Source organism: Niveispirillum sp. KHB5.9, assembly GCF_048066115.1.
Lineage (GTDB): Bacteria > Pseudomonadota > Alphaproteobacteria > Azospirillales > Azospirillaceae > Niveispirillum.
The window spans coordinates 1-56167 of record NZ_JBLTYX010000027.1 but is presented as its reverse complement, the minus strand read 5'-3'; the positions used below and the strand labels follow the sequence as shown (position 1 = coordinate 56167).

Here is a 56167-nt window from a genome sequence, read left to right as displayed (position 1 = left end):
CGCCGCTGCCTGGACAGTCTGGTGGCCCAGTCCGCCCCCGGCATCGGCGTCATCCTGGTCCGCCACGGCCCCGTCGCGGGGCTGGAGGCGGAGATGGAGCGGTTCCGTCCGCTTCTCCGCCGCCTGGACCTGATCGACGTCCCGGCCCCCACGACCCGCAGCGCCTGTCTCTGGGCCGGGCTGCGGGCGGTCGCGGCCGACCTGTTCGGCATGCTGGACGATGATGACGCGCTGCATCCCAACCATGTGGCCAGCCTCGCCCCCCTGGCCCTGGCCGGATCGGTTGCCATCGCGGGATCGGTGCAGGTCTGGGACGATGCGCAAGGCCCCGTGCTCCCCGCCGATCCTGGTGTCGAACACCGCGCCTTCCACGCTCTGCCGCCGCCCGACCGCGCGGCCTTCCTGGCCTGGAACCTGGCGGTACATTCCAGCGCCTTCCTGGCGCCGTCCTTCCTGCTGCCTGCTCTGGGGCCCGATCCCGGCCTGGATTTCGCCGAGGATACCTATCTGCTGCGCCGGCTGGCCCGGGCCGCCCCCTTCGCTTCCTCCTGGCGGGTCAGCACGGATTTCCACTGGCGCCAGGGCGGGGCCGACAATACGGCCTTCCGCAGCGACCACCGGGCCGAGGCCGCGATCCGCATCGCCGACCGCGAAAGGCTGGATCCCGTCATCAACGCCCTGCGCGCCACCGGCGCCGCGCAGCTTCCCCCCGTTCCCGCCTGGGGACAGCCGGCGGCCCGGCCCGACCTGCCATCCCTGGCGGGCCCCGCCGACTTCCATGCCCTGCCGGCGGACCGCCCGCTCTATGTCTATGGTACCGGCCGGGGCGGGCGCATCGTGCTGGGGGAAATCGCCAAGCATGGACATCTGTCGGTGACCGGCCTGCTGGACAGCCAGTCCACGGGGACGGCCTTCGGCCTGCCGCTGCACCGGCCGGGGGACCTGCCGGAAAGCCATCTGCACGACGGTATTTTCATTATTGCCAGTGAATATCTGGCAGCCATGGCGGCAACCTTGCAAGCACTCGGGGCGGTGCATCTCCACGACGCCACCCCGCATATCCGTCTCTATACTGCCTTATGATACCGTCCTGCCGCGCAGGGCGGTTGGCGCGTTGAGCGCCCGCGGGCCCATGCCCGCGCAAGCCAAGCCCGCGGATGCGGGCGCCCGGCGCCTGAGGGAACGCGCCCAAGCGCGAGTAGAGTCCCGACTATCCGCCGAGCTTGCTGATCGGCGCCGCTGACGGGTACAGCATCAGCCCGTCATCCTCCAGCGTCACATGCGCCTGCGGATAGGCGGCCAGCGCCAGCTTCAATTGCGGGATCATGAAGCGCTTGAAATCGCGGATGCGGGCATATTCGGCGCCGTGCTGGGCATGCAGCGCCTGCCAGGAAATGGTCGTGGGCTTGGTCAGGCTGCGCAGTCGGTAGGACAGCCAGACATAGAGGTCGAGCGCCAGGCTGCTGGCCCCGATGGCCCGGATAGCCTGTTCCAGCAGCGGGATCGGATATTTGCGCAGATTGTCGTAGAAATCCTCCGACAGCACGATGTGCTCTTCCCAGAGCGCGCCCTGGGTATCGTCGGTCATCCGCACGCCCAGCTGGCCGCCCTTGATGATGGTCTGGCGCATGAAGCCCGGCGCGCTGTCGGGCGTCTGCTGCCAGCTGAACATGACGGTGGAAGCGGCGATGCGGCGCAGCTGCTCGCTGACCGACTGCCTTGTCTTGCCGCCGGGGGCCACGCCGATCCGTTCCAGGAAGGCGTTCATCGTCCGGCCCACCTCGACCTCGCGGCTGCCGGTGCGGATGGCCTGGGTCTGCAGATACAGCATCACCAGCCGCGCATGCGCACCGAACGGCACGCCCACCTTCACCAGTTCGCTGCGTGTCTTGCCGGGCAGGTGGCCGGGGCTGATGGTCAGCGTCACCTGGCCCATTTCCCGCTGCCAGACGGCATCATCGCCAATGCGCTTGTGCGGCAATGCGGTGAAAGCCCATCCTGTATAGGCCCAGCCCAAATCCTCCCGTTCGCCGGCCATGACTTCGGCGGCGATGTCGACGAGATGTTTCTCGTCCGGATCGGCGTACAGCTTGGCGTTATCCTTGCCGTGCTGCCGGATGAGCTGATGTATTGTCCCCATGCCGACAAAGATTACCCCGGCCTTTCCTGAATGCAATCGGGACTCTACTCGCGCTAGCTATTAGAAAGGCTTTTAGATTCTAACTTATAGTTATGCGAGTAGAGTCCCGGGGATAAGTCCGAGTCGCGCGAGTAGAGTCCCGACGGGGCGCGAGTAGAGTCCCGGGGACAGAATCGAGCTCCGGATTTCCCAGGCGCCGCCTGACTTTCTTTTGCCCCCCGAATCGCAGGCAAGGCGGCGGGGGCGCGAGTAGAGTCCCGACTTCGCCTTTCATCACCGGACCCGCAGCACCGGGACGCCAGCGGCTCCGGCGGCACCGACCAGATCCCTGTCCAGGCTGGCAAGCGGCAGCCCCAGGCGCAAGGCCAGTTCCAGATAGGTGGCATCATACAGGGTCAGATGATGGGCTTTCGCCAGATCGCTGGTGCGTCCCCAGGCCGATCGCGCCGTCTCCCCGTCCTGGCTGATGGGCAGCAGGGCCAGATCGGCCAGGGCGGCGTTGCGGAATTCCGGAGCGATCCGTCCCCGCCTTTCAGCCATCAGCAGACAATTGGCCACTTCCAGCGTCCAGAGCGAGGGAACAAGGGCTCCTTCCGCCAGCAACCGTCCGGTCAGGCCTGGATCGATGCCCCCTTCATCCGGCAGGATGAAGGCCAGCGTGGCGGAACAATCCAGAACGAAGCTCACCGCCGCCCCTCGTCCCGCCAGCCCTTCCATTCGCCTTCCCAATCAAAGGGCTTGCCACCCAGGGCCTGCGCCCGGTGACGCAGCCGTTCCAGCGCGGCCTGGGCTTGGGCCTGGTCGGGCAAGGTGGCTGGTACCAGCCGGGCCACCGGCCGCCCACGCAACGTGATGGTGAAGGCTTCGCCCTGCCCGGCCCGTGCCAGCAGTTGCGAGAAATGGGTCTTGGCTTCGAATGCGCCGATCTCGGTCATGGGTACCTCCTGATCAACCAGTCTATAAACTGGTCTGTTCATGTCAATGCGCAGATTCTGGCATTTGTTCTCGCAAAATGATAAGAATAAAATCTTATATCTGATGCGGAGATCGCAAGGAAATGCCCGCTCCCGCCCGCAGGACGCCCCTTCCTTCACGCTTTCCAGGATTGGATTCCCGGGCCCTGGACGATGCCGGCTGGGAAGCCGTGGCGGCCCGGCTGGCCGATGGCGTGCCGGTGGGACAGGTGGCGGCTTGGTGCGGTCTGTCGCGCGGCGCGCTGTGGCGGGCGCGGCGGCGCTGCCCCGCCTTCGACCGTCTGTGCCGGCCGGCCCCCGTCCCGCTGCCCACCCTGGATGACGGTCTGGCCCCCTTGCGCCACGGGTTCCTGCGCGGGCTGGAAATGGCGGTGCGGACCGGGGATGTCCGGGCCCTGCTGCGCGCGGCTGACCTGCTGGACATCACGGAGGCGGATTTTGAAACCGTGCGCTTCGATCGGTTTCACGATGTCGCGTGGCCGGCCGCCGGGACTGAAACCGCCACCGCTTTTCCGTTGCACGCCGTCGCGCGGGCGTCAGCCCCCGGTCCCGGCCTCGGCGAGGGTCTCGATGCGGGCCGCGATGAAGGGATAGGCATTGACGATATGGGCCGGTGCCGCGGGCAGGTTCCGCAGGGTGCGCAGCATGTCGCTGACATATTGCGCCGCGATCAGGATGGTGGCGGCCGCCATCACCGCCGGTTCCACATCACCCGGCCGCATCAGGGGCAGCCCGTGCGCCACCCCCTGCCGCCCGCTGTCCAGGAAGCCGGCCAGCCGGCCGCGGGCCGCGGGCCCCAGGGCCTCCAGCACCAGCTCGCCGCCCCGTCCCGTGCCATAGATCCAGACCGGCCCCGTGCCGGGCAGGGCCGTGAAATCCCCCGCCCGCAGCAGGAAGGGGATGGTGCGGGCCAGATCGGGCACCATGTCGGCGATCCCGGTCAGGGGGATGGTGCCGCCCTCTCCCGTGCCGGCGGGGAACGTCTCCAGGGCGGGCCAGGCCCGGACGGCGCGGGAGAGGGCGGCACCGGCCCCCTCCTCCCGCCCGGCCAGGCGCGGACCGGGCAGGCACAGCATCTCCACCCCGCCGGCACTGCCGGCCAGCAGGGGGCCGAGGTCGAGCGCCAGCGACGGCCAATCGCTCCAGTCCCCGTCCAGCCCCGCCAGCCTGCCGGTCCGCAGGCAGAGGCCGCCGGCGCGCAGCCGGGCCAGGGCGGCACCGGCCGCCACGGGCACCGGCTCGCCGGGCCGGGGCGCCAGGGCCCGGTCCTCGTCCGGGTCCAGCGGGAACCCGCTTTCCTCCGCCGGCCGGGGCCAGAGACCGGGGGCCAGCACGGCCCCGCCGGCGCTGTCCGCCAGGGCCCGGGCCATCCGGTCCCCGTGCCCCGCCGGCCAGTCCACGCCCGCCGGCAGGATGGCCAGCCCGTCCAGGCCCGCCACCGCCGCGCGCAGTCCCGCCAGCCCCGCCGCCCCTGGCAGGGGGCGGGGCGGGGCGCCGTCCGGCATCACGATCTCCCCCGCCTCGGGCCGCAGCACGCCCAGCCTCATCCGCGGGGGCGCGGCCCGCCCCGCCTTCAGATCGGCCAGCAGATCGGGTAGCGGTGACAGCAGCACCTCCAGGCAGAGATGCCGGTTGAAGATGGCCTGCGCCCCGGCCGCCATGGCCCGGGCCGCGGCGGGATGCGCCCGCACCCAGGCCACCTTGTCCAGGATATCGGCCGCCGCCGCCTCCTCCCCCCCTTCCGTCTCCACATAGAGCACCCGGTCGCCGAACCAGTGCTCGATGAAGGGATGGCGGTCGGCGATGATCACGGCGCCGGCGGCGGCCAGCTCGAACACCCGCATGTTGGGCACGCCTTCGGCCCGGTGCTGCGGCAGGTGCAGGCACAGGCCCATGCCCCAGCGGTGGGCGGCCCGGATGACGGAACGGCCATCGAAGGGCAGCGGTCCCCGCCAGGCCTCGGCCAGGTGCGACCAGCGTTCCGCCGTGCCGTGCAGGGCCAGCACGCCGGCCTGCGCCAGCTGCCGCAGCAGGGCCGGATAGCGTTGCCCGTCCCAGTTGGACCCGACATAGAACAGCCTGCTGTCGGGGCCCGTGGCCGGCGCCAGGTCGCTGCGCGGCGAGCTGGGATGGAAGGGCAGCCGGGGGGCGTCGGGCCGCAGGGCCGCCATATGCGCCTCCAGCTGCGGGCCGGAGACCAGATAGGCGTCCTGCGCCGGCAGGTGGCGGGCGGCGCCGGCGCGGGCCGGCGGGGTCAGGCGGGCCGTCAGCCCGACCGGGTTCCAGGCGCAACCCAGCCAGGGATGGGCCGTCAGCTTGGGTGCTGCCTCGGGATAGAGGTTGATCACGCCATCGGGATCGAACGCCTCGACCTCGGCCGATCGTGTCTGGATCGCCGCCTGCCAGCCCAGCCGCTCCACCGCCGTCAGCAGGCGCAGCGCCAGTTCCCGTTCCGCCACGGGATGGTCGGGGGCCTGCGGGTTGAAAAGGGAAAGGCGCAAGGGGGGCATTCAGTCCCCACCCAGGAAATCGCCCAGCGCCTGGAAGGGGAAGACCCCTTCGGCATGAAGCCCGCTCTCCCGGCTCAGCACCCTTATATCCAGCCCGAAGCCCAGGGCCGCGTTGTCCTCGGCCACATACTGGATGCAGTGCAGATGCAGGTTGGGATCGACCTGGGCCGGGTTGGGCACCTGGTAGAGGTCGCCCGGCTGCTGGTAATCGTCGAAGAAGTAATTGGGATTGCGGGCCACGGGCCGCTCGATCCGCAGCACCTGCCCCCCCTCCGCCGCCGCCTCGGGCAGGATCTCCTGGTATCGGCAGTCGATGCCCAGCACGCCGATGCGGCGATAGCCCAGATGGCCCGCGAAGCGCAGGCTGGCGCTGCCCGTCGTGTACCAGCCGGGATGGGCCGACCGGAAGAACGGGTCGGGCCGGTGTTCCAACTTCAGGGCCGCGCAGCGCCCCGGATCGTCGTCGCCATCCATCACCTGGCACAGGAAGGTGACGCCGGCGGCGGCCGCCAGGTCGGGATGGCGCTTCAATATATGCCAGTGCAGGAAGGCCCGGCGGAACCGGCCGGCCCGCACCATCTCCGCGATGGCGTCGGCATGGCTCACCACCACCTGCGGGTCCAGGCAGGCGTAATAGGTGGGGTACCAGCCGATACGCTGCCAGAACCGATAGGCGGCATTCATGCCCAGGGCGTCGACGCCCTGGAAGACCGGGAAATGGTCGGGCTTCAGCGAGGGGCCGTTGCCCAGGACCAGCAGGCGCCTGCCCTCACCCATGTTCCGCCCATCCACCTGACATGGCCGACCGCGCGCCCGCGATCATGCCGGTTTGACCAGATACCAACTGGGAAAATAGGAATATTGCTTCTGCTCGCCGGATTTCAGGATGCCGACCGGCAGCCCCTTCTCGGCGGCGAAGGCATCGACGGCGGCCACGACCAGCGGCCATCGCGGATCGTAATCATCGCCGGCGAAAATGCCGCCGGGTTTCAGCTTGGCATACCAGTCCCGGATGGTCCGCCCATCCTCCTGGCCGGTATGGGCGTAGCCGTCGATATAGATGAAGTCGAAGGTATCATCATCGAACAGGTCCAGCGCCTCGTCGAAACGCATCTTCAGCAGGCTGTTCTTCTCCTTGAACCGTCCCAGCCGGCGGATGGCGCGCTTGTACTGTTCCAGGTCGTGCCCGCGGTCGCCGGCATACATGTCGACGCTGTAGAGATGGCTGAGCACCCCCCTTTCCAGGATGGCTTCGGAGAAGCCGCCTTCCGCGACCCCCAGCTCGATGCCCGTTCCCCCGTGCCGGGCCAGCAGGATGATATCGCCGCGCCGGGCCAGTTCCCGCGAGGCGGCGGCAGCGGGAGCGGCATCATGGATGTCCCCTTCCCATTCGGGCGGCAGTTCCCCCAGCTTTTCCAGCGCCAGGCTGGAACCCGCCTGGCCGATGATGCGCGCGCATCCCTGGTCGACCAGTTCCTGGCACAGCAGGCGCACGCCTTCGCAATGGTTGAGCAATTGCCGATGTGCCAGCCCCTCGTTGGGGACCGCGTCATGGAAGACGGCCAGACCCGGCTTGCCGTCGAAGGGGCGCAGCGCGCGCCAATGGGCGATGGTGTCGGCCTTCACCCCCTCGTAGCTGTGGTCGCCGTCGATGAACAGCATGCCGAACGCGTGGTCGGGCAGGGGAATCCTGGAATCGCCGATCCGGACATCCAGCCGGTCCGGGAACGCCGCGGCCACTTCCGTCAGGAAGGCATCGCATTCCGGCGCGTGCTTGGGGGCGATGTCGATGCTGACCAGCCGCCGGCCGGCGCTGGCCACGCTCAACAGGACCGTCGTCCCGCCATGGAAGCGCCCGACCTCCAGGATGGGACCGCCCGTCGCCTGGGTGCAGCGCCAGAGCAGGGCCGCCTCGTCGAAATTCTGCCGGATCAGGCCGCGGTTGCGGTTGTCGCTGGTGAACAGCCAGGCCATGTCGGCGAAGTTCGGGGCGGACAGCATATGCAGACGGCTCATGGACGACACCTGATCGTTGACTGTGGTGGGCACCGCGCGCAGGGGGCTTCAGTCCGCCGCCAGGCCGCCCAGGCCGTCGGCAACCTGCGCACGGTAGGCGGGAAAGCTGTTGACCGCGCGGATCACCAGTGCGGCGGGATAATCCCGCGCCATCTCCGCGAACAATGTCCGGCCCGCCTCCGGTTCCCGCATGGCGGTGGCCATGGCCGCCAGCATCCGCTCGAAGATGCCGGCCTCCGCACTGGCGATGGCGGGTTCCAGCGCGGCCAGCGCCCCGTCGGCATCGCCCGTTCCCAGCAGCAGCAGGGCTTCGCCGCGCAGTTGCTGTTGGGGCGGCGGGGACGCCTTGCGCAAGCGGTCCAGTGCCTCGCGCGCCTCGCCCACCCGGCCGGCCGCCAGCAAGCCGGTGATCTGCACCAGCAGGGCCGTCGCCCCGCCCAGGGTCGCGGAGAGGGCCAGCGCCGCCGCTATCTGGTCCGCCGCCAGCAATGCCTGGGCCAGAACCAGCCTGAAGCGCTCGGCGACCCCATCCCGGTCGAAGGCCGCCGCCAGTTCCGGGGCGAGCGGGACCGGCTGGGGGGTCCGCAGCACGATATGGGCCAGCAGCCCGGTGCGCACCGGGCCCCCGGGCAGGCCGGCCAGCAGGCTGCGGGCGAAACCGGGGCAGTCCTTGTCCAGGATCACCGCCGCCAGATCGACCAGCTTCACGCCGGCCTGCGGGTCCGCGCGGCAGATTTCCAGGGCGGCCGGTTCCAGGGCCGCCAGCAGGCCGGTATCGGGATCGCGGGCGATGCGTCCCAGGATGTTCAGGACAAGGGTGGCATCCTCCACCCCTTCCACGTCCCGGCCGGCGATCATCCGGACCAGGTGGCGGTCGATGGCGCGGGCCGGGTCCGTCTGACCCGCCCCTTGCAGCTGCTTGGCCAGCAGTTCCAATTCCAGGACCGTCGGCCTGTCGAGGGACTGGCCGGCGAAGTCCGTGTCCAGGACCTGCCGCGTATTCCCGGCCTCCCCCTGCCTTCCCTGGGCGCAGAGGACCTCGTCATATTCCATGCCGGCCCGCAGCCGGGCCCGGGGGCTGCCGCCGGCAGCGACCTCGACAGCCCGCCGATGGATTTCCAGAACCTGCGCGCGCGGTATGGAGGCCGTTCCCCGGCAGGTCCGGCCCAGCTGGCAGAGGCCGTCCACCGCCTCGTCCGGCCGGGTCCGTGCCATCTCGGCCACGTCCACCGCGGCACCGCCATGGGGCGGCAGCACGTAATGGCGCGCGAACAGGGAAGCCGCCTGCCAGCGCGGGTGCCGGCCGGCCCTTTCGAGCCAGTGCAGGGCGCTGTCGGCCTCCCCGGCCTGGCCGATGGCCACCCCCATCGCCAGGGCATATTGTCCGTCCACATCCGACCGGATCGCGGCCCGCCACCGGTCTATGTCAGGTTCGGTTGCCACTTGCGTCCCGGTCATCATGGACTCCGCGTCCGATCTCGTCCTGCTGGGCCGGCTGTCGATGGGCGGCTAGGATTGTTGATACAGTCAACAGCCTGATATATACGAAAACAGGATTTCAATAGAAGGCTGTTGAGAGTGCGGCCGGCTGAATTCAGCATGAGAAGCTAATCTTGCCACGCGTCTCGTTGATCATCCGCTGTTACAACGAAGCCAAGCATATTGGCCGTCTGCTGGTCGGTATTGAGCGGCAGAGCTTCCGCGACATCGAGATCATCATCGTCGATTCCGGATCCACCGACGCCACGCTGGATATCGCAGCACATTTCCCGGTGAAGATCCTGCACATCCCGCCCGACCGTTTCTCCTTCGGCCGTTCCCTCAACATGGGCTGTGCCGCGGCGACGGGCGATATCCTGGTGATCGCCAGCGCCCATGTCTATCCGACCCATGCCGACTGGCTGGACCGGCTGGTGGCGCCGTTTGCCGATCCCCCTGTCGCCATCGTCTATGGCGGCCAGCGCGGGGATGAGCGCACGCGCTATTCCGAGCACCGGCTGTTCGAAAGCTGGTTTCCCGACCGGCCCGATCCCGACCAGCAGCATCCTTTCTGCAACAACGCCAATGCCGCCGTCCGCCGCGCCTTCTGGCTGGAAAGACCCTATGACGAGGCGCTGACGGGGCTGGAGGATCTGGAATGGGCGTCGCACATGCGGCGCCTGGGCCGGCGCATCGTCTACGACCCGGCGGCCTGCGTCATCCATGTGCATGAGGAGACGCCCGAACGCGTGCTGAAGCGCTATCAGCGGGAAGCCATCGCGCTGCGGGCCATCATGCCCGAGCTGCGCTTCGGCTTTCCCGATTTCCTGCGCCTGCTGACCGCCAATGTGGCGAGCGACCTCTGGCACGCCCTGCGCGCGGGACGGCTGCCGGATGTCGCCTGGGAAATCCTCTGGTTCCGCTTCATGCAGTTCCTGGGCACCTGGCGCGGCCACCGCCAGCAGGGCGAGGTGCCCCAAGCCCTGAAGCGCGCCTTCTTCTACCCGGCGGGCGCGGCGGCATCGGCCTGGATCGACGAGGATGCGCGCAGTAAGCTGCGCATCGACTATGGCAGTTCGCATATCCCCGGCGCGCCGCGGAAAACAGAGGGACCGGAATGACCAGGATTGTCGCCATCGTGCCCATGCGGCATGACAGCCAGCGCGTGAAGGGCAAGAATTACCGCGAATTCGTCGCCAAGCCCCTCTACCATTACATCGTGGGCACGCTGCTGGACTGCCCTGCCATCGCCGAGGTGGTGATCGATACCGACAGCCCCGTCATCCTGGAGGAGGCGGCCCGCCTGTTCCCGGCGGTGCGCCTGCTGGAGCGGCCGGAGCATCTGCGCGACGGCGCCACGCCGATGAACGACGTGCTGCTGCACACGACCGGCGTGGTGCCGGCCGATCTCTATCTCCAGACCCACAGCACCAACCCGCTGCTGACCAAGGCCTCGATCGAGCGGGCGATCCAGACCTTCCAGGCGCAGGCCCCGGCCTTCGACAGCCTGTTCTCCGTGACCCGCCTGCAGACGCGCCTCTGGGACCAGCTGGCCCGGCCCATCAACCACAATGCCGCCATCCTGCTGCGCACCCAGGACCTGCCGCCGGTCTATGAGGAGAATTCCTGCATCTACCTGTTCACGCGGGAAATCCTGGCCAGGCGCCGCAACCGCATCGGCGAGCGCCCCCTGATGTTCGAGATCGACGAGATCGAGGCGCAGGACATCGACATCGAGACCAATTTCCTGCTGGCCGAACAGCTGTTCCGCCTGCATCGCCAGAGTGGAGAGGCGTGAATGACCGCCCATGTCCTGATCCCCTGCCGCCAGCTGCAATCCTGCATCGACCAGTTCCGCGGCTGGCTCTCCGATCATGGCGTCACCATCGAGCTGCCGCCCATCGTCCAGCACCTGACCGAGGACGACCTTGTCCCCATCATCGGCAGGTTCGATGCCATCGTCGCCGGTGACGACCAGGTCTCGCGCAAGGTGATCGAGGCCGGCACGCGCCTGAAGGTCATCTGCAAATGGGGCATCGGCATCGACGCCATCGATGTGCAGGCCGCCGCCGAGCGCAACATCCCCGTCTACAACACGCCGGGCATGTTCGGGGAGGAGGTGGCGGACATGGCGCTGGGCTATGTCATTCTGCTGGCCCGGCCCCTGCACCTGATCGACCGGGGCGTGCGCGACGGGGTCTGGACGAAGCTGCGCGGCACGACGCTGGCGGGCAAGCGCGTGGGCGTCGTCGGCCTGGGCAGCATCGGCCAGGCCGTGGTGCGCCGTCTGGGCGGCTTCGGGCTGGTAGCGTTGGGCAGCGATCCCCATGCCGCCCCGGATGCGGATTTCGACGCGCGGACCGGCCTGACCCGGCTACCCCTGGCGGAGATGCTGCCCCGGGTCGACTACCTGATCGTCACCTGCAACCTGACGCCGGACAGTTTCCATCTGATCGACGCGGCGGCCCTTTCCCTGCTGAAGAAGGGGGCCAGGGTGATCAATGTCTCGCGCGGGCCCGTCATCGACGAGAAGGCGCTGGTGGAGGCGCTGCGGTCGGGCCATGTCGCCGGCGCCGGCCTGGACGTGTTCGAGGAGGAGCCCCTGCCCGCCGACAGCCCGCTGCGCGGTTTCGACAATGTGATCCTGGGCGCCCATAACGGCTCCAACACCCATGAAGGCGTGGACAGGGTCAATGTCGCGGCCCTACGCAACCTGCTGCGCGGCCTGGGCATCGCGGAGAAATATCCTCCGGCTTATGCCCTGGCGCAGGAATAGGGTGCGATCGGTTTATACCAGCGGTCATCTTCATGACCGTTGGAGGCCGGCGACCGCCGGCCCGCCGCACGTGCGGCGTAGCCAAGCCCGCGGATGCGGGTGCCGGCGACTGATACCAATTCCCGATGATTTGGACTCATCGGGAATTGGCTCGGCGGCGACCGCCGCCGCGCGCCTCGTGGCGCGTAGCCAAGCCGCCGGATGGCGGCGCCGGCGACTGAGGCCGGTGATCGGTTACGATCACCGGGACATGGTATGAGGCGCATAAATGATTGGCCATAGGCTAATCATTTTGCCGACGGTTTCACGGTGTCATCAGGGCGTGACGGTGCAGCAGCGTCAGCAATGCCGGCACCGCCCGCGGGTCCCTCAGCGCCAGGACCCGTCCTTTCGACGGGACCGGCATCCGCATATCCGCCGCATAGGGGGTGGCCCCCAGCCATGCGGAAGGCCGGCCCGGTAGGGGATGCCAGACGCTGACGATCAGGTGGTAGCCGTACCGGCCCAGCAGGCCGGCCGTCTTGGCCAGGGTCCTGCCGGGCAGGTCATCGTCAAATCCGCACAGGACGGCCTCGGGCTGGAAAGCACCGCAGGGATAAGTGTCCTCCAGATCGATGCCGCCGATCTTCAGCAAGGTGACATCGGTCATTTTCTGCCGGTGCACAAGCGTCGCGATGGCGTCGGGCGTGATGCGGGGGGCCCCGACCAGGCTGCTGTCGATAATGGCGCCGGGATGGCCGGCCAGTGCCGTGTCCAGGGCCCCGGCGATGGCGGCCTGCATCGGGACGGCCAGGACCCGCCATCCCCCGTGCAGGAACGGGATCAGGGATGCCAGCCCCCCGCCCCCGACATCCAGGAACGTGCCGTACGGGCATCCCCGTTGCCAGTAATAGAGGACCCTGACCTCGTCGATCTGGATGTTCTGCTGCGGCTTGAACCATGGATAGGATGTGGGGCCGGCCTCTGCCGCCGGTGTGGAAGGGGGGGGAACCGGCAGATGGGGCAAGATGCCCCGCAGATGGCCCACATGCTCGGGCGGGGTATGGCGGAACAGCGGTGTTGCCCGGGAAAGGACCAGGGAGCGGCACCCTTTCATATCCTGGAGGGTCAACAGCGAGGTCGAGCAGATCGACACGATCAGATCGACCGGGCAATGCAGCAATATCCACTCCAGCGGCATTTCCGCGTCTTCGGGAGGGATGAAGGGGGCGTCCCTGTCCAGGGGCGGGATGGCCATGGCCGCGCGCGGATGCGGCTTGTACAGCACCCTGTACCCCTGTGCGGCCAGCAGCCGGCAGGTGTCCAGGTAAAGGGACTCCTCGTCCTGTGCCGATAACAGCCCCAAACGGTAGAAGGAGGAGCCGATGACGATCGCCCAGCCCCTGCCCGTTTCCGGTGGCCTGACATCCCAAAGCGGATGGGGACCCATGGCTTCCAGGCTGCGCCGCTGCTGTTCGGCCTCCATCTCCAGATAAGCCAGGCCGGAGAGATAGGCGGGCAGCCGCATTTCGCGGACCAGGCCCAGGAAGATCCCGGCCAGGCGCCGGAGATGCTGGCGCATGACGCCTTTCGGCCGGATGGCCGCGAGGATGGCCTCATGCCCCTCGCCCGCGTCCGGATCATGGACCGGCTGCTGGTTGTAGCTGTCCAGCCCGTCATCGACGAAGAAGACCCGGGCCTCGCTCAGCAATTCGATCAGCAGCTTCTGGCTGGCGGCATAGAGGCTGTAGACCCAGAGTTCCGTGATGGCGCCGGCACCGATCGCGGCGACGGCCTGGCGTCCCAGGGACACCAGCTGTTCCGGGGTCCAGCTGTCGAAATCGGCGGCCTTGGGCAATTCCGGCGCCTCGCGGACCGGCATGCCGGGGAACAGCAGGTCGACGGTCCGCCGGATCGCCCGGCACAGTTCCGGCCGCTGGGCGCCCAGGATCATGAAGCCCGTCGGACGCCCGATATCGTCGCCCGCCTGCTGGAGGCAGGCATGGGCCCTCACGACATGGGTCGGGGATGAGCAGAGGATCAGACGCACCAGCGATCTTCCAGTTGGGTAGTCCGGGACAGGGCTACGATTTCCGGTCGGTTACGATCCGCAGGATCAGGGCCGCCGCATCATAGACCGGGCCGACACCCGGGTTGAGCCTGGCGATGATCTCGCGTGAATACTGGCTGGCGACGATGATGCAGGCAGAGCCCTTCCCGTCGATATCGGCCGCGCCGGCATAGTGCCTGACCGGCAGCCCGCAATGCCGGCCCTCGCGATGGCTGTCCAGGAACCCTGCGACGGGGGGCCCCCCTTGCCGGCGGAGCAGATCGTGGATGATCTCGCCTCCGGCCGAGGCGCCATAGATCCAGACCGGCAGGCCGGGCGGCAGCGCCAGCAGGTCGATCTCCCTGGACACGGTCCGGACATGCTGTGTGGCCGGACCCCGCAGGCGGATGACGGCGGACGGGTCGGGCACCTTCACGCACCGCCCGATCGCGGCGTCGAGGGCGTCCGGGCCCGGGTCCGTCTGGAAGGCCAGAAGATTGCCCCAGCCCCGGATATCGTGCGGGGGTGTCGGATAGCGCACGATCCGGCACCATTGATGGCGGATGCCGTACCGGATGATCGGATGCCACTCGCTGACATAGACGCTGTAGCCGCGCGCCTGCAGATAATCGGCCGTGTCCCGCATCCGGTACCCGAGCCGTTCCGTCTTGGCATCCTCGAACTCGCACTCGATGACCGCCGGGCGCAGCCGGTCCCAGGGGACGCCGCGCAGCACCATCAGGTCCCAGCCTTCGGCATCGATCTTCAGGAAATCGACGCGGGTGATGCCATGCGCCCGGGTGAAGGCGTCCAGGGTGGTGACGGGAACCTCGCCGACGCAGGCATGGCTGTCGCGGAAGGGCAGCAGGCTGCTGATGCCGGTGCTTTCCCCCGAGGTGAAGAAGGCGGCGCCGGCGGATGCCTGCTCGCCCACGGCCACGGGATGGATGCGCACCCGCTCGTTCCCGGCGAAGCGGCGTTCCAGCTTTTCCCGATTGGCAGCGTCGGGTTCGAAGCAATGGCTGGACCAGCCGCGATCGATGAAATACTGGCTGCTGCTGCCGACATGCGCGCCGACATCCAGCATGATCCGGTCCGTCGCCGCGGGCCAGCCATCCGACAGGACCGCGATCACCTCCGTTTCATCCAGATGGGCCTGGGCGGACCGGGGATGGATGTCGGTGACCACGTCATAGGGGGGCGGGGCCGGATCGGCGATGGCGGCCAGGGCGGCGGTGAAGGCCTGGCGGGTCCGGTTGATGTCGAACTGTTCCAGGGCGACCCGGCGCGCCGCTTCGATCAGATTGGCCCGGTATTCCCCGTCCTGCGCGAACGCGGCCAGGGCGCCACCGACCTTGGATGCGTCGGCGGAGGAGATGACGGCCCCGCAGCCCGTGCCGGCGATCAGCTCGATCGTGGCATTTTCCTCCGGCCCGATGGCCAGGAGCGGGGCGCCGCAGGCCAGCAGCTCGGGCAGCTTGTTGGCGATGGAATAACGGCAATAGACGCGGGAAACCGGGTCGAAATTATAGGCGATGACCACCGCGTCGGCTTGCGACAGCCATTGCCGGTATTCCGCCTCGGTCCGGTCGATGGAGGTCAGCACGGTCGCCGCGAAGGGGGCGAAGACCTGCCGCGCGCTTTCCCACCAGAATTGCCGGGCATTGATCTCCAGCCGGTAGGCGCCGCCCGCCTCGTTCAGGGCATCGACGACGCGAGCCAGCAGCACCAGGCTGCCCAGGGTCATGTTGGCGGCCAGCGAGCCCCCGTAGCGCAGGGTGAAGGCGGCCCCCTCGGGCCGGGATGCCGGCCGGGGCCATTGCGACAGCTGGACACCGTTGCCGAAGGCCTGGAACGGCACGCCGTAGCGCTGCCCGAAGGCGACCGTCATCGCATCCCCGATCGCCAGCCGCAGCGACGCCCTGTCCAGCAGGCTCCGCAGGTCATGGTTCATGGCCCCGGCGAAGACCGGCTTGCTGGCCACCAGTGCTGTCGGCCAGTCATCCATGATCCAGATCGCCAGCGGCGTGTCCGCCAGCAACCGCAGAATGCCCATGGCGAACAGATGGAAGCGCGGCAGGTCGGGGACGGGCCTGTACAGCACCAGCTGCGGGGCGAATGCCCGCACCATCTCCGCGGCGACCGGGTCGGCGACCAGCCCCGTGCAGCGCCGGGTGATCGAGGGCGCGCCGAAAAAGGCGATGTCGTCGGGACCCGCCGAATGGATCTGCAGGTAGCGCTCGGCCGGCCAGCCCGCGAACAGGGCCTCCTTCACCGCGCCCGTCGCAGTCCCGTCCTGGCGGCAGGTGGTGTCGATCACCAGGATGCGCGGATGGCCGCCTTCGATGGTCGCCATGTTCATCAAACCTGCTGCCGGTCCTGGTGGGGGGAAACGAACAAGGAGGCGAAGGGCCGCCGTTCGAACACTTCCAGCTTCCCGCCGACCGTGGCGTTGTAGATGCGGGTGCCGGTGCCGCGCACGACCCTTTCCGCCTCGCCATAGGCCTGGATCATCTTGTCGACCTGCGGATCGTGCCAGCGATAGCCCTTGCCGAAATAGTCGGGATGGAAATGGTTGGGGTCGTCGGAGCCCATATCCAATATCCCGACGCCGTACTTGTCGCTCTGCTGCACGTCGGCGGGCAGGACGTAGTTCGCATCCACGCCGATCAGGTATATCTCCTCGAACCCCAGGAAATAGGCCAGCTGCAGGCAGGTGAACGTGACCGTGCAGCCTGCATAGGTGAAGTCCGACGCATCGGTGGAGAAGTCGAACCCGTGCGGGTAGCTCTTGCGCGGCCGGTGGTCGAAGAAGATCGTGTCGTCCCCCTCGGCCAGGCAATAGCGCAGATAGGCGGGGAACAGGCGCACGGGCCCGCGGAAGGCCTCGATCTGTTCCCGGCGGTCCTCGGCGACGAGATGGTCCTCCACGACATAGAAGGTCGGCAGCCAGTCCAGTTCCGGGGCCTTCAGGAAGAAGCTGTTGACGGCGAACGTCACCTCCCCCTTCAGCAGCGATAGGTCCGTCTGGTTGAGGCTGGGACCATTGCCGATGACGAAGCAGCGCTTGCGGCCCTGCCAGGCCTGCCGGAGCGCCTTCAGCTTCGGCTTGTAGAGGCTGTCCAGGCGGTGGCGATAGAGATCCTCGACCGCCTCGACGCCGGCCAGCCGCTCGGCGGGCGGCATGCGTGCCGTGGGCAGGAAGATCGGCGACCGCAAGGGCAGGCGCGTCACGACGGACTGGTAGCGTTGTTCCAGCGCTTCGTCATTCCGCTCAACAGACTGCATCACGCATTCCCCAACCAGGTTCGACGCCCCGAGATTATCTTGGAAAACCGGAGCAGACGAAACTGAAGATGCGAAAGCGGCCCCGGCGCAAGGAAATTCCCATATATGATATCAAGTAGATATCAACATGTTATGCCATTGCTTACGCATGAATAACGGATATCAGCCAGATATCAACAATATCTGATTAATATCATGATGAAAGCAGGATCACTATCTGATATCATTCTGATCGCAGACTGAAACCATCGGGTCCAACCATGCCCACTATCGTCTTTGCCAGCCCCAAGGGCGGGGCCGGCAAATCCACCTCCGCGGTCCTGCTGGCCACGGCCCTGGCGGGGCAGGGGGCCAGCGTCACCATCATCGATGCCGACCCCAACAAGCCGGTCTCCCGCTGGGCGCGGCTGCCGGGCAAGCCCGCCAACCTCACCGTGCTGGCCGAGGTGACGGAGGAGAGTGTGACCGACGCCATCGACGAGGCGGCTCAGCAGACCGCCTTCGTCATCGTCGATCTGGAGGGCACGGCCTCCATGATGGTCGGCTATGCCATGAGCCGGGCCGACCTGGTGGTGATCCCCAGCCAGGGATCGCAGCTGGACGCGGGGGAGGCGGTGAAGGCCATCCGGCTGGTGCGCAGCCAGGAACGCGCCTTCCGCCGGCAGATCCCGTTCGCGGTCCTGTTCACCCGCACCAGCGCCGCCATCAAGCCCCGCTCCCTGCAAAGCATCGCGGCGGAATTCGCGGAGAACGACGTGCCGGTCTTCGACACCCAACTGCATGAGCGCGACGCGTTCCGCGCCATCTTCGCCTATGGCGGCACGCTGGCCGACCTGGACCCGACCCAGGTCACCAACATCAAGGCGGCCGCCACCAACGCGCTGGCCTTCGCGGCCGAGGTGGTGGCCGTCCTGAAGGGCGGCATCAAGGCGCCCGTGGCCACCCTGTCGGCATGAAGGGCAATGGAATGAGCAAGACCCGCGCCAGCATTTTCGGGGACGAGGCCGATCCGCTCGACCTGTCCGGCTTCATGCCCAAGTCCCCGCAGGATATCCAGGCCCCGCCGGCCGACGCGATCCGCGCCGTGTCGGAAGCCGCCCGCTTCCCCAGCCGGGAGGCGAAGCCCGTCCCCGTGCCGCCGCCCCCGCCGCCGAGGCGTGAACAGCGGCGCCACCGCACCGGCCGCAATGTGCAGTTCAACATCCGCGCCCGGCAGGAGACGATCGACACGTTCCTCGCCATCGCCGACCGGGAAGGCTGGGTGCTGGGCGAGGTGCTGGAACATGCCGTGGCCGCCCTGGAGCGGGAGCTGGCGGCACGGGACTAGATCGGGAGCCCCCGGTCCCCGCCATCATGAGACGCTTCCCCCTTCTATCGGGTTGGGTTCATATACGATCGCAAACCGGACGGATCGGCCGGAGCAGGTTCCGGCTCCTTTCACACAGGGGGCCCCTTCACACAGGCCCCTTCACACAGGAATGACCCCGCGCATGTCTGATGGCCTGATCTCCGATACCGTGGTCTTCGATTTCACCGGGCAGGATCTGGACAGCATGGTCGCGTCCTGTGAAACGGACGAGCTGATGCCCTTCGTACGGTCGCTGGTGCCCGCCGCCGGGTCGATCCTGGAGGCCGGCGCCGGGTCCGGCCGCTGGGTCCGGGCGCTGACAAGCCTGGGTTATGCCGCCACGGGTATCGAACTGAGTGCCGCGGATGTGGAGCGTTTCCGCGCGGCATGGCCGGATATCCCTTATGATCATGGAAATGTGGAGGCGATGCCCTATGCCGACGGGGCCTTCGACGCCCTGCTGTCGCTGGGGGTGATCGAACATCTGTTCCAGGGGCCGGAAAAGGCGATCGCCGAGATGCGCCGGGTCCTGAAACCCGATGGCGTCATGTTCCTGACCGTTCCGCACGGGAACCTGTCCTTCCGGCTGGAGCAGGTGAAGGATGCCATTTTCTACCGGCTCTATGGCAGCAACCGGGTCCGCCGGTTGATGGGCCGTCCGCCCGTCAGCTATCCGGTCGCGGTCGAACGGCAGCGGATGGAAGCCATCCGGCGGGGGCGGCGGCCCGGCGTCGCCGTCAAATATCGCTTCGATCCCCGATCGGGCGTCGGATTTTATGAATATCGCTATGATACGGCGCAGATCCGCCACCTGATCGAGCGGGGCGGCTTCCGGATCGAGGCTTTCCATCTGCTCAACGCCCCCGACCGGCTCTATCAGATTTTCGGCACCCTGGTCGCCCGGTATGACGGCAGCAGCCAACCGCGCCTGAACGTGCTGGGGCGCCTGCTGGTCAGGCTGCTGCCCGCGGGCTGGATCGGGCACATGGCTTTGCTGATCGCCCGGCCGGCACAGGCATGACCATCCGCCGCTTGTGCACAGGCTCCATGACGCCCGGTCCCCGACCCGGGCTCAGCGGTCGCCATCGCGGTGCAGAAGGTTGCGCCAGACAAAGCCGAACGGCCGCAGCACCGGCATCAGCCAGGCCAGTCCCGGCGGCAGCCGGATAGCGGCGTTTCCGGCCGGATTGCGGAAATCATAGGCCAGTTCCCGTTGGAAGCTGCCCGGATCCCGGCGCAATCGCCAGATCTGCCAGCGCATGCCCAGCACATGGACAAGCCATGCCTTGTCGCGCCGGCGGCCCGCATGACCCTGCGCCAGGCGCAGCGCCAGCCATGAGGGTTTGGCGGGGCCGGGCAGGTCCGGCAACGGACAATCGAGCAGATACCGCAGAAGGGCGAAGGTCTGTTCCGCCGCCTTGGCCATTCCCTGTCCGGCGGCCTGACGGTAAAGCTGTTCCGCGGCCCCGGCGTCGCGACACAGCATGGCAAGGTCGGCCAGCCAGCTGAGACGCTCCCACCCGTGACTGGCGCCATGCACGAACAGGTACAGGCCCAGATGCGGGGGGCCGGGGATCGGTATGGGGGACCCCGCCACCATCACGGTCGCCCGTTGGTCATGCAGTTCGTCGAAAGACAATGGCAGCCGGTGGTTGTTTCCCGTCAACCGCTGGTGAAGCTCTATCAGGATGCCGTTGCGGTGCAGGCCAAGATCACGGACCGGGTGATCCCGCCCTGGGTCCCCTGTCAGGGTGGGCATTCCGTCCAGCAGGGCATGGCCATGGCCGCGCAGCAGTTCCGCGGCCGCCGCGAAATCCGCCGGCGCGACCAGAAGATCGATATCCCCGCTGCCACGACGGGCCGGATCCCCGTAAAGCAGGCATGACAGCGGAATCCCCTTGAGCACCAGGAACCGGATGCCGGCGGCGGCGAACAGCCGGTGAAGCCCGGCCAGTTCCGCCATGCGGGTCAGGGCCGCCATGCTGTTGGCCCGTGCCAAGGCGGTGATGTCGGCCAGCACCTGCCCGGGCATGCCATTCCATTGTTTTGCAACCGGCAGGACGAGGGTCGCGACACGGTGCTGACGGCAAAGCCGGACAAAATCCGACCAGTCGACCGGTGCTGGAATATCCGGCCGCGCCTGGGCTCCCGTCGCGATCGCCACCATGCGCGCCAGCAGGCTGAAACAGGGGGTGGGAAGGCTCATGCCGCTTCTGTCTTTGCTGGACCCGGATTTGGCGGCCGCCCGGAAAGGGACCGGACATGGTCGAAGTGGAAATGGCATGTCGCCACTCAGGGCCTATCCCCGTGGGTTGAACGCGGATGGACCTTATATCAGGCTATGGATGACAAACTGATTTGCCTGCCGCACGCGCGGTGTGGCGGCGACACAACAGGCTGTCGACCTCTTTCATCGAAAGGCGGTGCTGATCGTCATGGCAGACCACCAGACATTGAAAACAACTTGCTGGCGTCAGTGGTTTATCGATATTTTGAGCATGGAATATCTCGCTGATCCCAAGATCAAGGTTGCCCATATGAACAAAGTCTTCCTGTGTGGCGTGGGCACGATGTCCCGGCACCCTATGCGCTCGTCCCTGCGGGCCTTGATCTTCGGCAGCGCTGTCTCCCTGGTCGTTTCCGTTCCCGTCCTGGCTGCCGAAACCCAGTCCAGAAGCGCGGAAGAGGTGGCGGAGGGGCCGGCTGAATCCTACCAGGCCAAGGGGATCGAATTCGGGTCGTTCCTGATGCTGCCCGTGCTGGATGTTTCCCAGCATTACAACGACAACATGTTCGCGTCCGCCACGGACCGTCGCTCCGACTGGATCACGCGCATCGCGCCGGAGGTCAAGTTCCGCTCCCGGTTCACCAATCACCAGTTGAACCTGACGGCAAAGGCCGAACAATCCTTCTATCGCGAATATACGGACGATGATCATTTCGATTTCACCCTGGCCGCGGATGGCCGGTATGACATCGACAGGAACTGGAAACTGACGGGCATCCTGGATGCCAGCCAGACCCATGAGGATCGTGGCAGCCCCGATGAGGCCGGCGGCAAGGAACAGACGCAGCTGCGCACCGGCACGGCGAAGTTCGGGACGGAGAAGACCACCGGCCGTTTCGGCTTCAAGGTGGATGGCGAGGCGATCCGTCGTGACTACCGGGATGTCGAGGGCGCCAATGGCGCCACCATCAACCAGGATGACCGCGACCGTGACGAGTTGCGCCTGTCGACCGAACTGTCCTATGAGATTTTCCCCGGTTACAGCGCCGTGGTCGAAGGGTCGGTCAATGACCGGAAGTATGACGACCGGCTGGACGACCAGAATTACAACCGTTCCAGCCATGGCAGCACCCTGCGGGCCGGTATCGGCGTGGATATCAGCGAGCTGGTTCGCGGTGATTTCCTGGTCGGTTATATGAACCAGAACTATGAGGACGCGCGCTTCGATACGATCAGCGGCTTCTCGATGAAGGCCAGCTTCAACTGGACCCCCAGCCGCATGACCGTGGTCATTCCGACGCTGGAGCGGTCGATCCAGGAAACCACGACGGTCAGCGCTTCCGGCATGGTCCGGACCGGCGGCAGCCTGACGGTCCGGCACGAATTGCAGCGCAATATCATCCTGACGGCCATCGGCAGCGCCTATAGCGAAAAATATCGCGGCACCACCCGCGATAATTGGAGCTATGACAGCCGCGTGCGCGGGCAGTGGTTCCTGTCACCCAATTACTATGTCGGCGCCGAGGCTGGTTATCGCGAACGCACCAGCAAGGTTGACTCCGAAGCCTTCCACCAGACCGTCGTGCTGTTCCGCGTCGGCGCCCAGCTCTGAGACCATAGGGTCGACATATTCGACCCTTGGGGCCGGCGCGGCGACTGCCGCCGCCGCACGGGCGGCGCAGCCAGGCCGCCGGACACGACCCGCGAATATCGGCCAATAAAAAAGCCCGGGGATGCCAGCAGCATCTCCGGGCTTTTGATGTCTGTCGGCGGCCGCTCAGCTCGGGCTGGCGGTAAAGACCGGCGGCGGCTCCACGACAACAGGCTGCGTGTTGTTGTTATTGTTCTGCTGTTGCTGCTGCTGCTGCGTCGTGTTCTGTTGAGTGGTGTTCTGCTGCGTTTCGGCGGTCTGCGCCGTCGGCTGCTGGGTGACCGCCTGCCCGCCCAGGATCGCGTTCACCTGGGCCGAATTGGCGGCGTTGGACTGCGACAGCTGGGTGCTGGTGCTGGCCTGGTTCAGGGTCTGCGTAACTGTCTGGGCCGCGGCCGGTGCCGCCGCGGCGACGGTCTGGCTGGTCACCGTGCTGTAGGAATTGGACATGGCCTGCACAGCGGCGGCCGGCGCCGTCTGATAGACGACGGGATTCGTGACCACCTGGGTCACAGTGGTCGCGACCGACGCGGCGGCGGCCGGGGCCGCCTGCTGGGCTGCCGGCTGCACCACGATGCGGGCGGCCGTGGTGGCCACCTGCATGGTCTGGGTCGGGGCGGCATTCTGCACACTGGTCGACTGCACGGCCTGCACGGCGGCAGCGGCCAGTTGTACCGCGGCGGCCGGATTGCTGTTCACCACCTGCTCCGCGACGCTGACCGCCTGCGATGCCACATTGGCGGCCAGGGTTGGGTTGCCGGTGGCCTGTGCCACCGCGACGGCGGTACCGGCCAGGCCGGCGACCTGGGTCGGGGCCACCTGGATGGCAGCCGGGTTGACGAAGATGCGGGCGGCGGTGGTCACTACCGTTTCCGTCTGCTGCGGCGCGCCGGTCTGGACGGCGTTGGTGCGCACAACCTCCAGTGCCGCACCAGCGGCATTCACGGCGGCCTGCGGATTGGTGGCCAGAAGCTGTTCCGCCGCCTGCACGACCTGTGACGCCAGCTGTCCCTGACGCTGCACATTGCCGCCGGACAGGGTCTGGATGGCCTGCTGCACTGCCTGGCCATTGCCGGTCTGGACCGCAGCGCGCAGGGCCGGCGGCAATGCCTGCAGCGCCTGGGCGCTGCTGGTTTGCTGCGCCATGGCGGGCATGGTCAGCGCGGAGGCCACCAGGGCGGTCGACAGAAGGAGGGAGCGGGCCAAGCGCATGGCTTCAACCTTTGATAAATTATTACAGGTACAACTTACGCGTATTCCGTCGCCGGCTCAAGCTGCAAGCCTCGTCCTGACGAGACGCCACCGGCTGGCAGCCCTGTGCGGGGCTGGAATGATCAGAAGCGCCGCTCCAGAACCTTGATGATGTCACCCGGCAGGATGGGCGTGCGTTCATTGGCGCGATATTCGACCTGCTTGCCGTCGATCATGCGCACCAGCACCACCTCCTCTATCCGGGCGCGGTAATCGTAGCCGCCGGCCCGGGCGATGGCGCTCAGCACCGTCATGCCGGAATTGTACTGGAACTCGCCGGGCTGCCGGACCTCGCCCATCACATAGAACGGGCGGAAGGTCTGGACCTCCACCGAGACATTGGGCGACTGCACGAACCGGTTGCGGGAGAGATATTCCTCGATGCGGGTGGCCAGCTGCTTGCCGGTCAGTCCGGCCGAGGGGACATTGCCGACCAGGGGCATATTGATATTGCCGATCGGGTCCAGCGTGAAATCGCCACTCAGCGACGCTTCGTTGAACACGGTCACGCGGACACGGTTGCCGGGCTCCAGTTGATAACCCTCGGTGGCATTGATGGCGGCGCTGGGGGCCTGTTCGTCGGGGAAGCTCCCCACTGTCTGCTGACAGCCGGTCAGGATCAGCGACGTGACGGCCAAACCAGCGAACAGGCCGGAAATTCTGCGACAAGCGGACATCAGGCACCAGGGTCGGATTGAGGGGAAGCAGGGTGGTGGTGAAAGCCACCATACAGGACGGGCGCCTGTCAAATCATTGAAGAACTGATCGTCGGGCCCAGCGGACATGCGACAGCGCCATGGGATCAACCGCCCGGCGGCAATCCCCCGCGAACCCGGCCACATAAAGGAATATCGTCGAAACCGGGGTATGTCCGAATGTGAAATGCATGATCGGACAGATCGGGATTTACTGCTGCGAAACAAGGACTGGTCTGCGCCCATTAATGGAAGGCGCCATCCCTTTCCCGCCCGGCGGAGATCACAACTTTTCCTAGCGACAGCGCCCATAAATTTATTGCAACGGCTGTCCTGGGCAAGATATTCTTGGCCCGAACAGACCGACGATGCGCCCAAGTCATTAGAAGCGATCGGGAAACCGATATTTCCGGCGACAAGAGCATGTCGGCTCCGCGGCACCCGCCTGCGTGATGTCCGACGGCCTGGCTGACGGGGATGAGGGTACGGATGCCTGCCGACATGTCGTTGGAGTCCAGAGTGGAGCCTCCTGCCGCCGCCATCGGGGGCCTGGCGGGTACGGGCCCCGGCGGCATCGCCCTGGATCGTCCGGAAGGGCATCCTCTGCTGGTCCCGTTCCTGATCGTTGTCGCGGACAGCGTCCTTTTGCAGATATTGACCAGCCTGGCCACGATGCTGCGCGAGGAAATGGCCGTCTGGATGCCCATCGGGATCAATCCCAGCCTCTTCCACAGCATTCACATCATGGTCCTGTTCCTTCCCCTGCTCTACATGGCCGCCGGCCTGACGCCGGGATATGGCCGGGTCGGGGTGGAGCGGTTGCGCACGCGGGTGACGGTGACCGCGACCTTCTTCGCCTCGATGCTGCTGTTCGACCATGTGGCGCAGGGGGGGCAATGGTCACGCGGCATCCTGCTCATCACCGGCGCCCTGGCCGTCATCGTGATGCCGGTCGGCGATGCGCTGGTGCGGCACTTCCTCATCCGCCGGAACCTGTGGGGAACGCCGGTCGCGGTATTGGGGCCGCCGTCCGAGCGGGCGCGCCTGCTGGCGGAACTGAACGCCCATCCCGAGCTTGGCTGGGTGCCCGTCCTGGAAGCGGACACCGCACCTTCATCGGCGCCGCCCGGCGTCAATCTGGCCCTGCTGACCTCCGACGGGCTGAACCTGTCGGTCCTGGCCCATGCCGACCGGCTGCCCTTCCGCAAGGTGGTGCTGGCCTGCGGCCTCACCAACACGCAGAGCCAGTGGGTCGCCTCGCGCGATCTGGGGGGACAGCTGGGGCTGGAAATGCAGCGCAACCTGCTGCTGCCCTGGAACCGGGCCGTGAAGCGGGTGATGGATCTGCTGCTGGTGCTGGTGCTGCTGCCCCTGGCGGCGCTGATCTGCCTGCCTTTCGTGGCGGGTCTGCTGGTCCTGTCGCCCGGCCCGGTCTTCTATGCCCAGCAGCGCCAGGGGCTGAACGGCCGGCCGATCCAGGTGCTGAAACTGCGCAGCATGTATCCCGATGCCGAGGCGCGGCTGGCCGCCCTGCTGGCGGAATCGCCCGCTGCCCGCGCCGAATGGACGGCGACGCTGAAACTGCGCCACGATCCGCGGCTGATCCCGGGCATCGCGGCCCTGATGCGCCGGTTCAGCATCGATGAGCTGCCGCAGCTGCTGAACGTGCTGAAGGGGGAGATGAGCATTGTCGGCCCCCGTCCCTTGCCCGGCTATCATCTCGACGCGCTGACGCCCGACGCCTGCGCCCTGCGCCGCAAGGTGCGGCCCGGCATCACCGGCCTGTGGCAGGTATCGGGGCGCAGCGCCCTGCCGATGCAGGAGATGGAACGGCTGGACGGTTATTATGTGCGCAACTGGTCGATCTGGCTCGACATCCACATCCTGGCGCGCACGGCCGTCGAGGTGATGCGGGGCCGGGGGGCCTGGTGACCGGCCCCGGTGCCCCGCCGCCCACGACACCGATCCTGGGCATTCCCGTGCATGTGCTGACCCTGCCCGATGCGGTGGCCCTGGCGGCAGAATGGCTGCGCCGGGGGGAAAAGACCTATCTCTGCCATGCCGATGCCCGCTCCATCCTGGCCGCCCGCGACGATCCGGCTTTCCGCCGGGCGCTGGCCGGTGCCGGTTTTGTCGGGGCCGACGGCATGCCGCTCGTCTGGATGGAGCGTTGGCGCGGCCTGCCCGGCGGGCGTGTCTACGGGCCGGACTTCATGCAGGCCATGATGGCCCATGGCGTCACCGCGACGGAGCGGCCGCTGCGCCATTTCCTTTTCGGTTCCACCCCGCAGGTGCTGGACCGGCTGACGCGCAGGCTGGCCGACGGGCATCCGGGCCTGTTGATCGCGGGCAGCTTCTCGCCCCCCATGGGCACCTGGGACGAGGCGGCGGACCGGGCCCACCGGGCGCTGATCAACGACGCCCGGGCGGACATCGTCTGGGTATCCCTGGGCGCACCGCGCCAGGAACTGTGGATGGCGCGCAACCGGCCGCATTTGCAGGCCCCGCTATTGTGCGGTGTCGGCGCCGCCTTCGATTTCCTGTCGGGGGTCAAGCCGCAGGCCCCGCGCTGGCTGCGCCGGATCGGCCTGGAATGGGCTTTCCGGCTTTTGTCGGAACCGCGCCGGCTGGCGGGGCGCTATGCGCGCACGCTGCCGCGTTTCATGGCCCTGGCCCTGGCGGAGGAGATGCGCCGGCGCCGGCAGGGGGCCGGCGATCAGCGCCGGACCTGAAGGAACCCCTGTTCGGTGCCCACCAGCCGCAGTGCCGTCAGGATGCCGGTGGCATAGGCGCCCGTATCGATGCCGATACGGTTGGGCAATTTCTCGGGCGCGGCCGTGATCGTATGCCCGTGGACGATCACGCGGTCATGCGGGCGTGGATCGGACAGGAACGGTTCGCGGATGCGCAGAAGATCGACAGGGCTCTGCTCGGTGAAGGCCCGGCCGGGCCGGATGCCGGCATGGACGAAGCCGTAATCCCCGATGGCGCAGGAATGGTCCAGCCCATGCAGGAAATCCAGATGGGCCGGCGGCATCCTGTCCGGCAGTTCCGCGCGCAGCCGGGCCAGCAGGGCCGGCGTCGGTGACCGGGGCGGGGCCAGGCCATAGCTGGCGACCGTCTCCATGCCGCCGAAGGCCAGCCAGTCCATGCCGCCGGCCCGGCCATCCAGGAAATCGACCAGGGCCGCCTCATGGTTGCCGGCCAGGTGACGGACCCCGCATCCGGGCAGCGGGTCCCCGGCCAGGATGTCCAGCACGCCCCGGCTATCCGGTCCGCGATCGATGTAATCGCCCAGGAAGACCAGGATGGTGGCCGATGGCGGATGATCGGCCGCGTCGGCGCGGATCGCCTCCAGCATGCGTTCCAGCAACCGGCTTTCGCCATGGATATCGCCGACCGCATAGACGCGCAGCCCGTCGGGAACGGCGGGCGGGCCGGATCGGGGTGGGGGCCCCGCCGGCGGGGCCCGTCTCATGATTCTGGCGGAAAACGCATCGAGCAGGAAACGCATGGTCGGGAAAAACTGCCAGCAGGGTTGGAACCGGTAACGCGGCAAGATATACGGCCTTGCCCCATCCTGCTGCAAAGCCATGATGGCGGTCGGTTGGTCATCGAAGGCGGCAGCGGCGGCAATGTTGGCAAGACACATCCATTTCAGGCTGTTCGCCGGCATCCTGCTGCTGTCGCCATTGCCGCTGGGATCGAACCGGCCCGTCACCTGGACCCTGCTGGCCCTGGTGGTGGGGCTGCTCTGCCTGGCCTGGCCGCTGGTGCTGCGCCGGGAACCGGATGCGCCCGTCCTGTCCGTGCGGGCCCTGGCGCTGCCGCTGGCCCTGTTCGGGGCCTGCCTGGCCTGGGCCGTCCTGCAAACCGTGCCCGGCCTGCCGCGGGACTGGCACCACCCGCTCTGGGCCGGGGTGGCCGGTGCGCTGGCGCCGGAACAGGCGGTCGCGGGGCGGATCGGCCTGTCACCCTCCGCCGCCTTCGCCGGCATCCTGCGCCTGCTCTGCTATGCCGGGATCGTCTGGCTGGCCTTCCTGCATGCCGGTTCGCGCCGGCGGGCCTGGCGCCTTGTCGATCTGCTGGCCCTGGCGGGGGCCGCCTATGCGCTTTACGGGCTGTGGGTACAGGTTACCGGGGCCCGCAGCATCCTGTGGATGGAGAAATGGGCCTATCAGGATGTGCTGACCAGCACCTTCGTGAACCGCAACAGCTACGCCACCTTCGCCGGCCTGGGCATTCTATGCGCGCTGACATCGGTGCTGCGCCGGCTGAGCGACGAGGAGGGGGTGATCCGCCCGCTGCGCAATTTCGACCGGACGACCGGCCTTTACGCCCTGGGCGGGCTGGCCATGGTCCTGGCGCTGGCCGCCACGGAATCGCGGGGCGGCATGCTGGCCATGATCGCCGGCCTGGCGGCCTATCCGGTCCTGCTGTTCCTGGCGGGACGGCCCGCGCGGCAGCGGCTGGTCCTGGGGCTGGTCCTGGGGCTGGGGGCCGTGGGGCTGATGATGGTCCTGATCGGCCTTGTGCCGGCCACGCCGGGGGGGGATATCGCCGACCGGCAGCGCATCTATCGGACCGTGGCCGGCCTGATCGCGGAACGGCCCTGGCTGGGCCACGGGCTGGGCAGCTTCCCCGCCGTCATGGCCATGGCCCGGACCCCGGATATCGCGCAGGTCTGGACGGAGGCGCACCAGACCTATCTGGAACAGGCCCTGGAACTGGGCATCCCCGCCGCCTGCCTGCTGCTGCTGGCCATCCTGTCGCTTGCCGCCCATTGCCTGCTGGGCCGCGACCGGCGGCCGAACGACCGGTTGCTGCGGGCCCTGGCCCTGTCGGCGACCCTGCTGGTCGCCGTCCATGCCACGGTGGATTTCAGCATGCAGATCCCGGCCGTGGCCGTGACCTGGGCCGCGATCATCGGCACGGTGGCGGGCCGCTACGGCACCCGCGCGGCCGGCACCGCCCCGGTCAGAATGGTGGGGTTGCCGTGAACAATCCGGTCATCGGCGTCCTGGGGCCGGTCCTCCTGGGCGATTTCAGCGATCTGTTTCCCGCCGATCTGGCTGCGGGCGGCCCTTTGCGGGGGCTGGGGGGGCCACCGGTCCACCTGCACACGCGTGAACTTCTCAGGCGGGGCCATCGGGTGATCCTGTTCACCTTCGATGCCGGCGTCGGGGCGGAGCTCGTCCTTGAAACCGACCGTCTGAAAATCTGCATCCTGCCCTATGGGCGGCACCGGGGCCGGACCTGTTTCCGGCAGGAACGGCTGGCCCTGTTGCGGTCCCTGCGGCGGGAGCGGCCCGATATCCTCAGCGCCCACTGGACGTACGAATTCGCCCTGGCCGCCATCGCCAGCGGCATTCCGCACGTCGTCACGGCCCATGATGCGCCCTGGCGGATTCTGCGCCATAACTTCATTCCCTATCGCATGGTGCGCACCGCCATGGCCTATCCCGCGTGCAGGGGGGCACAGCGCCTGGCCGCCGTTTCCCCTTATGTCGCCGGGCATCTGCGCCGGTTCGGCTTTCGCGGCGGCGCCATCGACATCATCCCCAATGGCCTGCCCTCCGCCCTGTTCCAGGCCCCGCCGCCGCGCAGCCCAGGTGCCGCCCCGACATTCGGCAGCCTGTTCAGCGGCGGCTGGGAAGGCCCGAAGAACGGGTCGACCCTCATCGAGGCCTTCGCCCTGCTCCGGCGGGAGCTGCCGCAGGCCCGTCTGCTGATGATCGGCGAACAGTGCGGCCCGGCCGGGCCGGCGGCTTCATGGGCCCGATCCCGCGGCCTGGATGCCGGCATTGTGTTTCTCGGCCACCGGACCCATACGGATGCCATGGCCTTGCTGGGCGGCGAGATCGACATCCTGGTCCACCCTTCGCTTGAGGAGTCGTTCGGCATGACACTGATCGAAGCCGGCTTCATGGGTCTGCCCGTCATCGCCGGACAGGATAGCGGTGCGGTTCCCTGGGTGCTGGGGGAGGGGAAATACGGCATGCTGGTCGATGTGCGTTCGCCCGCCGCCATTGCCGGGGCCATGGCGGGGCTGGGCCGGAACGAACGGCAACGGCGCCAGCTGGGAGAGGCGGCCCGGACGGCCGTGCGCGAACGGTTCGATATCGCGCGGACCACGGATCTGTATGAAGAGATTTTCGCACAGCTCGCCCATCGCCATGACTGAGGGCGGGGGGATAACCGGGGCGGTGATCGGCCGGTCGCTGCGCTGGTCCTTCGGGCTGGCCGGGGCGGGCGCCATTCTCCAGTTCCTGCTGGCCGCCGTGCTGGCCCGGTTTCTCGCACCGACCGACTATGGTCTTGTCGCGGCGGCGACGGCGGGGATGCGCCTTCTCCAGTATCTGTCCGATCTCGGCATCGCCCAGACGGCGACGCAGAAGCCCGATTTCGACCGGGGCCGCGATGCGCCGGTCCTGTTCACCATCGCCCTCCTGGTCAATGCCGCCCTCGTGGCGGCGGTCTGGCTTCTGGCCCCGTCCCTGGGGGGCGGTGATCCGCATGTGACCGCCATCCTGCGCGTGATGGCGTCATGCATGCTGCTGAACGCCGCGGCGCAGACGGGCCTGGGCCTGCTGCGGCGCGATCTGGATTTCCGGACGATCGGCCTGATCAATCTGGCGGCCATGGTGCTGGGACAGGGGCTGGTGGCGCTGCCGCTGGCCTGGGCGGGCTTCGGCCCCTGGAGCCTGGTGGCCGGCACGCTGACGCAATCGGGCGTGATCGCGGCCCTGGTCCTGGCCCGTGTCCGCCATCCCGTCCGGCCGGCCGGCTTCACCGCGTCGCGCCTGCGCGCCCTGGCGTCGCGGGCCTGGGGGTTTTCGCTGCTGCGCATCCTGGACAGCGCCGGCCTTCACACATTGCCCATCATCGTGCTGCTCCTGGCGGGCACCGGTGCGGCGGGCCTGTGGGACCGGGCCCTGGTCCTGACCCTCATCCCGCTGGAAATGCTCTATGGCACCTTGGGCCAGGTGCTGTTTCCCGCCTTCAGCCGGTTGGACGGGGACCGCGACCGGCTGCGCCGGTCCTGGCTGTCGGTGCTGCTGCTGCTGCCTTTCCTGGTGGCCTGCATCGCCGCCGGCATGGCCGCCGCCGCCGGGCCGCTGGTGGCGGTGGCCCTGGGGCCGGCATGGGCACCGGCCGCCGGACCCGTCTTCTGGCTGGCGCTGTGGGCCGCGTTGCGCAGCGTGGGCCATATCTGCGGCACCTTGCTGGAAGGCGGGGGACGGCTGGGGACGCGGGGCGTGATACAGACGGGTTATCTGCTGGTCCTGGCGGCCCTGCTGGCCATCGTCCGCCCGGAAGGGGCGGCGCAGACGGCCCGCATCCTGGTGTTTGCCGATACGCTGCTCCTGGTCCCCCTGGTCATGGCGGCGGCCCATGCCTGCGGGGCGCGCTGGCGCGACGCCTTCGCCCGGCTGGGGCTGGCCTTCCTGCCCGCCCCCCTGGTGGGGCTGGCCATCCATGTGACGGTCGACCTCCTGGCGCCGGCGCCGGCCCTCCTGACCCTGCTGGCCGCCATCGCGACCGGGGCCGTGGCCCTGGCGCTTTGCGTGGCGTTCCATCCCTCGCGGGAATTGCGGCGGCTGATCGTCAACCGGGCGCTGGGGGACACGCTGGCCTTCGATAGGGGGCGCCACGGCCTGACCGGACGCCTGATGCGGTTCCTGGAGCGGTAGAGATGCGGGTTCTTCATGTGCTGGCGGCCCTGGCCCCCTCGGGCGCGGAGCGGATGCTGGAAGTGGCGGGGCCGCTGGCGGCGGCGGACGGGGTGCGGTCCACCATCCTGTCCACCGGGGAAGGGGATATCGGCCCCTTCGCACCGCGCCTGGCCGCCGCCGGCTATACGCTGCACCATATCCCCTTCAGCCGCGATACCGCCTTCCTGCGGCATCTGGCCGGCTGGCTGCGGCGGGAACGGTTCGATGTGGTGCATATCCATTGCGAGCGCGCGTCCTTCTGGATCGCGGCGGCGGCCTGGGCGGCGGGCACGCGCCGGATCGTGCGGACCTTCCACGCCATCTTCGCCTTCCAGGGCCTGCTGCGCTGGCGGCGGGCGCTGCAGCGGGCCGCGCTTCGCCACCTGTTCGGCGTGACCGGTACCGCCCATTCCGCCTCCGTCATCGCCAACGAGGCCCGGTTGTTCGGCAATCCGGCGGGTTTTGTCCCCGCCTGGATCGATCCCTGCTTCCAGCCCCCGTCCGCCGGGGAGCGGGAACAGGCGCGCCGGCAATTCGGGCTGGGCCCCGACAGGGTCGCGCTGGTCTGCGTCGGGTCCTGCATGGCGGTGAAGAACCATACGGCCCTGATCGAAGCGGTGGCCCGGCTGGTGGACCAGGGACACGATCCGCTGCTGCTGCATGCCGGCTCCGGCCCGCTGGAGAGGGAGGAGAAGGCCGCCGCCGCCGCCCTGGGCGTCACGGACCGGGTGCGTTTCCTGGGGCCTGTCGATGATGTGCGGGGCCTGCTGCGGGCGGGCGACATCTTCGCCATGCCGTCCTTGCGCGAAGGGCTGGGCATCGCGGCCCTGGAAGCGCTGGCCTGCGGCCTGCCGGCCCTGTTCACCGAAACGGACGGGCTGCGCGACATGCGCGACCTGGCGCCCGTGGCGCGCTGGACGGGCCCGGATGCCGGTTCCATCGCCGGCGGGCTGGCGGAACTGATCGCCATCCCGGCCGCGGAACGGCAGGCACGGGCCGCCCTGGCCGCCGCCGCCACGCAGCGCCGGCACGGGGCCGCCACCGCCTGGTCGATCCTGCACGCGATCTACACCGCCCGCCCGTCCAGCACCTGACGATAGAGGGCAAGCCGCCCGGCCAGGATATGGGCGGGGGCATAGCGGCTTTCATAGGCGGCGCGCCCCGCCCGGCCCATCCGGCGCAACAGGGCCGGATCACCCGTCAGTTCCGCGATCTTGCGTGACCAGACCGCCGGTTCATGGGGTGGGATGAGGTGACCGGTCACGCCTTCCTCGATCATGCTTTCCACCGCCCCGCCGGATGACGCCAGCACCGGCAGACCGTGCGCCAGGGCCTCGGCCACCACCAGCGGGAAATTCTCGCGGCACAGGGTGGGAAAGACCAGCAGGGCGGCCCGCGCCATGGCCCGGGACACGTCCGCCGGCGACTGCCGGCCCAGGAAACGCACGCCCGGCGGAATATCCAGCGAAGGACCGCCCTCGGCCGGGCTGTCGCCGATCACGTCCAGCGGCACCCGCAGATGCCGCCAGGCCTCCAGCACGGTGGCCAGCCCCTTTTCCGGGGACAGGCGGCCCACGAACAGCACACCAGCCCGGTCGTCATTGCCAGCCGGCTCCGGGCCCGGATCGGGCACCACGGGCGGGCTGATGACGATACGGTCGGCGGGCAGGCCGCCGGCCACCAGGGTCCGGGCCGAGGAGGGGGACAGGGCGATGAACCGGTCGACCTTGCGCCGCCAGGTGCCCAGCAGGTTGTGCGCGCCGATCAGCGCCGCCATGGCCGTGCTGGCCACGACACTGTCGCGGTAGCAGGCATGGACCACCCCCGGCCAGGGCACGCGGCGGCCCAGGCAATCCTCGCAGGATTTCCCGTCGCGCAGCAGCAGGGCATTGGCGCAGAGCAGGCGGAAATTATGCAGCGTCTGGACGGTGGGCACACCCAGCGCCCGGGCCGCGTCATGCACCGAGGGGGAGAGCAGCGGAAAGGTGTTGTGGACATGCACGATGTCGGGCCGGAAGCGGCGGATCGCCCCCGTGGCGGCGGCATGGCCCTCTGATGACCAGATCAGGTGGCGGGCCACGCCCAGCCCGCCCTGGACCCGCTGGTTGTCCTCCAGCAGCAGATCGACCTCGACGCCGCCCCGGCGCAGCAGGGCCAGTTCGGCATCGACCGCGACATCCTCGCCGCCGCGATGGCGATACCGTTCATGGATGATCAGAACGCGCATGGTCGGCCATGACCTCCACCATATGGACCAGGGCGGCCCGCGTCACCGCCGCCGGCACCTGCTCCCCCGTATCGATCAGCAGGGCGTTGGCGGTGGTCGCGGCCAGGGCACGATAGGCCGCCACCTGCCGCTCCGCCTCCGCCGGGGTCGCCTCGCCCTTGCGGCGCACCAGTTCCGCCGGGTCGGCAACCAGGAACAGGGCCCCCAGCGGCGGGGCGGCGGCGGCGGCCAGCCGCCGGACGGCCGCGTCCCCCAGGTCGATGCCGCGCCGCCGGGGGGCCACGATGTAATCGAAGCCGTAGCGGTCGAACAGCACCAGCCGGCCCGCCACCAGATGCGGGCGGACATGCAGCCAGTGGCCCAGGCGGAAATCCAGCCAGGCCAGGCCCCAGCGCAGCCAGGACCGGATCTTTCCATGCGGCCGTTCCGCCGCCGTGCCCGCGACCGGCGCCAGGGCCTGCGACCGGCGCGGCCAGAGGAAGGGCCGCGTATGCAGGATGCGGACACCGCTGGCCAGCTGCCGCGGGATGGTCCATTCCAGACTGTCCAGCAGCGATGTCTTGCCGGCACCGTCGGGACCGCTGAGCGCCCAGAGCACCCCCGGCGGTCGCCGCCGGCGCGCCCACCGGTCGGCCAGTTTCGCCGCGACCAGCCGCAGCACCAGGGCCGGCCGGCACAGCAGGGCCATGGCCAGGGCGGAGAGACGGCCCGGGGGCAGAATGCCGAAGGCGGTCCGCTGATGGGCGGGCGTCACATGGGCATCGGCCGACCGCGACCGGCCATGCGACAGCCTGTATTCCAGGGCCCGCACGCTGCGCGCATCCTGCCCGTCCAGGCGGCGCGCACCCTCCTCGACCCGGGATGCCGCGAACAGGCGGGCCGGATCGGCGAAGGGAATGCCGCGCGCGCTCAAGGCCCGGTGCAGATCGACCTGCAGGAACTCCCCAGCATCGTTACGAGCCAGGAACAACAGCAGGCAGCTTCCTTTCGGTACCGACATGACCAGCTGCCAGCCCAGCGGCGTCGCCACCTCCAGGACCAGTTCGCGCCATTGCGCCCAGGGGTGCCAGGCGGCCAGCAGATCGGCATCCCTTCCGGTCAGCGGGGCGTCGGCGGCGGCTCCGTCCAGGCGGGCCAGCGGCCAGCTCCTGGCCTCGGCCGCGCGCAGCAGTCCGGCCAGCAGGTCGGTGCGGGTCATCGCCGCCACCGTTCGCGCAGCGCATCCCACAGGGCCTCTCCCATGACGGATTTCACCAGTTCCTTGATGCGCGCCAGCCGGATCATGCCCTTGCCCGCCAGCAGCCGGGAAAAGGCCTCGGGCGTGGTGCGGCTGGTGACGGGCAGGCCGGGCAGCAGGCCCGACAGGTCATCGTCGGCCAGGCCCCAGCGCATGGTGCGGACGATCCGGTATCCGTGCGCCGCCGCACGGTCGGCCAGACCGGGCGGACAAAGGCCACCCGGCGGCGCCAGCCAGTCGATCTCCCGCCCCGCCAGGCCGGCCAGGATCGACCGGGACCGGGACAGTTCATGATCCAGCTCGGCCGGCTCCATGCGGTCAAACCGCCCATGGGTCAGGCCATGGGCGCCGATGATGTGGCCGGCCGCCGCCAGTTCGGTCACCTGCGCGGCCGTCAGCCGCCCCGGTTCCCCCAGGCGGCCGGCGGGCACCAGGAACACACCACGCAGGCCGCGCCGTTCCAGCAGGGCGCCGGCCAGGGCATGGTCGGCCGTGGCATCGTCGAAGGTGATGAACAGGCCCCGCCCGTCGCCCAGGCGCAGCGGCCCGCCCGCCGCCTCCATCCGGGCGCCCAGGGCCAGAAGCTGGTCGAGCTGCCGCTCGAAGGTCGCCACGGCCACGTCATGGAACCGCTCGGCAGCGCCCTCAACGATCCGGTGATAGACCAGGATGGCATGGGTCATGACGCGGTCTCCAGGGCACCATAGATCGCCGCCACGCGGGCCGGCCAGGTGAAGGTCCGATGCGCATGGGTCCGCGCCCCGTCCGACAGCCGGGCCCAAAGGTCCGGCTCGTCGATCAGCCGCTGTGCCGCCTGCGCCAGTCCGGCGATGGCCGTGGCGGGATCGGGGGCGGGCATGGCGAAGCCCGTCCCTTCCACCACCAGCCCCGGCGGCCCGCCCAGGGCCAGACAGATCACCGGCAATCCGGCGGCCATCGCCTCGGCCGCCGCCATGCCGCCGCTGTCATGCAGGGCCGGGAACAGCAGGGCATGGGCCTCGCCCAGCTGCGCCCAGGCCTGGGCGCGCGGCAGGGCGCCATGGAAACGGACCCGGCCGGCGATGCCCAGGCGGCGGGCCTGGTCTTCCAGCCGCCGCCGGCAGGGACCGTCCCCGATCACGGCCAGCCGCCAGTCGGCCTGGAGGCGGGCCAGGGCCGACAGGGCCAGATGCACACCCTTGTGCGCCAGAAGATCGCCCAGGATGATGAAGCGGAAGGGCCCCCCCGCCGGGGGAACCGGCGCCATCCGCGCCAGGTGATCCAGATCGGCGGGCTTCAGGGCCACCTGCGACACGGTCAGGGGATGCGCCGCCCCCAGGGCCTTCAGGCAGGCCGCCGTCTCCGGGGTGGAGGCGACTGCCAGACGGCAGCCGCGCGCCGTGGACCGCATGAAGCCGCCCCGGCCCGGCAGGGCGCGCACCGCCTCGTAGAGGCAGGCCCGCACGCCCAGATCCGGCCAGAAGGCGGCAGGGGTGCGCTCCCCCCCGCCCACCGGACCCCAGATGAAGGGCAGGCCGGCCTTGGACAGGCCGCAGAAGGACCAGTATTGGGCAAAGGTCACGTGATGGCCCAGGTCGCTGCCCCGCTCGGCCGCGATGCGCCGCAGCACCGGCACGGCGCTGACCTGCCAGGCGATGTAATGCAGCCGTACACTCAGACCGCCCCATGATTTTTTCAGGCGGTGGACCGCCGGCGGCAGCTGATGCCAGTGGAAGCGCAGCCGCGGCCGGGGCCGCAGCGCCAGTTCCGCCTCGATCGCGGCCCGGTTGCCGGCCTGGGTCAGGATATCGACCTCATGGCCGGCATCGGCCAGGGCGGTGGCCCAGCCCCAGCCCACCCCCGGCTCGGACCCCCGGTCGGGATTGCAGGAATAGGCGGAGAGCAGGATGCGCATGCCTAGACCCGCCGCAGCAGGAAGGTCAGGTTGGTGGCGGCCAGGTCCTCCGGCGGCAGATGGGCGAATTCGCCATGGGGCCGGATACGGGCCAGTTCCGCCAGTTCCGCCGGGCCGCCGCCATCCACCCGCCAGACCAGCCGCTCGAAGGGCAGGCCGTCCAGCAGGCGCGCATGCTGGGACGGGCGCAACCGGTTCAGGGGGGTGAAACGGTTATCGAACCAGCGCTTCCAGGCGGCGCTGGAATAGCGCAGGAAATTGAAGCGCGACAGGCGCGGATCGGCAATCGCGTAAAGATCATCGAGCTGGATGGTCGCCAGATAAAGCCCGCCCGGCCGCAGACAGCGCGCCGCCTCCTCATGCATGGCCCGCACCACGGGTGGCGGGGGATAGATCAGGACCTGGGTGCAGGTCACCAGATCGACGGAACCCGACGGCACGGGAAAGGGCGCGTGGGCCGGCGCGTGATAGACCATGTCCTCGGCGGCCAGCAGATCATCGACGGTCCCGTCGCCCCCGATATGGGGATGGGGGGCCGCCCCGTCGATCCCGGTCAGGCGGCGGGCCACGTCCGGCACCTTGTCCCGGCACAGCAGGGCGGTGACATCGGTCAGGATCTGGCGGCCCATGCCATGGCGGCGGAAGGTCAGGGGGATCACGGGCAGCCAGCCGCTGCCGATCTCCAGATGCGCCGCCACATCCGACGGGGCCACGCCCGCGGCTTCCCGCATCAGGCGCAGATGCGACAGGGCCTCCGCATGCTTGCTGTCGATATTGATCAGCACATCGGAGGGGGACAGGATCCGCCGGGTCTGCTGGCGCTGATAGAAGGCGGGGCCGAAGGGGACCGCCCCCAGCAGGCGCTGGACCGCTACCTTGGCCAGGAACCGGATCATCGGGAAACCCCTTCATTGGTCAGGCGGCCATCGGCCGGCACCAAATCGGCGGCCATGGCCATGATATCATCGAACGCCGCCCACAGGTCCCGCTGCTCGATCTCCCAGGAATGGGACCAGAGATGCAGCACGCCGCCCTGCCGGCGGGCGCGGGCGAACAGCACCGCCATGGCCGCCGGCAGCCCCGCGCCCGATCGCAGATCGGACAGCACGCCCAGACGGCCGCCGCCGCCGCCATGGCGCAGCCAGTTGCGCAGCAGGGCCGGCAGGCCGTGATGGAAGATCTGGGCCGTCGTGCCCATGGCGAACGGGTCGGGACCCGGCTCCAGGCACAGCATGCGGGTGGTGCGGGCATAGGTGAAACCCGCCTCGCGCGCCAGGGCCCGGCCCCAGCGGCCGGGATGCCCGCCCGGATAGGCGAAGCCGCGCACCGGCGCGCCCAGCACATCCTCCAGCCAGTGCCGCCCCTCCTCGATCTGGCGTCGCGCCTGTTCACGGGACAGGCCGGGCAGCCGGACATGGTCGCTGGTATGGGCGGCCAGTTCGAACCCCTCGGCGGCCAGGGCGCGGATATCGGCGGCGGCCATCACGGGCCGCCCCTCCACATTGTGGCGGGGCACGTAAAAGGTGCCGGGCAGGCCGCGCCGGGCCAGTTCGTCGGCGACACGGCGGTCCAGGGGGTGGCCATCGTCCCAGGAGGTGGTGAGGCGCAACGGCACGCGATCAGGCATCGCCGTCCCTCCGGGCCAGGATCGTGGCCCCGACATAAAGGGCGGGTTCGCGTGAGACCAGCCGGTCGAGGGCCGCCGCCGCGAAGCCCAGAAGCTGGAAGGGCAGGGACAGGCCGAAGGCCAGCGCCAGCAGGGCCGCATCCCCGGCCCCCCGGCCGGATCGCCAGCCGCGCCGGTGCGCGACCAGCAGGCGGCCGGGCAGGTCGGCCAGAAGCGAGGTGACCAGCAGGAACGGCCCGCCCCGGCATTCGGCGGCCACCGGCGTGAAGCCGGCATTGCGCAGGTCCATCGCCATGCCCGCCACCGTCCAGCGCCAGAGGTCGCGGCTGCGGCCCGCCCCGCACAGGAAGGGAAAGGAGACCAGCAGCATCCCGCCCGGCTTCAGCACCCGGTGCGCCTCGGCCAGGGCGCGGCCCGTGTCCGGCACATGCTGCAACAGGTGGAAGGCGGTGACCAGGTCGGCCACCCCGTCGGCCAGGGGCAGGAAACAGGCATCGGCGACCAGTTCGGCCCGGTCATCGGCGACGGCATCGACCGCCACCATGCGCAGGCCGGGCCAGACCTGTTCCAGATGCCGGGCGAAGGGGGCGGTGCCGGCCCCCAGATCGAAGCCCAGCCGGACGGACGGTTCCCCGCCGTCGGCCAGATGACGGTGGATGAAGGACCGGACCAGGGCGCGTTCCGGCAGCACGATGTTCTGCAGGCGGCGATAGGCCGGGACAAGCGAACCGATCATGGAACGACCCTCCCCAGAATTCCGTCGATCAGGGCCAGCAGCCGCTGCTGGATACGGCGCGTGGGGCGGGCGTAGAGATCGGCGATGTCCGGCTCCGCCTGCTGCTCCTCCAGGCGGGTGGCATAGCGCAGCAGGAACAGCGCCAGTTCCAGCGCCGGACGGGCGGTTCCCCGCGGCAGCAGCAGCGTGGCCAGCGGCACCACCGCCGTTCCCGCCAGGACCGACGGCACCGTTCCCCACAGGGCGGCCCGCCGCAGAAGCGGCAGAAGCGTCCATTGCAGGCGGTCCTGGCTGCTGGGCGCCTGCGGCTCGAAATACTCGTAATCCAGCAGCATCGGCCCGGCGGGACCGTCCAGCACGTTCCAATAGACGAAGTCGCCATGGATGGGGCCACAGCGGACCGGCTCATCGGCGAAACGGTCGAGCAGCCGCAACCGGTGCTTCTCGAACCGGGGCGGCAGGGGATCATGCAGGATCGCGCGCACCGGCCGCAGGCCTGACGGTGCCCCCTCATAGGGGCCGGGACGGGGCGACAGGGCATTCCAGCGGGTCAGCACCCGCCCCGGCTCGAAGGTCAGCCAGATCGCCCCCCAGTCGCCATGATCATGGCTGCCCAGAAGGCCGGGCCGGCGGAACGGGGCACAGGGCGGCGGCCCGGCATAGGCGGCGACCTCGCGGTGCATCAGGGCGTTGGCATGGGGATGCATCGCCAGTTTCACAAAGCCCCTGCCGCCGGCCAGCCGGATGGCGACCTTGGCAGGATCGATCAGATCGGCCTTTTCGATGCCGGAAGGAATGCCGGCCGCGACAAGCAGGGTCACACATCGGTCAAGATCAGGCATGGCGACTTCACAGGATAGGATAACGGAATGTCTGCCGATCACTGGGTTGATCTTGGGGCCGCCGCCGGATTGCGCGCGGGTGGCGCGGGTTCGCGGCAAGCTGCCATAAGTTGAGGACAGGTCAAAGCCTGATGATGGATGGGGGCTGAAACGCCACGTTGGCCGGGCCGCGGCGACTGCAACCGTTCCGGCTTGACCTTGTCCCCGGTTCCTCCGCATGGTGTCGCGCATCGCGCAATATCTCGGCTCCTGCCACCGGGTGGCCAGGAAACATGGAAATGTGTTCATGACCGTCCCCGCTAAGAGCGAAATCGCATCCGGTACCGGAACGAGGCATGTCGGCCTTGTTTCGGAGATCGATATTCGCCGCACCTTGTCCATGCTGTGGCGCCGGCGCTGGATGATCGCGGCGATCCTGGCGCTGTCGGTCGTGGGAAGCTGGCTGTTCGTCTCGCGCATCGAACCGGTCTATACGGCGACGACGCAGGTGATGATCGACAGCCGGCGCACGCGCATCGTCGATATCAAGGAGGTGCTGTCGCAATTGTCGCCGCAGCTGGTGACGGTGACAAGCGAGGTGGAGGTCATCCGCTCCCGCGCCCTGGCCCAGCGGGTGTCGGATACGCTGGATCTCTACAAGGACCCGGAATTCAACCCGCGCCTGCGCCCCCAGCAGGAAAGCCGGATCGGCGCCCTGGTCGAGGTCGTGAAGAACACGGTCCGCTCCCTCTTCGGCGGGGGCGGCCAGGACACCCCGCCGACCCCGGCGGACGAGCGGGAGAACGTGGTCAGCCGGGTCCATGGCGGCCTGTCGGTATCCGTGGTCCCGCAATCGATGGTCATCCAGCTCTCCTACCAGTCGACATCGCCCCACACCGCGTCCCGGCTGGCCAATGCCTTCGCCGAGGCCTATATCGCCGAACAGCTCGAAGCGAAATTCGAGGCGATCCGCTATGCCACCTCCTGGCTGAACGACCGGCTGGCGTCCCTGCGCCAGACGGTGGGGGAGTCCGAGCGGGCGGTGAACGCCTATCGCGCCGAACATAATATCCAGGAAAGCCGCGGCCAGCCTGCCAACCAGCAGAAGCTGGGCGAACTGACGACGCAGCTGATCGCCCTGCAGGCGCGCCGGGTGGAACAGGAAGCCCGTCTGGCCCGGGTGGAACAGATGCGGGCCAGCGGCGCAGCCGGCGCGCTGCGCGCCGACGAGCTGCTGGACAGCCCCCTGGTGCTGAAGCTGAAGGAGCAGGAGGCGACCCTGGCGCGCGAGGCGTCGGAAATGGCGTCCCGCTATGGCGACCGTCACCCGCAGATGGTCAAGGTGAAGGCGGAGCTTGAGGAAATCACCGCCCGCATCAACACGGAAATCAACAAGCTGGCCTCGGGCCTGCGCAGCGACGTCGCCGTGCTGCGCGACCGGGAGGCGGGGCTGTCGGGCCAGATCCGGGCGCTGGAGACCAATGCCTTCTCGCAGAACACCGCCGAAGTCCGCCTGCGGGAACTGGAGCGGGAGGCGCAGGCCAACCGCGCCATCTATGAAACCTTCCTGACGCGCTTCAAGGAAACCGGCGAGCAGGAGCGTATCCAGCAGGCCGACAGCCGCATCATCTCCCTGTCCACCCCGCCGAAAGTGCCCTCCTATCCGCGCAAGGGGGCGATGGTGCTGGGGGCCGCCATTGTCGGGCTGATCCTGGCCGTGGCCCTGGCCATGATCATCGAACAGTTCGACAACACGTTCCGCTCCGGCCTGCAGGTGGAACAATATACCGGGGTCCCGGCCCTGGGGCTGATCCCCGAGATCCGCAACGCGGGCGCGGATGTCCGGGTTGAATCCTATGTGGTGGACAAGCCGGAATCCTCCTATGCCGAGGCGTACCGCATCGCCTGGTTCGCGGCCAAGCACGCGGCCAACGCGCCCGATCCGCAGGTGCTGGTCATCACCTCGTCGGTGCCGGAGGAGGGCAAGAGCCTGACGGCCCTGTCGATGGCGCGCACGGCCTCCGGGCTGGGGCTGAAGACCATCCTGATCGACGCCGATCTGCGCCGCGCCTCGATCGCCTCGAAGATGGGCATCCAGCCGGAAAAGACCATCGCCAAGGTCCTGACGGGGGAGATCACGCTGGCCGACGCGGTGATGCGCGATCCGATCTCCGGCCTGGATGTGCTGCCCGGCATCCCCTCCAACCGCCGCGTCATCGATCTGCTGCGCGTCTCCGACGAGCTGCGGGCCCTGGTCGAGACGCTGCGGAAGAATTACGACATCATCATCATCGACAGTCCGCCCGCCCTGTCCGTGGCCGATATCCAGATGCTGGCCCGTCTGGCGGATGCCACCTTGTTCTGTGTCCGATGGGATGCCACGCCGCGGGAAAGCGTGCAGGCGGCGCTGCGGTCGCTCCAGGACCATCAGGTCCAGCTTTCGGGCATCCTGCTGACGCGCGTCAATGTCCAGCGGCATGCGAGTTACGGCCACCGTGACATCGGGTATTATTATGGCCGCTACCACAGCTATTACACGGAATGACCGGCGCGGCGGCCGGCGGGTCCGCCAGCACTCCACGGCGGCCCTGCTGTCGGTCGGGATCGGGGCGGCCCTGACGCTGCTGGCCCTGCCCCGGCTGGCCGGGGAAGGAACCGTGTGGGCCGCGCGGGAGGGATTGCTGTCCACGGCGCCGGGACCGGACCTGACGCCGGCCATGGCCGGGCGGCTGACGGACATGGCGGGGCCCGCCCTGCTGGCGCCCGCCTTCGCGGAGGCCGGGACGATCTGGCTGCGCCTGGCCCTGGAAGGGCGGGAAGGGGGCGGGACCCTTCTGCCCGCCGCCCGCCAGGCCTTCGCGCACAGTCTGGCCCTGGCGCCCGCCGAGCCGCTGACCTGGTTCCGGCTGAGCTATGCCGCGTCCCGGGAGGGGTGCCTGGAGGCGGCCGCCCGTGCCTGGCGGATGGCCGTGCTGACCGGCACCTTCGATCCGCAGATGATGGAATACCGGCTCGGCCTCGGTTTCAGCCTCTGGCCCCACATGGACGCGGCGGGCCGGGCCGCCATGGGACGCCAGCTGGCGGTCTTCTGGTCATGGGGACCGGGCACGGTCTCCGAACTGACCGAGCGTGACGGGGCGCGCGACATCGTGCGCCTGGCCCTTGCCGACCGGCCCGACATCGTCGCCGACATCGAACGGCGCATCGCCCTGCGCCAGGGGAAGTGACGGCATGGATACGGATGTCCTGAACGCGGTACCGTCCGCGCTGATCGGTACCGTGAGCGTGCTCCTGCTTGTCGGATGCGTGCTTCTGTTCGCCATGCGGCGATGGGAGATGGCGGGCGCCTATCTCGTGTTCGCCATCATCGAACAGCAGTTCGGCCTGGACATGGGCATCCGCCTGCTGAACTACACCGTGTCCCCGATGGATTTCCTGTCCGCCTGCGCGGTCACGGCGGCGGGGTTGCGTCTGCTGGGGCGCGGCCGGGTGGACATCGTGGAGATGCTCTGGCTGCTGGTCTTCCTGAGCCTGCTGGTCGCCTTCGCCCATGGCATCCAGTCCTTCGGCTTCCAGGCGGCGACCATCTCCTACCGCCGGTTCTTCTATGTCTCGGCCGCCATCATCTACATGCTGAGCTTTCCCTGGGAAGAGAACGACATCAACCGCCTGATGGGAATGTGGGTCCTGGCGGCGGTCATTCTGGCCCTGATCACCCTTTCCGGCTGGTTCAACCTGTTCTCCTTGCCCTGGGTCGCAAACCAGCTTGTCATCAACGCCTTCGACAATCAGCGGGTCCTGCCCGCCTCCGCCGCGTTCATCCTGGCCCAGGCCGGGCTGATCGGGCTGGCCGCCTGGTCGCGGCCGGGACAGGGCGGGCCGCCGCGCCTGCTGCCGATCCTCCTCCTGGTGGTCATGGCCCTGCTCTACCACCGGACGGTCTGGGTCGCGGCCTTCGTGGGCATCCTCACCCTCTTCCTCATGCAGCCCCGTGCGACGGCGCGCCTCGGCGTGCCGCTGATGATCGGGGTTCTGCTGACGCTGGCGCTCTGGACGTTCCAGACGGGCCTCGGCGACACGTCCCTGGCGGCATCGATGAAGGCGGCCATATCGGAGCCGTTCACGGAGGACAGCAGCTACAACTGGCGGGTTGAGGGCTGGCAGATCCTGGTATCCCGGGCCTTTTCCGACGGGATCGCCACCATCGTCATGGGGGCGGGTTTCGGCGTGGGCTATGCCCGGCAGATGGGCTGGGCGCTGGTGGAATATTCGCCCCATAATTTCTATCTGGAGATTTTCCTGAATGCCGGCCTGCTGGGGCTGGGCCTCTGGTGCCTGGCCATGCTGGAAACGGGCGTGCGGATGGTCCGGGGCGGCATCCAGGGCGCCGGCCGTCTGGACCGGGCGGGCGCGCTGGCGCTGCTGGCCACCATCGCCGTCTACAACATCCCCTATACCCTGAGCTCCGAGCAGGGCCTGCTGGTCGGCATGCTGGCCGCCATGGTCCGGCCGCGGCCGGGAGGGAGGGCATGACCCGGCGGATCACCGCCGTCCTGGCCTGCCATGACCGCCGGGAGAAGACCCTGGCCTGCCTGGAGACGCTGGCGGCCTGCCTGCCGGCCGCCAGGGCGCGGGATATCGCCGGGATCGGGGTGATCCTGGTCGATGATGGCAGCCGGGACGGCACCGCGGCGGCCGTGGCACGGGCCTTCCCGGATGTACGGGTGCTGACGGGCGACGGCACCCTCTGGTGGGGCGGGGCCATGGCGCTGGGCCTGTCGGCGATCGACGGGGACAGCGACTTCCATCTCTGGCTCAATGATGACGTGGTGCTGGATGCCGATGCGCTGGCCCGGCTGGTCGCGGCGCATGATGATCTGCGGGCGCGGACCGGCAAGGGCGCGGTCGTGGTCGGCGGCACGCGTGAGCCGGGGGACGGCACGGCCAGCTATGGCGGCGGGGTGCGGGGGGGCCTCCACCCGTTCCGCTTCATCCCCGTGACGCCCACGGACCGGCCGGTCCCCTGCGAGGCGATGAACGGCAATATCGTGCTGGTCCCGCGCGACGCCGCGCGGCGGCTGGGCGGCATGGACCCTGCCTTCATCGGGGTGCAGGGCATGGGCGATACCGACTATGCCCTGCGGGCCCGCAGGGCGGATATCCCCGTCATGCTGGCGCCGGGCACGCTGGGGACCTGCGCGCGCGGCCGGCGCGTCCTGCCCTGGCGCGACGGGCGACGGCTTCTGGCCGACAGGCTGCGGGAACTGTGGGGGCCCCGCGGCTACCCGCCACGGGCCTGGTCGCTCTTCGCCCGCCGGCATGGCGGCCTGCTCTGGCCGCTCTGGTTCGCCCTGCCCTATCTGCGCGGGATCGTGGCGGCGCTGCGGCCGGCCCCCGGCCCCCGGCCCCGCCGGATCGCCCTGCTGGAAGGCATTGTCCCCGCCTATCGCCTCCCGGTCCTGCGCGGTCTGGCCCGTTCCGCCGATCCCCTGTTCACGGCCTTCCACGGGGCCGGGATGCCGGGCTACACGGCAACCGCCGTCAATGACCCGCTGCCCGTGGCCGAGGTGCGGACCCGCAACCTTTTCTGGCCCGGCGGGCGCGGGCGGATCGCCTGCACGGCCGGCACCCTGCCGGCCCTCCTCTCGGGGCCGGATGCCATCGTCGCCGGTTTCCATGCCCATGATGCCGGCATCTGGGCCGTATGGCTGCTGCGGCGGCTGACGGGGCGTCCCCGCTTCATCCTGACCGGCCATTTTGTCCTGACACCCGCCGGTGACGGCTTGCGCGGCCTGATGCGCCGCGCCCTGGCACGGGGGGCGGATGCGCTTCTGCCCTATGGTGAACAGGGGGCGGCCGCCTGCCGGGCCATCGGCATCGACCCGGCCCGCCTCTTCATCACCGGCAACAGCGTCGATATCGACCATATCCGGGCCATGCGCGCCGGCCTGTCCGCGACGGCGGTGCGGGCGGCGCGGCAGGAACAGGGGCTGGGGGACGACCCGGTCTTCCTGTTCATCGGCAGGCTCTACCCGTCCAAACGGGTCGACATGGTCATCGACGCGGTGCGCGACCTGCGGCGGGCCGGGCGGCCCTGCCGTCTGCTGATCGTGGGGGACGGGGTGGACATGGCCCGTCTCAAGGCCGCGGCCGGGGACGATCCGGGCATCCGCTTCACCGGCGCCATCTTCGACGAGGCGGCCCTGCTCCCCCTGTTCGCCCTGGCCACGGCTGTGGTGGTGCCGGGATCGATCGGCCTGATCACGGCCCATGCCTTCGCCCATGACGTGCCGGTCGTCTCCTGCCGGGACACGGACGGGCATGGGCCGGAATTCGCCTATCTGGCGGATGGCATCAACGCCCTGCTGGCCGAGGCGGGGGTGGCGGGCAGCCTGACGGCGGCCCTGGACCGGCTGCTGACGGATGCGGACCTGCGGACGCGGCTGCGGGCCGGGGCACGGCGGACGGCGGATGGGCTGGGTATCGACCGCCCCGTCCGGGCCACGCTGGACGCCATCCGCGCCGCCCTGGGCGATGCAATCCCGCCACCTGACTGATATCATGGAGCTATCATGATATCAGGAACGGCACAGACCAGCGGATGATCGGGGATGATGATGGAGACGGTTCTGGTGACCGGTGGGGCCGGCTATATCGGCAGTCACGTCGTCCTGGCCCTGCGCGCGGCCGGGCGCCCGGTGGTGGTGCTGGATGACCTGTCCACGGGCAGCCGCGCCAGCGTGCCGGCGGACGTGCCGCTGGTCGTGGGCGACGCGGGCGACGCGGGCCTGGTCGACAGGGTCCTGCGCGCGCAGGCGGTGGGGACCGTGATGCATTTCGCCGGCTCGGTCATCGTGCCGGAATCCGTCGGCGACCCGTTGAAATATTACCGGAACAACACCCTGGCCAGTCACGCCCTGATCGGGGCCAGCCTGGCGGCCGGGGTGCGGCGCTTCGTCTTTTCCTCCACAGCGGCCGTCTATGGCAATCCGCCCACCCCGATGGTGACGGAGGAGACGCCGACAGCCCCGCTCAGCCCCTATGGCTGGTCGAAACTGATGGTGGAGCGGATGCTGTCCGACCTGTCGGCCGCGCATCCCGATTTCCATCATGTCTGCCTGCGCTACTTCAACGTGGCGGGGGCCGATCCGGCGGGCCGGGCCGGTCAGACGACGGCCGGTGCCACGCATCTGATCAAGGTGGCGTGCGAGGTGGTGCTGGGCCGGCGCGACCGGCTGACCCTTTTCGGGACCGACTATCCCACGCCCGATGGCACCGGCCTGCGCGACTATATCCATGTCAGCGACCTGGCCGACGCCCATCTGCTGGCCTTGGAGCATCTGGAACGGGGCGGCGGCGGCATGGTGCTGAACTGCGGCTATGGCCGGGGCTATTCGGTGCGCGACGTGATCGGCGCCCTGAACCGGATCACCGGCCGGTCCCTGCCGGTGGAAGAGGCCGCGCGGCGGCCCGGCGATCCGGCCGAACTGATCGCCGACAGCACAAGGTTGCGCCGCCTGCTGGGCTGGCGCCCCCGCTTCGACGATCTGGACCTGATCGTGCGCCACGCGCTGGACTGGGAAAGGCGGGGTCCCCGATCGCCCTGATAGGGTATACCCTGGCGGGACATGGCCGCGAGACGGGCGCGGGCGTCTCGAAAGGGTATGTTTTCGACTTCCGGGACGCTATCCTGCCTTGGTCTAGACCCTAACGGGACAAACCCATGGCCTTCTACGGATATGCCCGCGCCTCCACCACCGACCAGGATGTGGCGATCCAGGTGCAGACGCTGACCAGGGCCGGCTGTGCGGTGGTGCGGGCGGAGAAGGCCAGCGGCACCAGCCGCCGGGGCCGGACGGAGCTGGCGCTGCTGCTGGACTTCCTGCGGCCCGGCGACACGCTGATGGTCACCCGGATCGACCGGCTGGCCCGGTCGATCCGGGACCTGCAGGACATCGTGGCCGAACTGCGGGCCAAGGGCGTGGACCTGCGCGCCAGCGAACAGCCCATCGATACCGGCACCGCCGCCGGCAAGGCCTTCCTGGACATGCTGGGCGTGTTCGCGGAATTCGAGACCAACCTGCGCCGTGAACGCCAGATGGAGGGGATCCGGGCGGCCAGGGCCAGGGGCGTCTACAAGGGGCGCAAGCCGCGCATCGATGCCGAAGCGGTGAGGCGACTCAAGGCCGACGGGATGGGGGCCGCCGCCATCGCGCGCCTGCTGGGGATCGGCCGGGCGTCGGTCTACCGGCTGCTGGCCGGCGGCAGCCGGTGATCGGCCTGCTCCAATGGGGCGGCGTGCAGTTCGAAGGCCACGCATATCCGCCGTTCGTCGCAGCCCAGGGGCACGGTCTCATGGCTGAAATGGCTGGGCATCAGGGCGACGAGGCCGGGCGCGGGACAGATCCAGCGTTCCTTCCAGCCGTTGGCCGCATCGAACCCGCGGCCGGCGGCCGGGCCGACGCGCAGCCAGCCGGGCTTGCCCGCCGCATCGGCCACCACGGGCGGCACGGCCACGTAATAGACGCCATTGATCCAGCTGGTGGCGTGCAGATGGGACAGGTGGTGGGTATCCGCACCCGACACCACGCTCCAGGCCCGCAGGCACAGGCCGGGGGGGCGGGAGCGCAGGAACGGGTTGTCCGGATCGTCCGGCAGCCGGTCGATATAATCCAGCGCGGCACGCCACAGCCGGTCGAACATGCGGCGCAGCACGGGGCTTTGCGCCGTTTCCAGATGGTTGCGCCGCCATCCCATGCGGATGGACCGGTCGCCGGGCCGGTCGTACCGGTCCAGCCCGCTGCCCAGCTCCGCGGCCAGCGGTGCCAGGTCGGGATCGTCGGGCCCGTGCAGGGGGGCGACGGACAGGAACCGGTCGGGATCGGTCAGGTCATGGGCGGCTTGGCTGTCGCCGGCCCAGATGGCGGCGGCGGCCAGCAGGTCGAAGCTGCGGGGATTGGCGAAACCGGCATCCACCAGGGCGCGGACCAGGGGATAGAGCCGGTCCCGCGGCCGCGCCCAGGCCAGCAGGTCGATGAAGGCCCCGAACCGCTCCAGATTGGGGTCGATGTCCCGCATGCGGCCGCACAGGTCGGCGGCCGGCCCGGCCCGGCCCTGGAGAAGCAGGAAGGCCGCCTGCCGGGCGAGAGCGTCCAGGTCCGGCGGCGGGGCGGCGGTCACGGCGTATCCGTCCTCACCAGCTTGTGGGACAGCATCCGCGACAGCAGGGCCGCGACATCGGCGCGGATCGTGTCCAGCGGCGCGTCATAGATCGCGTGCAGATCCCGGCACAGATCATCGAAACGGACGGGATTCTCCAGCCGCGCCCAGATGGCGGACCCGATCCTGTCCAGGTTGAAATAGCTGCCGCTTTCGACATCCATCATCACCGTCTCGCCATCGACCTCGGTGGTCAGCGGATCGGGCGAGCGGGTGAAGATCGTATCCGGCGTGAAGGTCATGAAGGCGGCCTGCTTTTCACCATGGCGACAGACGGGTGTTTATGGCAGAGGCAGGTCGGGACTGTAAATGTCATGGATCAAGGATGGCCCGGTGGGGCCGGGGCGGGGAGGGGGCGACATGGCCGGTGAATGCCGGTACCGGATCTACGGGCTGACCCTGTCCAGCCCGCGCCCGCTGCCCTTCCTGTGGCCGGAACCCGACCCGGCCCGTCCCGCGGACGCCGTCCTGCGCTTCGCCCCGGTGGCGATCCCGGTGGAGACCCCGCTGCGCCAGGCGCGGCGTCTGTCCGTCTATGCCGACGGCACGGGCCTGCACCAGGCCGTGAACGGCGCCCGCTTCCTGATCCGGGAGGGGCGGGAGATCACGGTGGACCTGCCGGCGGGCACGAGCGAGGCCGAGCTGCACGCCCTGCTGTGCGGGCCGCCGCTCGGCTGGCTGATGTGCCAGCGCGGGCTGCCGCCGATGCATGCCTGCGTGGTGGCGGTCGGTCCGGTGGCCGTGGCCCTGGCCGGCGACAGCGGGGCCGGCAAATCCACCCTGGCCCGGACCCTGGTCGGGCGCGGCCATGGGCTGGTGACCGACGACCAGGCGGTGATTGATCCCGCCACGGGGCTGGTGCTTCCGGGCTATCCGGCCATGAAGCTGTGGGACGGCACGGCGGCGCTGGCGGGTGACGCGGTGGACCCCGGCCGGCGCGTGCGCGCGGGGCTGGAGAAATACTATATCCCGATGCCCGACGCCTTCCGGCCCGCGCCGCTGCCGCTGGGGCTGGTGCTGGTGCTGTCGAAGGGCGCGGAACGGCGCCTGGAACGGGCGGACCCGCACGAGGCGGCGGCCCTGCTGCTGCGCTGTCTCTACCGGCCGGAATTCAGCCGCGGCCTGGACGAAGGCCGCATCGCCCTGCAATGGGGCGTGACGCTGGCGCGCGCAGTGCCCGTGTTCAGGCTGGAACGCAGCGACGACCTGGCCGACCTGCCCACCCTGGCCGACGCCGTGGAGGCCCTGGCCGACGCCTGAGGGCGCATAAAACAGGCCGGCGCCTGAGGGAACATGCCAGTGGCTGAAAATCTTGACCTATGGTCAAGATTTTCAGCCACTGGCGTAAGCCGCCAGCCGCCGCCAGGGGTCCCGCAGGAAACGGTCGCACAGCGCCCGCATTTCCGGGGTGGCGGCGGCCTGCTTGTCGGCGCGGTCGTCGCTGAAGGGCTGGCGGCCCTTGCGGTTCCAGGCCTGCAGGCCCGTCACCGCCGCCATGGCCGCCGCCTCGGCCGGGCTGGGGGTGATACCCAGGCGCGGCAGCAGCCGGGTCGTGACGGCGCCCGGCAGTTCCGGATAGTCCAGGATCAGCCAGGCGGCGGGGTCCTGCGCCACCATGTCGGCCAGGGCGGTGAAGGCGCGGCCCAGGCAACGGGCGATGAATTCGGCGTCGCTGAGGCCGCGCTGCGCGGCCAGCCCCACCCCGGACAGCAGGGGCGACCAGGCCATGTCGCGCAGCTTCAGCCAGCCCGGCGGGCCGCGCAGGTTCGACACCAGGATTTCCAGCGGGTCGCGGATGATCAGCAGCCGGTGCATGTCCGGATGCAGCCGCGCGAACAGGTCCAGCTCGTGCCAGCTGCGCAGCGACTGCTTCACCACCAAGTGGCGGGCCCCCGGCCGCAGCCGCTGCCCCAGCGAGCGCAGGGTCGCGTCCAGCGCCGGCAGCCGGTCGGCGGCCGGCACCAGTCCCCAGAAGGCGCCGCAGATATCGACCAGCGCCCCGGGCTCGTCCGTCACCTGCAGCGCCTCGATGCAGGACAGCATGCGGGCCACCAGGGTGGAACCGCAGCGCGTCAGGTGCCAGATCGACAGGATCGGCGGCAGCACGGGCCCGGCCGGCACATGGTCGCGGATGGCGGCCGTGCGCAGCAGCGCCGCGGCCGGATCGTCGGCCGGCGGCCGGCCATGCAGGCCGAACAGGAAATCCGCCGGCCCCACGGGGCGCAGCAGGAAGGTGCCGCCCCCGGCCGAGGGCACGGCGCGGACGGGCATCAGCGGCGGGCCGGCCTCAGTCATTGCGGCCTTCCTGCATCAAGATGAACTGCCCCACCCGCAGCGCCTCGCCCAGCCCCTTGCGCAGGCGGTGGGAGGTGGGGAAGCGCCCGGCCTCGTCGGCCGTGGCGGGCCAGGCGTCCAGGATGGCGCGCATATGGCGCGTGTCCAGGATGGAACAGGCCAGGGGCGACCGCTCGATCCGGTCGATCTCGGCCGCCATCCAGTCGCGCCGGCGGCTCATCCAGCCATACCAGTCGGCATGCTGCAGCCCGATGCGGCGTTCATTCAGGATCGTGTCCGGCACGCGGTCGGCCAGGGCCCGACGGGCCAGCAGGCGGTTGACCCCGTCCCGGCGGAACTGCTCGCGCGGCAGCGACAGGCAGAATTCCACCAGGCCCAGGTCGGTATAGGGATCGCGGCGCACCCAGGCCTGGCCCTGCAGGTAATGCGCATACTGGGCGTTGTTATGACGGTGGCGGTCGATGATCTCGATATGCCTGTCCAGGTCGGGGGAACCCGTGCGCAGCGCGGGCCGGTCATGCTCGTCCAGCTGAAGCCGCTGCGCCACCTCCGGTCGGATGCTGCTCCATTCCTGCCACCAGTAATCCCGCTGGCCACGCAGACGGCGCACCAGCCGGCGCGTGGCGGGCGACAGCAAGGGCAGCAATCCCTGGCTCCAGAGCGCGCGGGGACGACCTGTCCAATCGTCCCGGTAAGGCATGAGATTGCGCCAGGCCGCCAGCCACCGCCCGGCCCGCAGCTGGTCGGCGACCACACCGTGACCCATATGGCTCAGCGTGACATCGCCCGCATCCCCGGACAGGACCACCGAAATGCCCTGCTCACGCAACGTGCGCTCCAGGGGCAGTGCCAGCCAGGATATCTGGTAGGGGCGCTTGAACGGCCAGTCGCGGCTTTGCAGTGGCCCCCCTGCAAATTCCATGGCCAGATCAGGCTGCCAGGCATCGGCCACATGCGCGGTCACAAGGGGGTAGCGCTCCCGGAAGGGCTGGAGCCGTTCCCATTCATCGCTGAAATGCCGGGCGTCGGGCTCCAGCAGCGGCACCGTCGGATCGGCGCGGACCGTCAGCGTATGGACGGGCGCGTCATGGCACCGGGCCGCCGTGGCGGCGATGCCGGGTGAATCCAGCCCCGCCGACAGCAGGCACAGGACGGGCTCCCCCTTGGGGCAGCGGGCCGCGACGGCGCGGTCCAGATGCTCGCGCGCCGCCTCCACATATTCCGCGTCCCGGCGCAGGCGCAGGGTGCGGCGCGGCACGGGGGACCAGAAGGGGGCGATGCGCATGGACCCGTCCTGCCATTCCAGATACTGGCCCGGCAGCAGGCGCCTGATATGGCGCCAGGGGGTGCGGTCGCCGATCCGGTTCTCCATCTTGGCCAGCCGCAGGGCCAGCGCGTCGGTGTCGGGCTCGGGATCGACCTCGGGAAAGGCCAGCAGCCAGCTGGGCCGGCTGGCCACCAGGATCCCGTCCGGCGTGCGCGCATGATAGAGGCTGTCCCAGCCCATGGGGCAGGCGGCCAGCAGCAGCGAGCGGTCATGCGGCGACCAGCGCGCCAGCGCGTAATCGCCGTTGAGCCGGGCGAGCCCCTCCGGTCCCCAGCGGTCGATGACGGCATCGGCCAGCAGCGCGGGGGAAAGGGACGGGTCCAGCCCCAGGGCGGATGCCAGTTCGGGAAGATTGTAGAGCGCCCCGCCGAGCAGGGTCACCGTCCCGGAGGGACCGGGCGGCAGGGGGCGGGGGGCGGGCCGCCGCAACCGGGGGGAGGGGGGGCTGGGACCCAGGCGGACAAGGGTGCAATCCCCGTCCTGATGGAGAGTGTCGGCTTGCAGCCCCGACGGGCAGCGGTGGGCAAGGTGGCGCGCGGCCAGGCCCGTTCCCGCCAGGAACATGGGGGTGCCGGGTCAGGAATGCGTGTTCAGGCCGCCATCGTCGCTGTTGTTGCTGGGACCCAGCGTCAGACGGGCGGTGTCATAGACGCCCAGAACCGGTGCGGTCCAGGCAAGACGCTTCTCGTCCTGGCCGGCGGCGGCGTGATCCAGGGTCCCGGCCGTCTTGGGGGCGTTCATGTCCATGTCCTGCTACGTGTCATCTCGGGCATCGGGGCGGCAGGGAAACAGGCGTCCGCCACTCTCCCAATGGTTGAGACCATAATGCAGACCGCCGCCCCTGACAAGGGCAGCGTCCTTACCCCCCGGATGGGGCGGACGGGGGGAACGGAATCGGGGACGGGGTTGTGGCCCGGTCACACGGCACCGCCATCGGTCTGCACAAGCTGTTCATACGCCGTTCAAGAACGGGTGATCGGCGGCGGCACATCGAATGCTCTATTATGACGCTTTGAAGAAAAACAACCTTAAATAATCATGCCGCTTGCATGTCCGGGTGGACATATGACTTCTTTCTAGCGATCTTCCTGGGGCGGACCATGCGTGTTCGTCGCAAGGTTGATTGTCAGGCTATGCCTAATAGGGAGGCAACCGTGTCCGACTTCTTCATCGGTGAAATCCGTCTCTTCCCATTCCAGACCGTCCCCAACGGCTGGACGCTCTGCAACGGCCAGGCGCTGCAGATCCAGCAGAACGCGGCGCTGTATTCCCTGATCGGGATCCAGTTCGGCGGCGACGGCAAGACCACCTTCAACCTGCCCAACCTCAATGGCCGGGCCATCGCCGGCCTGAACGGCACGGCACTGGGCATGCCGGCGCAGGTCGGCAATACGGCGGGCGCCGAAACGGTGACCCTGACCGTCGCCCAGATACCGGCCCATACCCATACGGTCGCGGCCGCCAACCAGCAGGCGCCCACGACGAACCAGGCGGCGAACCCGACGAACAGCTTCTTCGCCGCGACGTCCATTCCGACGCAGGTGCCGAACCCGCCCACCGCACCGCCGGCCATGTACGGCCCCGCGGTGGCGCCCATGACGGCCCTGAACACGACCATCGTCGGCAATGCCGGCGGCAGCGGCGGGCATGAGAACCGGCAGCCGTTCCTCGCGCTCAGCTATTGCATCGCCACCAGCGGGCTTTATCCGGCCCGCAACTGACCGCCCGGCCAAGGAGACATGTCATGAGCGATTTTTACGTTGGCGAGATCCGACTGTTCGCCGGCAACTACGTCCCTGCCGGGTGGCAGGAGTGCGACGGGACCGTGCTGTCGATCAACTCCTACCAGGCCCTGTATTCCCTGCTCGGCACCCGCTATGGCGGGAACGGCACGACGAACTTCGCGGTGCCGGACCTGCGGGGCCGCCTGCCCATCGGCTACGGGACCAATGGCGGCGCCGGGATCTCCTCCTACACCCTGGGCCAGAGCGGCGGCGTCACCACCGTGACCCTGACCGAGGCGCAAATCCCGCTGCACACCCATCCGGAGGTGGCGACGACGAACCAGGCCACCAGCACGTCACCCATCGGCAACATCCTGGCCGATCCCGACGACGCCTACAATCTCTACACTCCCTACAACACCACCAACAACACGCCCTCCATGGCGGCGACGGTCATCCAGTCGACCGGCGGCGGACAGGCGCACACCAACATCATGCCGTCGATGGTGATGCGCTACATCATCGCGCTGAACGGCACCTATCCGATGGCGACGTGAGCAAGGGAGGCATAAATGGCTGACGCATTCATTGGTGAAATCCGGGCCTTCCCCTACACATATGTGCCGGCCGGCTGGCTGGCGTGCGACGGCTCGCTGCACAACATCCAGCAGTACCAGGCGCTGTACGCCATCGTCGGCGCCATGTATGGCGGCGACGCCAAGACCACCTTCGCCACGCCCAACCTGTACGGCCGGGCAGTCATGGGCTACTCGAACACGGCCACCCCCGCCGCCGGCGGTCCCTATGCCGTGGCCGCGACCCTGGGCCAGGCCGTGGTGAGCCTGACCACGTCGCAGATCCCGCCCCATACCCACGGCATGGAGTCACAGCTCTCCTCGGTGCGTGTGACGACGCCCGGTTCGACCGCCGTGCCCTCCAACCCGCAATACCAGCCGCCGGG

Annotated in this window: 52 protein-coding genes (1 of these 52 cut by a window edge); 24 read left to right on the top strand and 28 right to left on the bottom strand. The window is 69.1% G+C overall.

Annotated features, from left to right (window positions below; all coding sequences use genetic code 11):
* Nucleotides 1-1083 carry the 3' portion of a glycosyltransferase family 2 protein gene (locus ACM9HJ_RS27815; RefSeq protein WP_416575057.1) on the top strand. It extends 456 nt beyond the left edge of the window, so only the last 1083 of its 1539 coding nucleotides appear in the window; its start codon lies beyond the left edge, outside the window; its stop codon occupies nucleotides 1081-1083.
* A 127-nt stretch (nucleotides 1084-1210) separates the two neighbouring features.
* On the opposite strand, the gene ACM9HJ_RS27810 is transcribed toward ACM9HJ_RS27815, so the two are convergent.
* From ACM9HJ_RS27810 to ACM9HJ_RS27780, 7 genes are all read right to left on the bottom strand, one after another.
* A complete protein-coding gene (locus ACM9HJ_RS27810) occupies nucleotides 1211-2140 on the bottom strand; it encodes a replication protein RepA (protein ID WP_416575056.1) in 930 nt (309 codons plus the stop codon).
* A 273-nt stretch (nucleotides 2141-2413) separates the two neighbouring features.
* The gene (locus ACM9HJ_RS27805) at nucleotides 2414-2827 is read right to left on the bottom strand and encodes a type II toxin-antitoxin system VapC family toxin (protein ID WP_416575055.1); all 414 of its coding nucleotides are present in this window, start codon (nucleotides 2825-2827) and stop codon (nucleotides 2414-2416) included.
* The gene (locus tag ACM9HJ_RS27800; protein WP_416575054.1) at nucleotides 2824-3075 is read right to left on the bottom strand and encodes a type II toxin-antitoxin system Phd/YefM family antitoxin; all 252 of its coding nucleotides are present in this window, start codon (nucleotides 3073-3075) and stop codon (nucleotides 2824-2826) included. The genes ACM9HJ_RS27805 and ACM9HJ_RS27800 overlap by 4 nt, the downstream gene beginning before the upstream one ends.
* Before the next feature lie 575 nt (nucleotides 3076-3650).
* Nucleotides 3651-5615, bottom strand: a complete 1965-nt coding sequence (locus tag ACM9HJ_RS27795; RefSeq protein WP_416575053.1) for a glycosyltransferase family protein — start codon at nucleotides 5613-5615, stop codon at nucleotides 3651-3653.
* 9 nt (nucleotides 5616-5624) lie between these two features.
* A complete protein-coding gene (locus tag ACM9HJ_RS27790) occupies nucleotides 5625-6401 on the bottom strand; it encodes a hypothetical protein (protein ID WP_416575052.1) in 777 nt (258 codons plus the stop codon).
* A 42-nt stretch (nucleotides 6402-6443) separates the two neighbouring features.
* Nucleotides 6444-7640, bottom strand: a complete 1197-nt coding sequence (locus ACM9HJ_RS27785) for a class I SAM-dependent methyltransferase (RefSeq protein WP_416575051.1) — start codon at nucleotides 7638-7640, stop codon at nucleotides 6444-6446.
* A 48-nt stretch (nucleotides 7641-7688) separates the two neighbouring features.
* A complete protein-coding gene (locus ACM9HJ_RS27780) occupies nucleotides 7689-9098 on the bottom strand; it encodes a hypothetical protein (protein WP_416575050.1) in 1410 nt (469 codons plus the stop codon).
* A gap of 155 nt (nucleotides 9099-9253) precedes the next feature.
* Here ACM9HJ_RS27780 and ACM9HJ_RS27775 point away from each other — a divergent pair, with 155 nt between their 5' ends.
* The 3 genes from ACM9HJ_RS27775 to ACM9HJ_RS27765 are packed head-to-tail and all read left to right on the top strand — an operon-like array spanning nucleotide 9254 to nucleotide 11895.
* On the top strand, nucleotides 9254-10240 hold the full coding sequence (locus tag ACM9HJ_RS27775; RefSeq protein WP_416575049.1) for a glycosyltransferase family 2 protein: 987 nt from the start codon (nucleotides 9254-9256) through the stop codon (nucleotides 10238-10240).
* Nucleotides 10237-10917: a cytidylyltransferase domain-containing protein gene (locus ACM9HJ_RS27770; RefSeq protein ID WP_416575048.1), complete on the top strand. Its 681-nt coding sequence runs from the start codon at nucleotides 10237-10239 to the stop codon at nucleotides 10915-10917. Before ACM9HJ_RS27775 ends, ACM9HJ_RS27770 begins: the two co-directional genes overlap by 4 nt.
* Nucleotides 10918-11895, top strand: coding sequence for a phosphoglycerate dehydrogenase (locus tag ACM9HJ_RS27765; protein WP_416575047.1), 978 nt, complete (start codon nucleotides 10918-10920; stop codon nucleotides 11893-11895).
* A gap of 304 nt (nucleotides 11896-12199) precedes the next feature.
* Here the strand turns inward: ACM9HJ_RS27765 and ACM9HJ_RS27760 are convergent, their stop codons facing one another.
* From ACM9HJ_RS27760 to ACM9HJ_RS27750, 3 genes are read right to left on the bottom strand one after another with little or no spacing between them, the layout of a single operon-like run.
* Complete coding sequence (locus ACM9HJ_RS27760) at nucleotides 12200-13924, bottom strand: polysialyltransferase family glycosyltransferase (protein WP_416575046.1); 1725 nt, start codon at nucleotides 13922-13924, stop codon at nucleotides 12200-12202.
* Between the two features lie 34 nt (nucleotides 13925-13958).
* Complete coding sequence (locus tag ACM9HJ_RS27755) at nucleotides 13959-16280, bottom strand: FkbM family methyltransferase (protein ID WP_416575045.1); 2322 nt, start codon at nucleotides 16278-16280, stop codon at nucleotides 13959-13961.
* Between the two features lie 5 nt (nucleotides 16281-16285).
* Nucleotides 16286-17212, bottom strand: coding sequence for a 6-hydroxymethylpterin diphosphokinase MptE-like protein (locus ACM9HJ_RS27750; protein ID WP_416575044.1), 927 nt, complete (start codon nucleotides 17210-17212; stop codon nucleotides 16286-16288).
* A 260-nt stretch (nucleotides 17213-17472) separates the two neighbouring features.
* On the opposite strand from ACM9HJ_RS27750, the gene ACM9HJ_RS27745 reads away from it, so the two are divergent.
* The 3 genes from ACM9HJ_RS27745 (at nucleotide 17473) to ACM9HJ_RS27735 (ending at nucleotide 19581) form a co-directional block, all read left to right on the top strand.
* Entirely contained in the window at nucleotides 17473-18168 is a 696-nt protein-coding gene (locus tag ACM9HJ_RS27745; RefSeq protein ID WP_416575043.1) for a division plane positioning ATPase MipZ, read from the top strand.
* An 11-nt stretch (nucleotides 18169-18179) separates the two neighbouring features.
* The gene (locus ACM9HJ_RS27740; protein WP_416575042.1) at nucleotides 18180-18539 is read left to right on the top strand and encodes a hypothetical protein; all 360 of its coding nucleotides are present in this window, start codon (nucleotides 18180-18182) and stop codon (nucleotides 18537-18539) included.
* Between the two features lie 163 nt (nucleotides 18540-18702).
* A complete protein-coding gene (locus ACM9HJ_RS27735; protein WP_416575041.1) occupies nucleotides 18703-19581 on the top strand; it encodes a class I SAM-dependent methyltransferase in 879 nt (292 codons plus the stop codon).
* 51 nt (nucleotides 19582-19632) lie between these two features.
* On the opposite strand, the gene ACM9HJ_RS27730 is transcribed toward ACM9HJ_RS27735, so the two are convergent.
* Nucleotides 19633-20766 carry a nucleotidyltransferase family protein gene (locus tag ACM9HJ_RS27730; RefSeq protein WP_416575040.1) on the bottom strand — a complete coding sequence of 378 codons (1134 nt, stop codon included), beginning with the start codon at nucleotides 20764-20766 and terminating at the stop codon, nucleotides 19633-19635.
* Between the two features lie 133 nt (nucleotides 20767-20899).
* Entirely contained in the window at nucleotides 20900-21097 is a 198-nt protein-coding gene (locus tag ACM9HJ_RS27725; RefSeq protein ID WP_416575039.1) for a hypothetical protein, read from the bottom strand.
* Here ACM9HJ_RS27725 and ACM9HJ_RS27720 point away from each other — a divergent pair, their 5' ends adjacent.
* Complete coding sequence (locus ACM9HJ_RS27720) at nucleotides 21098-22399, top strand: outer membrane beta-barrel protein (RefSeq protein ID WP_416575038.1); 1302 nt, start codon at nucleotides 21098-21100, stop codon at nucleotides 22397-22399. It begins immediately after the preceding gene.
* Nucleotides 22400-22564: 165 nt separating this feature from the next.
* Here the strand turns inward: ACM9HJ_RS27720 and ACM9HJ_RS27715 are convergent, their stop codons facing one another.
* Together ACM9HJ_RS27715 and ACM9HJ_RS27710 are read right to left on the bottom strand one after the other, a co-directional pair.
* The gene (locus ACM9HJ_RS27715; protein ID WP_416575037.1) at nucleotides 22565-23650 is read right to left on the bottom strand and encodes a hypothetical protein; all 1086 of its coding nucleotides are present in this window, start codon (nucleotides 23648-23650) and stop codon (nucleotides 22565-22567) included.
* A 122-nt stretch (nucleotides 23651-23772) separates the two neighbouring features.
* Nucleotides 23773-24366 (bottom strand): polysaccharide biosynthesis/export family protein, encoded by a 594-nt coding sequence (locus ACM9HJ_RS27710; RefSeq protein ID WP_416575036.1) that lies wholly within the window; start codon nucleotides 24364-24366, stop codon nucleotides 23773-23775.
* Between the two features lie 537 nt (nucleotides 24367-24903).
* Between ACM9HJ_RS27710 and ACM9HJ_RS27705 the strand changes: the two genes are divergently transcribed.
* Nucleotides 24904-26316, top strand: a complete 1413-nt coding sequence (locus ACM9HJ_RS27705; RefSeq protein ID WP_416575035.1) for a sugar transferase — start codon at nucleotides 24904-24906, stop codon at nucleotides 26314-26316.
* Nucleotides 26313-27116, top strand: a complete 804-nt coding sequence (locus ACM9HJ_RS27700) for a WecB/TagA/CpsF family glycosyltransferase (RefSeq protein WP_416575034.1) — start codon at nucleotides 26313-26315, stop codon at nucleotides 27114-27116. Before ACM9HJ_RS27705 ends, ACM9HJ_RS27700 begins: the two co-directional genes overlap by 4 nt.
* Here the strand turns inward: ACM9HJ_RS27700 and ACM9HJ_RS27695 are convergent.
* Nucleotides 27101-27862 (bottom strand): metallophosphoesterase, encoded by a 762-nt coding sequence (locus ACM9HJ_RS27695; RefSeq protein ID WP_416575033.1) that lies wholly within the window; start codon nucleotides 27860-27862, stop codon nucleotides 27101-27103. The genes ACM9HJ_RS27700 and ACM9HJ_RS27695 overlap by 16 nt on opposite strands.
* Before the next feature lie 157 nt (nucleotides 27863-28019).
* Between ACM9HJ_RS27695 and ACM9HJ_RS27690 the strand changes: the two genes are divergently transcribed.
* The 4 genes from ACM9HJ_RS27690 to ACM9HJ_RS27675 are packed head-to-tail and all read left to right on the top strand — an operon-like array spanning nucleotide 28020 to nucleotide 33193.
* A complete protein-coding gene (locus ACM9HJ_RS27690) occupies nucleotides 28020-29384 on the top strand; it encodes an O-antigen ligase family protein (RefSeq protein WP_416575032.1) in 1365 nt (454 codons plus the stop codon).
* Nucleotides 29381-30568 carry a glycosyltransferase family 4 protein gene (locus ACM9HJ_RS27685; RefSeq protein WP_416575031.1) on the top strand — a complete coding sequence of 396 codons (1188 nt, stop codon included), beginning with the start codon at nucleotides 29381-29383 and terminating at the stop codon, nucleotides 30566-30568. Before ACM9HJ_RS27690 ends, ACM9HJ_RS27685 begins: the two co-directional genes overlap by 4 nt.
* A gap of 22 nt (nucleotides 30569-30590) precedes the next feature.
* A complete protein-coding gene (locus ACM9HJ_RS27680; protein ID WP_416575030.1) occupies nucleotides 30591-32078 on the top strand; it encodes an oligosaccharide flippase family protein in 1488 nt (495 codons plus the stop codon).
* A gap of 2 nt (nucleotides 32079-32080) precedes the next feature.
* Nucleotides 32081-33193: a glycosyltransferase gene (locus ACM9HJ_RS27675; RefSeq protein WP_416575029.1), complete on the top strand. Its 1113-nt coding sequence runs from the start codon at nucleotides 32081-32083 to the stop codon at nucleotides 33191-33193.
* Here ACM9HJ_RS27675 and ACM9HJ_RS27670 read toward each other — a convergent pair.
* The 8 genes from ACM9HJ_RS27670 to ACM9HJ_RS27635 are packed head-to-tail and all read right to left on the bottom strand — an operon-like array spanning nucleotide 33166 to nucleotide 40662.
* Entirely contained in the window at nucleotides 33166-34326 is a 1161-nt protein-coding gene (locus ACM9HJ_RS27670) for a glycosyltransferase (RefSeq protein WP_416575028.1), read from the bottom strand. The two genes, ACM9HJ_RS27675 and ACM9HJ_RS27670, sit on opposite strands and share 28 nt — an antisense overlap.
* Entirely contained in the window at nucleotides 34304-35524 is a 1221-nt protein-coding gene (locus ACM9HJ_RS27665) for a hypothetical protein (RefSeq protein WP_416575027.1), read from the bottom strand. Before ACM9HJ_RS27665 ends, ACM9HJ_RS27670 begins: the two co-directional genes overlap by 23 nt.
* Nucleotides 35521-36246 (bottom strand): polysaccharide deacetylase family protein, encoded by a 726-nt coding sequence (locus ACM9HJ_RS27660; protein WP_416575026.1) that lies wholly within the window; start codon nucleotides 36244-36246, stop codon nucleotides 35521-35523. Before ACM9HJ_RS27660 ends, ACM9HJ_RS27665 begins: the two co-directional genes overlap by 4 nt.
* A complete protein-coding gene (locus ACM9HJ_RS27655) occupies nucleotides 36243-37457 on the bottom strand; it encodes a glycosyltransferase family 4 protein (RefSeq protein ID WP_416575025.1) in 1215 nt (404 codons plus the stop codon). The genes ACM9HJ_RS27660 and ACM9HJ_RS27655 overlap by 4 nt, the downstream gene beginning before the upstream one ends.
* 2 nt (nucleotides 37458-37459) lie before the next feature.
* The gene (locus tag ACM9HJ_RS27650; RefSeq protein ID WP_416575024.1) at nucleotides 37460-38353 is read right to left on the bottom strand and encodes a class I SAM-dependent methyltransferase; all 894 of its coding nucleotides are present in this window, start codon (nucleotides 38351-38353) and stop codon (nucleotides 37460-37462) included.
* Nucleotides 38350-39084 (bottom strand): polysaccharide deacetylase family protein, encoded by a 735-nt coding sequence (locus tag ACM9HJ_RS27645; RefSeq protein WP_416575023.1) that lies wholly within the window; start codon nucleotides 39082-39084, stop codon nucleotides 38350-38352. Before ACM9HJ_RS27645 ends, ACM9HJ_RS27650 begins: the two co-directional genes overlap by 4 nt.
* Nucleotides 39077-39820: a class I SAM-dependent methyltransferase gene (locus ACM9HJ_RS27640; RefSeq protein ID WP_416575022.1), complete on the bottom strand. Its 744-nt coding sequence runs from the start codon at nucleotides 39818-39820 to the stop codon at nucleotides 39077-39079. Before ACM9HJ_RS27640 ends, ACM9HJ_RS27645 begins: the two co-directional genes overlap by 8 nt.
* Nucleotides 39817-40662, bottom strand: coding sequence for a hypothetical protein (locus ACM9HJ_RS27635; protein WP_416575021.1), 846 nt, complete (start codon nucleotides 40660-40662; stop codon nucleotides 39817-39819). Before ACM9HJ_RS27635 ends, ACM9HJ_RS27640 begins: the two co-directional genes overlap by 4 nt.
* Nucleotides 40663-40948: 286 nt before the next feature.
* Here ACM9HJ_RS27635 and ACM9HJ_RS27630 point away from each other — a divergent pair, with 286 nt between their 5' ends.
* The 6 genes from ACM9HJ_RS27630 (at nucleotide 40949) to ACM9HJ_RS27605 (ending at nucleotide 48916) form a co-directional block, all read left to right on the top strand.
* Nucleotides 40949-43186, top strand: a complete 2238-nt coding sequence (locus ACM9HJ_RS27630; protein WP_416575020.1) for a GumC family protein — start codon at nucleotides 40949-40951, stop codon at nucleotides 43184-43186.
* Complete coding sequence (locus ACM9HJ_RS27625) at nucleotides 43155-43868, top strand: hypothetical protein (RefSeq protein ID WP_416575019.1); 714 nt, start codon at nucleotides 43155-43157, stop codon at nucleotides 43866-43868. Before ACM9HJ_RS27630 ends, ACM9HJ_RS27625 begins: the two co-directional genes overlap by 32 nt.
* Before the next feature lie 4 nt (nucleotides 43869-43872).
* Entirely contained in the window at nucleotides 43873-45174 is a 1302-nt protein-coding gene (locus ACM9HJ_RS27620; RefSeq protein ID WP_416575018.1) for an O-antigen ligase family protein, read from the top strand.
* Nucleotides 45171-47198 (top strand): glycosyltransferase, encoded by a 2028-nt coding sequence (locus tag ACM9HJ_RS27615; protein ID WP_416575017.1) that lies wholly within the window; start codon nucleotides 45171-45173, stop codon nucleotides 47196-47198. Before ACM9HJ_RS27620 ends, ACM9HJ_RS27615 begins: the two co-directional genes overlap by 4 nt.
* 54 nt (nucleotides 47199-47252) lie before the next feature.
* Nucleotides 47253-48248, top strand: a complete 996-nt coding sequence (galE, locus tag ACM9HJ_RS27610; protein WP_416575016.1) for a UDP-glucose 4-epimerase GalE — start codon at nucleotides 47253-47255, stop codon at nucleotides 48246-48248.
* 116 nt (nucleotides 48249-48364) lie between these two features.
* Nucleotides 48365-48916 (top strand): recombinase family protein, encoded by a 552-nt coding sequence (locus ACM9HJ_RS27605; protein ID WP_416575015.1) that lies wholly within the window; start codon nucleotides 48365-48367, stop codon nucleotides 48914-48916.
* On the opposite strand, the gene ACM9HJ_RS27600 is transcribed toward ACM9HJ_RS27605, so the two are convergent.
* Together ACM9HJ_RS27600 and ACM9HJ_RS27595 are read right to left on the bottom strand one after the other, a co-directional pair.
* Nucleotides 48886-49821, bottom strand: coding sequence for a putative 2OG-Fe(II) oxygenase (locus ACM9HJ_RS27600; RefSeq protein WP_416575014.1), 936 nt, complete (start codon nucleotides 49819-49821; stop codon nucleotides 48886-48888). The two genes, ACM9HJ_RS27605 and ACM9HJ_RS27600, sit on opposite strands and share 31 nt — an antisense overlap.
* Complete coding sequence (locus tag ACM9HJ_RS27595; RefSeq protein WP_416575013.1) at nucleotides 49818-50102, bottom strand: PqqD family peptide modification chaperone; 285 nt, start codon at nucleotides 50100-50102, stop codon at nucleotides 49818-49820. The genes ACM9HJ_RS27600 and ACM9HJ_RS27595 overlap by 4 nt, the downstream gene beginning before the upstream one ends.
* A gap of 67 nt (nucleotides 50103-50169) precedes the next feature.
* Between ACM9HJ_RS27595 and ACM9HJ_RS27590 the strand changes: the two genes are divergently transcribed.
* Nucleotides 50170-51120 carry a serine kinase gene (locus ACM9HJ_RS27590; protein WP_416575012.1) on the top strand — a complete coding sequence of 317 codons (951 nt, stop codon included), beginning with the start codon at nucleotides 50170-50172 and terminating at the stop codon, nucleotides 51118-51120.
* Nucleotides 51121-51192: 72 nt separating this feature from the next.
* Here ACM9HJ_RS27590 and ACM9HJ_RS27585 read toward each other — a convergent pair whose 3' ends face one another.
* From ACM9HJ_RS27585 to ACM9HJ_RS27575, 3 genes are read right to left on the bottom strand one after another with little or no spacing between them, the layout of a single operon-like run.
* Nucleotides 51193-52155 (bottom strand): hypothetical protein, encoded by a 963-nt coding sequence (locus ACM9HJ_RS27585; RefSeq protein WP_416575011.1) that lies wholly within the window; start codon nucleotides 52153-52155, stop codon nucleotides 51193-51195.
* The gene (locus ACM9HJ_RS27580) at nucleotides 52148-54046 is read right to left on the bottom strand and encodes an asparagine synthase-related protein (protein ID WP_416575010.1); all 1899 of its coding nucleotides are present in this window, start codon (nucleotides 54044-54046) and stop codon (nucleotides 52148-52150) included. The genes ACM9HJ_RS27585 and ACM9HJ_RS27580 overlap by 8 nt, the downstream gene beginning before the upstream one ends.
* A gap of 12 nt (nucleotides 54047-54058) precedes the next feature.
* Complete coding sequence (locus ACM9HJ_RS27575; protein WP_416575009.1) at nucleotides 54059-54223, bottom strand: hypothetical protein; 165 nt, start codon at nucleotides 54221-54223, stop codon at nucleotides 54059-54061.
* Nucleotides 54224-54636: 413 nt separating this feature from the next.
* On the opposite strand from ACM9HJ_RS27575, the gene ACM9HJ_RS27570 reads away from it, so the two are divergent.
* The 3 genes from ACM9HJ_RS27570 to ACM9HJ_RS27560 form a co-directional block, all read left to right on the top strand.
* Nucleotides 54637-55203 carry a phage tail protein gene (locus ACM9HJ_RS27570; protein WP_416575008.1) on the top strand — a complete coding sequence of 189 codons (567 nt, stop codon included), beginning with the start codon at nucleotides 54637-54639 and terminating at the stop codon, nucleotides 55201-55203.
* Between the two features lie 23 nt (nucleotides 55204-55226).
* Nucleotides 55227-55763, top strand: a complete 537-nt coding sequence (locus ACM9HJ_RS27565) for a phage tail protein (protein ID WP_416575007.1) — start codon at nucleotides 55227-55229, stop codon at nucleotides 55761-55763.
* Between the two features lie 15 nt (nucleotides 55764-55778).
* On the top strand, nucleotides 55779-56167 hold a 389-nt coding region (locus ACM9HJ_RS27560; protein ID WP_416575006.1), incomplete at its 3' end, for a phage tail protein.

Coding starts and splice junctions, on each gene's coding strand:
- ACM9HJ_RS27810 (WP_416575056.1), bottom strand. CDS start 2,140: ATGGGGACAATACATCAGCTCATCCGGCAGCACGGCAAGGATAACGCC.
- ACM9HJ_RS27800 (WP_416575054.1), bottom strand. CDS start 3,075: ATGACCGAGATCGGCGCATTCGAAGCCAAGACCCATTTCTCGCAACTG.
- ACM9HJ_RS27790 (WP_416575052.1), bottom strand. CDS start 6,401: ATGGGTGAGGGCAGGCGCCTGCTGGTCCTGGGCAACGGCCCCTCGCTG.
- ACM9HJ_RS27785 (WP_416575051.1), bottom strand. CDS start 7,640: ATGAGCCGTCTGCATATGCTGTCCGCCCCGAACTTCGCCGACATGGCC.
- ACM9HJ_RS27780 (WP_416575050.1), bottom strand. CDS start 9,098: ATGACCGGGACGCAAGTGGCAACCGAACCTGACATAGACCGGTGGCGG.
- ACM9HJ_RS27770 (WP_416575048.1), top strand. CDS start 10,237: ATGACCAGGATTGTCGCCATCGTGCCCATGCGGCATGACAGCCAGCGC.
- ACM9HJ_RS27765 (WP_416575047.1), top strand. CDS start 10,918: ATGACCGCCCATGTCCTGATCCCCTGCCGCCAGCTGCAATCCTGCATC.
- ACM9HJ_RS27755 (WP_416575045.1), bottom strand. CDS start 16,280: ATGGCGACCATCGAAGGCGGCCATCCGCGCATCCTGGTGATCGACACC.
- ACM9HJ_RS27750 (WP_416575044.1), bottom strand. CDS start 17,212: ATGCAGTCTGTTGAGCGGAATGACGAAGCGCTGGAACAACGCTACCAG.
- ACM9HJ_RS27745 (WP_416575043.1), top strand. CDS start 17,473: ATGCCCACTATCGTCTTTGCCAGCCCCAAGGGCGGGGCCGGCAAATCC.
- ACM9HJ_RS27740 (WP_416575042.1), top strand. CDS start 18,180: ATGAGCAAGACCCGCGCCAGCATTTTCGGGGACGAGGCCGATCCGCTC.
- ACM9HJ_RS27735 (WP_416575041.1), top strand. CDS start 18,703: ATGTCTGATGGCCTGATCTCCGATACCGTGGTCTTCGATTTCACCGGG.
- ACM9HJ_RS27730 (WP_416575040.1), bottom strand. CDS start 20,766: ATGAGCCTTCCCACCCCCTGTTTCAGCCTGCTGGCGCGCATGGTGGCG.
- ACM9HJ_RS27725 (WP_416575039.1), bottom strand. CDS start 21,097: ATGGGCAACCTTGATCTTGGGATCAGCGAGATATTCCATGCTCAAAAT.
- ACM9HJ_RS27720 (WP_416575038.1), top strand. CDS start 21,098: ATGAACAAAGTCTTCCTGTGTGGCGTGGGCACGATGTCCCGGCACCCT.
- ACM9HJ_RS27715 (WP_416575037.1), bottom strand. CDS start 23,650: ATGCGCTTGGCCCGCTCCCTCCTTCTGTCGACCGCCCTGGTGGCCTCC.
- ACM9HJ_RS27710 (WP_416575036.1), bottom strand. CDS start 24,366: ATGTCCGCTTGTCGCAGAATTTCCGGCCTGTTCGCTGGTTTGGCCGTC.
- ACM9HJ_RS27695 (WP_416575033.1), bottom strand. CDS start 27,862: ATGAGACGGGCCCCGCCGGCGGGGCCCCCACCCCGATCCGGCCCGCCC.
- ACM9HJ_RS27690 (WP_416575032.1), top strand. CDS start 28,020: ATGTTGGCAAGACACATCCATTTCAGGCTGTTCGCCGGCATCCTGCTG.
- ACM9HJ_RS27675 (WP_416575029.1), top strand. CDS start 32,081: ATGCGGGTTCTTCATGTGCTGGCGGCCCTGGCCCCCTCGGGCGCGGAG.
- ACM9HJ_RS27670 (WP_416575028.1), bottom strand. CDS start 34,326: ATGCGCGTTCTGATCATCCATGAACGGTATCGCCATCGCGGCGGCGAG.
- ACM9HJ_RS27665 (WP_416575027.1), bottom strand. CDS start 35,524: ATGACCCGCACCGACCTGCTGGCCGGACTGCTGCGCGCGGCCGAGGCC.
- ACM9HJ_RS27660 (WP_416575026.1), bottom strand. CDS start 36,246: ATGACCCATGCCATCCTGGTCTATCACCGGATCGTTGAGGGCGCTGCC.
- ACM9HJ_RS27655 (WP_416575025.1), bottom strand. CDS start 37,457: ATGCGCATCCTGCTCTCCGCCTATTCCTGCAATCCCGACCGGGGGTCC.
- ACM9HJ_RS27650 (WP_416575024.1), bottom strand. CDS start 38,353: ATGATCCGGTTCCTGGCCAAGGTAGCGGTCCAGCGCCTGCTGGGGGCG.
- ACM9HJ_RS27645 (WP_416575023.1), bottom strand. CDS start 39,084: ATGCCTGATCGCGTGCCGTTGCGCCTCACCACCTCCTGGGACGATGGC.
- ACM9HJ_RS27640 (WP_416575022.1), bottom strand. CDS start 39,820: ATGATCGGTTCGCTTGTCCCGGCCTATCGCCGCCTGCAGAACATCGTG.
- ACM9HJ_RS27635 (WP_416575021.1), bottom strand. CDS start 40,662: ATGCCTGATCTTGACCGATGTGTGACCCTGCTTGTCGCGGCCGGCATT.
- ACM9HJ_RS27630 (WP_416575020.1), top strand. CDS start 40,949: ATGACCGTCCCCGCTAAGAGCGAAATCGCATCCGGTACCGGAACGAGG.
- ACM9HJ_RS27625 (WP_416575019.1), top strand. CDS start 43,155: ATGGCCGCTACCACAGCTATTACACGGAATGACCGGCGCGGCGGCCGG.
- ACM9HJ_RS27620 (WP_416575018.1), top strand. CDS start 43,873: ATGGATACGGATGTCCTGAACGCGGTACCGTCCGCGCTGATCGGTACC.
- ACM9HJ_RS27615 (WP_416575017.1), top strand. CDS start 45,171: ATGACCCGGCGGATCACCGCCGTCCTGGCCTGCCATGACCGCCGGGAG.
- galE (WP_416575016.1), top strand. CDS start 47,253: ATGATGATGGAGACGGTTCTGGTGACCGGTGGGGCCGGCTATATCGGC.
- ACM9HJ_RS27605 (WP_416575015.1), top strand. CDS start 48,365: ATGGCCTTCTACGGATATGCCCGCGCCTCCACCACCGACCAGGATGTG.
- ACM9HJ_RS27595 (WP_416575013.1), bottom strand. CDS start 50,102: ATGACCTTCACGCCGGATACGATCTTCACCCGCTCGCCCGATCCGCTG.
- ACM9HJ_RS27590 (WP_416575012.1), top strand. CDS start 50,170: ATGTCATGGATCAAGGATGGCCCGGTGGGGCCGGGGCGGGGAGGGGGC.
- ACM9HJ_RS27585 (WP_416575011.1), bottom strand. CDS start 52,155: ATGACTGAGGCCGGCCCGCCGCTGATGCCCGTCCGCGCCGTGCCCTCG.
- ACM9HJ_RS27580 (WP_416575010.1), bottom strand. CDS start 54,046: ATGTTCCTGGCGGGAACGGGCCTGGCCGCGCGCCACCTTGCCCACCGC.
- ACM9HJ_RS27575 (WP_416575009.1), bottom strand. CDS start 54,223: ATGAACGCCCCCAAGACGGCCGGGACCCTGGATCACGCCGCCGCCGGC.
- ACM9HJ_RS27565 (WP_416575007.1), top strand. CDS start 55,227: ATGAGCGATTTTTACGTTGGCGAGATCCGACTGTTCGCCGGCAACTAC.